53 protein-coding genes, 3 tRNA genes and 1 pseudogene (1 of these 57 running past the window's edge) are annotated in these 57,671 nt (G+C 66.7%); 44 read left to right on the top strand and 13 right to left on the bottom strand.

Annotated features, from left to right (window positions below; translation table 11 throughout):
• From QUS11_07825 to QUS11_07800, 6 genes are all read left to right on the top strand, one after another.
• Positions 1-2,119 carry the 3' portion of a hypothetical protein gene (locus QUS11_07825; protein ID MDM7993205.1) on the top strand. The gene continues 116 nt to the left of window position 1, outside the view, so only the last 2,119 of its 2,235 coding nucleotides appear in the window; its start codon lies beyond the left edge, outside the window; the stop codon is at positions 2,117-2,119.
• A gap of 13 nt (positions 2,120-2,132) precedes the next feature.
• Entirely contained in the window at positions 2,133-3,113 is a 981-nt protein-coding gene (locus QUS11_07820; protein ID MDM7993204.1) for a PorV/PorQ family protein, read from the top strand.
• Between the two features lie 60 nt (positions 3,114-3,173).
• The gene (locus QUS11_07815) at positions 3,174-4,307 is read left to right on the top strand and encodes a GWxTD domain-containing protein (protein ID MDM7993203.1); all 1,134 of its coding nucleotides are present in this window, start codon (positions 3,174-3,176) and stop codon (positions 4,305-4,307) included.
• Positions 4,294-5,607, top strand: coding sequence for a GWxTD domain-containing protein (locus QUS11_07810; protein MDM7993202.1), 1,314 nt, complete (start codon positions 4,294-4,296; stop codon positions 5,605-5,607). The genes QUS11_07815 and QUS11_07810 overlap by 14 nt, the downstream gene beginning before the upstream one ends.
• A 101-nt stretch (positions 5,608-5,708) precedes the next feature.
• Positions 5,709-8,165 carry a FlgD immunoglobulin-like domain containing protein gene (locus tag QUS11_07805; GenBank protein ID MDM7993201.1) on the top strand — a complete coding sequence of 819 codons (2,457 nt, stop codon included), beginning with the start codon at positions 5,709-5,711 and terminating at the stop codon, positions 8,163-8,165.
• 13 nt (positions 8,166-8,178) lie between these two features.
• On the top strand, positions 8,179-9,252 hold the full coding sequence (locus tag QUS11_07800) for a hypothetical protein (GenBank protein ID MDM7993200.1): 1,074 nt from the start codon (positions 8,179-8,181) through the stop codon (positions 9,250-9,252).
• 758 nt (positions 9,253-10,010) lie between these two features.
• Here the strand turns inward: QUS11_07800 and QUS11_07795 are convergent.
• Genes QUS11_07795 through QUS11_07785 form a run of 3 tightly spaced genes read right to left on the bottom strand, consistent with a single transcriptional unit; the run spans position 10,011 to position 13,083 of the window.
• Entirely contained in the window at positions 10,011-10,946 is a 936-nt protein-coding gene (locus QUS11_07795; GenBank protein ID MDM7993199.1) for a hypothetical protein, read from the bottom strand.
• A gap of 14 nt (positions 10,947-10,960) precedes the next feature.
• A complete protein-coding gene (murA, locus tag QUS11_07790; GenBank protein ID MDM7993198.1) occupies positions 10,961-12,271 on the bottom strand; it encodes a UDP-N-acetylglucosamine 1-carboxyvinyltransferase in 1,311 nt (436 codons plus the stop codon).
• The gene (locus QUS11_07785; GenBank protein MDM7993197.1) at positions 12,268-13,083 is read right to left on the bottom strand and encodes a 3'-5' exonuclease; all 816 of its coding nucleotides are present in this window, start codon (positions 13,081-13,083) and stop codon (positions 12,268-12,270) included. The genes murA and QUS11_07785 overlap by 4 nt, the downstream gene beginning before the upstream one ends.
• 142 nt (positions 13,084-13,225) lie before the next feature.
• On the opposite strand from QUS11_07785, the gene QUS11_07780 reads away from it, so the two are divergent.
• Positions 13,226-14,923, top strand: coding sequence for a hypothetical protein (locus tag QUS11_07780; protein MDM7993196.1), 1,698 nt, complete (start codon positions 13,226-13,228; stop codon positions 14,921-14,923).
• Positions 14,924-15,040: 117 nt separating this feature from the next.
• Here QUS11_07780 and pth read toward each other — a convergent pair whose 3' ends face one another.
• The 5 genes from pth to QUS11_07755 all read right to left on the bottom strand — a co-directional run bounded on the left by pth (position 15,041) and on the right by QUS11_07755 (position 18,151).
• A complete protein-coding gene (pth, locus tag QUS11_07775) occupies positions 15,041-15,625 on the bottom strand; it encodes an aminoacyl-tRNA hydrolase (protein ID MDM7993195.1) in 585 nt (194 codons plus the stop codon).
• A gap of 12 nt (positions 15,626-15,637) precedes the next feature.
• The gene (locus QUS11_07770) at positions 15,638-16,282 is read right to left on the bottom strand and encodes a 50S ribosomal protein L25 (protein MDM7993194.1); all 645 of its coding nucleotides are present in this window, start codon (positions 16,280-16,282) and stop codon (positions 15,638-15,640) included.
• 31 nt (positions 16,283-16,313) lie between these two features.
• A tRNA-Gln gene (locus QUS11_07765) sits at positions 16,314-16,389 on the bottom strand.
• Entirely contained in the window at positions 16,368-17,249 is an 882-nt protein-coding gene (gene ispE / locus QUS11_07760; protein MDM7993193.1) for a 4-(cytidine 5'-diphospho)-2-C-methyl-D-erythritol kinase, read from the bottom strand. Before ispE ends, QUS11_07765 begins: the two co-directional genes overlap by 22 nt.
• Positions 17,246-18,151, bottom strand: coding sequence for a decaprenyl-phosphate phosphoribosyltransferase (locus QUS11_07755; GenBank protein MDM7993192.1), 906 nt, complete (start codon positions 18,149-18,151; stop codon positions 17,246-17,248). The genes ispE and QUS11_07755 overlap by 4 nt, the downstream gene beginning before the upstream one ends.
• Positions 18,152-18,243: 92 nt before the next feature.
• On the opposite strand from QUS11_07755, the gene QUS11_07750 reads away from it, so the two are divergent.
• The 22 genes from QUS11_07750 to QUS11_07645 all read left to right on the top strand — a co-directional run bounded on the left by QUS11_07750 (position 18,244) and on the right by QUS11_07645 (position 37,573).
• A complete protein-coding gene (locus QUS11_07750; protein ID MDM7993191.1) occupies positions 18,244-20,310 on the top strand; it encodes a Na/Pi cotransporter family protein in 2,067 nt (688 codons plus the stop codon).
• Complete coding sequence (locus tag QUS11_07745) at positions 20,310-20,531, top strand: DUF3006 domain-containing protein (protein ID MDM7993190.1); 222 nt, start codon at positions 20,310-20,312, stop codon at positions 20,529-20,531. The genes QUS11_07750 and QUS11_07745 overlap by 1 nt, the downstream gene beginning before the upstream one ends.
• Complete coding sequence (gene rsmI / locus QUS11_07740) at positions 20,518-21,237, top strand: 16S rRNA (cytidine(1402)-2'-O)-methyltransferase (protein MDM7993189.1); 720 nt, start codon at positions 20,518-20,520, stop codon at positions 21,235-21,237. The genes QUS11_07745 and rsmI overlap by 14 nt, the downstream gene beginning before the upstream one ends.
• A gap of 60 nt (positions 21,238-21,297) precedes the next feature.
• Entirely contained in the window at positions 21,298-21,915 is a 618-nt protein-coding gene (locus QUS11_07735; GenBank protein MDM7993188.1) for a CDP-alcohol phosphatidyltransferase family protein, read from the top strand.
• A 24-nt stretch (positions 21,916-21,939) separates the two neighbouring features.
• Positions 21,940-23,037 (top strand): inositol-3-phosphate synthase, encoded by a 1,098-nt coding sequence (locus QUS11_07730; GenBank protein ID MDM7993187.1) that lies wholly within the window; start codon positions 21,940-21,942, stop codon positions 23,035-23,037.
• On the top strand, positions 23,034-23,720 hold the full coding sequence (gene tmk, locus QUS11_07725) for a dTMP kinase (protein ID MDM7993186.1): 687 nt from the start codon (positions 23,034-23,036) through the stop codon (positions 23,718-23,720). The genes QUS11_07730 and tmk overlap by 4 nt, the downstream gene beginning before the upstream one ends.
• Before the next feature lie 7 nt (positions 23,721-23,727).
• Entirely contained in the window at positions 23,728-25,212 is a 1,485-nt protein-coding gene (locus QUS11_07720) for a S41 family peptidase (protein ID MDM7993185.1), read from the top strand.
• 1 nt (position 25,213) lies between these two features.
• Positions 25,214-26,599, top strand: a complete 1,386-nt coding sequence (locus QUS11_07715) for a hypothetical protein (GenBank protein ID MDM7993184.1) — start codon at positions 25,214-25,216, stop codon at positions 26,597-26,599.
• Positions 26,600-26,603: 4 nt separating this feature from the next.
• On the top strand, positions 26,604-27,101 hold the full coding sequence (locus QUS11_07710) for a DUF177 domain-containing protein (GenBank protein MDM7993183.1): 498 nt from the start codon (positions 26,604-26,606) through the stop codon (positions 27,099-27,101).
• Positions 27,102-27,139: 38 nt separating this feature from the next.
• The gene (rpmF, locus tag QUS11_07705) at positions 27,140-27,322 is read left to right on the top strand and encodes a 50S ribosomal protein L32 (protein MDM7993182.1); all 183 of its coding nucleotides are present in this window, start codon (positions 27,140-27,142) and stop codon (positions 27,320-27,322) included.
• 21 nt (positions 27,323-27,343) lie between these two features.
• Complete coding sequence (gene plsX, locus QUS11_07700; protein MDM7993181.1) at positions 27,344-28,381, top strand: phosphate acyltransferase PlsX; 1,038 nt, start codon at positions 27,344-27,346, stop codon at positions 28,379-28,381.
• Positions 28,378-29,364: a beta-ketoacyl-ACP synthase III gene (locus QUS11_07695; protein ID MDM7993180.1), complete on the top strand. Its 987-nt coding sequence runs from the start codon at positions 28,378-28,380 to the stop codon at positions 29,362-29,364. Before plsX ends, QUS11_07695 begins: the two co-directional genes overlap by 4 nt.
• Positions 29,365-29,398: 34 nt before the next feature.
• Positions 29,399-30,127 (top strand): 3-oxoacyl-[acyl-carrier-protein] reductase, encoded by a 729-nt coding sequence (gene fabG, locus QUS11_07690; GenBank protein ID MDM7993179.1) that lies wholly within the window; start codon positions 29,399-29,401, stop codon positions 30,125-30,127.
• 12 nt (positions 30,128-30,139) lie between these two features.
• Positions 30,140-30,379, top strand: a complete 240-nt coding sequence (acpP, locus tag QUS11_07685; GenBank protein ID MDM7993178.1) for an acyl carrier protein — start codon at positions 30,140-30,142, stop codon at positions 30,377-30,379.
• Positions 30,380-30,425: 46 nt separating this feature from the next.
• Entirely contained in the window at positions 30,426-31,664 is a 1,239-nt protein-coding gene (gene fabF, locus QUS11_07680; protein MDM7993177.1) for a beta-ketoacyl-ACP synthase II, read from the top strand.
• A 14-nt stretch (positions 31,665-31,678) separates the two neighbouring features.
• On the top strand, positions 31,679-32,485 hold the full coding sequence (gene rnc / locus QUS11_07675) for a ribonuclease III (protein ID MDM7993176.1): 807 nt from the start codon (positions 31,679-31,681) through the stop codon (positions 32,483-32,485).
• Positions 32,370-33,506: an acyl-CoA dehydrogenase family protein gene (locus QUS11_07670; GenBank protein ID MDM7993175.1), complete on the top strand. Its 1,137-nt coding sequence runs from the start codon at positions 32,370-32,372 to the stop codon at positions 33,504-33,506. The genes rnc and QUS11_07670 overlap by 116 nt, the downstream gene beginning before the upstream one ends.
• A gap of 3 nt (positions 33,507-33,509) precedes the next feature.
• Positions 33,510-34,298, top strand: coding sequence for an electron transfer flavoprotein subunit beta/FixA family protein (locus QUS11_07665; GenBank protein MDM7993174.1), 789 nt, complete (start codon positions 33,510-33,512; stop codon positions 34,296-34,298).
• A complete protein-coding gene (locus QUS11_07660; protein MDM7993173.1) occupies positions 34,295-35,497 on the top strand; it encodes an electron transfer flavoprotein subunit alpha in 1,203 nt (400 codons plus the stop codon). The genes QUS11_07665 and QUS11_07660 overlap by 4 nt, the downstream gene beginning before the upstream one ends.
• Before the next feature lie 29 nt (positions 35,498-35,526).
• On the top strand, positions 35,527-36,471 hold the full coding sequence (locus QUS11_07655; GenBank protein ID MDM7993172.1) for a hypothetical protein: 945 nt from the start codon (positions 35,527-35,529) through the stop codon (positions 36,469-36,471).
• Positions 36,441-36,926, top strand: coding sequence for a hypothetical protein (locus QUS11_07650; protein ID MDM7993171.1), 486 nt, complete (start codon positions 36,441-36,443; stop codon positions 36,924-36,926). Before QUS11_07655 ends, QUS11_07650 begins: the two co-directional genes overlap by 31 nt.
• A 170-nt stretch (positions 36,927-37,096) precedes the next feature.
• Positions 37,097-37,573 carry a DUF4878 domain-containing protein gene (locus QUS11_07645; protein MDM7993170.1) on the top strand — a complete coding sequence of 159 codons (477 nt, stop codon included), beginning with the start codon at positions 37,097-37,099 and terminating at the stop codon, positions 37,571-37,573.
• 101 nt (positions 37,574-37,674) lie between these two features.
• Here QUS11_07645 and QUS11_07640 read toward each other — a convergent pair whose 3' ends face one another.
• Positions 37,675-38,085, bottom strand: coding sequence for a co-chaperone GroES family protein (locus QUS11_07640; protein ID MDM7993169.1), 411 nt, complete (start codon positions 38,083-38,085; stop codon positions 37,675-37,677).
• A gap of 139 nt (positions 38,086-38,224) precedes the next feature.
• Between QUS11_07640 and QUS11_07635 the strand changes: the two genes are divergently transcribed.
• Both QUS11_07635 and QUS11_07630 read left to right on the top strand, forming a co-directional pair.
• On the top strand, positions 38,225-38,818 hold the full coding sequence (locus QUS11_07635; protein MDM7993168.1) for a hypothetical protein: 594 nt from the start codon (positions 38,225-38,227) through the stop codon (positions 38,816-38,818).
• 90 nt (positions 38,819-38,908) lie between these two features.
• Positions 38,909-40,345 carry a hypothetical protein gene (locus tag QUS11_07630; protein ID MDM7993167.1) on the top strand — a complete coding sequence of 479 codons (1,437 nt, stop codon included), beginning with the start codon at positions 38,909-38,911 and terminating at the stop codon, positions 40,343-40,345.
• A gap of 453 nt (positions 40,346-40,798) precedes the next feature.
• Here QUS11_07630 and QUS11_07625 read toward each other — a convergent pair.
• A tRNA-Ser gene (locus tag QUS11_07625) sits at positions 40,799-40,882 on the bottom strand.
• 76 nt (positions 40,883-40,958) lie between these two features.
• On the opposite strand from QUS11_07625, the gene QUS11_07620 reads away from it, so the two are divergent.
• The 3 genes and pseudogenes from QUS11_07620 to QUS11_07610 all read left to right on the top strand — a co-directional run bounded on the left by QUS11_07620 (position 40,959) and on the right by QUS11_07610 (position 43,840).
• Positions 40,959-41,474 (top strand): class IV adenylate cyclase, encoded by a 516-nt coding sequence (locus QUS11_07620; protein ID MDM7993166.1) that lies wholly within the window; start codon positions 40,959-40,961, stop codon positions 41,472-41,474.
• Complete coding sequence (locus QUS11_07615) at positions 41,455-43,071, top strand: hypothetical protein (protein MDM7993165.1); 1,617 nt, start codon at positions 41,455-41,457, stop codon at positions 43,069-43,071. The genes QUS11_07620 and QUS11_07615 overlap by 20 nt, the downstream gene beginning before the upstream one ends.
• 202 nt (positions 43,072-43,273) lie before the next feature.
• A pseudogene (locus QUS11_07610) lies at positions 43,274-43,840 on the top strand (zinc-dependent peptidase).
• A gap of 55 nt (positions 43,841-43,895) precedes the next feature.
• Here QUS11_07610 and QUS11_07605 read toward each other — a convergent pair.
• Positions 43,896-44,501 carry a phosphoribosyltransferase family protein gene (locus QUS11_07605; protein MDM7993164.1) on the bottom strand — a complete coding sequence of 202 codons (606 nt, stop codon included), beginning with the start codon at positions 44,499-44,501 and terminating at the stop codon, positions 43,896-43,898.
• Between the two features lie 2 nt (positions 44,502-44,503).
• Positions 44,504-47,482, bottom strand: a complete 2,979-nt coding sequence (locus QUS11_07600; GenBank protein ID MDM7993163.1) for an insulinase family protein — start codon at positions 47,480-47,482, stop codon at positions 44,504-44,506.
• 155 nt (positions 47,483-47,637) lie between these two features.
• Here QUS11_07600 and QUS11_07595 point away from each other — a divergent pair, with 155 nt between their 5' ends.
• A complete protein-coding gene (locus QUS11_07595) occupies positions 47,638-48,210 on the top strand; it encodes a helix-turn-helix domain-containing protein (GenBank protein ID MDM7993162.1) in 573 nt (190 codons plus the stop codon).
• Entirely contained in the window at positions 48,207-50,054 is a 1,848-nt protein-coding gene (locus tag QUS11_07590) for a glycosyl hydrolase family 18 protein (protein ID MDM7993161.1), read from the top strand. Before QUS11_07595 ends, QUS11_07590 begins: the two co-directional genes overlap by 4 nt.
• A gap of 262 nt (positions 50,055-50,316) precedes the next feature.
• Here QUS11_07590 and QUS11_07585 read toward each other — a convergent pair whose 3' ends face one another.
• The gene (locus QUS11_07585) at positions 50,317-51,510 is read right to left on the bottom strand and encodes a TonB family protein (protein MDM7993160.1); all 1,194 of its coding nucleotides are present in this window, start codon (positions 51,508-51,510) and stop codon (positions 50,317-50,319) included.
• 144 nt (positions 51,511-51,654) lie between these two features.
• Here QUS11_07585 and QUS11_07580 point away from each other — a divergent pair, with 144 nt between their 5' ends.
• The 8 genes from QUS11_07580 to QUS11_07545 all read left to right on the top strand — a co-directional run.
• A complete protein-coding gene (locus QUS11_07580; GenBank protein MDM7993159.1) occupies positions 51,655-52,212 on the top strand; it encodes a hypothetical protein in 558 nt (185 codons plus the stop codon).
• Between the two features lie 12 nt (positions 52,213-52,224).
• Entirely contained in the window at positions 52,225-54,063 is a 1,839-nt protein-coding gene (locus QUS11_07575) for a S8 family serine peptidase (protein ID MDM7993158.1), read from the top strand.
• Between the two features lie 70 nt (positions 54,064-54,133).
• Positions 54,134-54,661 carry a hypothetical protein gene (locus QUS11_07570; protein MDM7993157.1) on the top strand — a complete coding sequence of 176 codons (528 nt, stop codon included), beginning with the start codon at positions 54,134-54,136 and terminating at the stop codon, positions 54,659-54,661.
• Positions 54,658-55,119 (top strand): D-aminoacyl-tRNA deacylase, encoded by a 462-nt coding sequence (gene dtd, locus QUS11_07565; protein ID MDM7993156.1) that lies wholly within the window; start codon positions 54,658-54,660, stop codon positions 55,117-55,119. Before QUS11_07570 ends, dtd begins: the two co-directional genes overlap by 4 nt.
• A complete protein-coding gene (locus QUS11_07560; GenBank protein MDM7993155.1) occupies positions 55,112-55,705 on the top strand; it encodes a Maf family protein in 594 nt (197 codons plus the stop codon). Before dtd ends, QUS11_07560 begins: the two co-directional genes overlap by 8 nt.
• Complete coding sequence (locus QUS11_07555) at positions 55,702-56,616, top strand: hypothetical protein (GenBank protein ID MDM7993154.1); 915 nt, start codon at positions 55,702-55,704, stop codon at positions 56,614-56,616. Before QUS11_07560 ends, QUS11_07555 begins: the two co-directional genes overlap by 4 nt.
• A gap of 69 nt (positions 56,617-56,685) precedes the next feature.
• Positions 56,686-56,778 (top strand) — tRNA-Ser (locus tag QUS11_07550).
• A gap of 77 nt (positions 56,779-56,855) precedes the next feature.
• A partial coding sequence (locus QUS11_07545; GenBank protein MDM7993153.1) for a hypothetical protein occupies positions 56,856-57,671 on the top strand: 816 nt, incomplete at its 3' end.

The raw sequence follows: 57,671 nt of genomic DNA, 5'->3' as shown, positions 1-57,671 counted from the left end.
CGACGCTCGCCCGTCCGCGGTCTGGGTTCTGCACAACCTCAACAACAACTGGAGTGCGTTCCTGAACATCGGCCTGTTCGGCGATCCCTGGTCGGTCTACCCGTCCTGCGAATGGCCGGGCGGCGAGGGCAACAGCTACCTCTGGGACGGCGAGTTCTGGAGCGCATGCTACGGCCCCGTGACGGTGCACGGCGATTCACTCGCCAAGTGGGCGAGCGTCACGGACTACTCCACGGGCTGGGAGTTCTGGCCCAGCGAGGGCTTCCCGCTGGTCAAGCTCTCCCCGGGCCCGACCGCGCTCGAAGAGAGCCACTACGGCTATGACGACTGGGGCCCCTACAACGACGATCCCTACGGCCTCAAGATCTATGAAGAGAACTACTCCTGGGGCACCCCGGGCTTCAACAACTTCATAGCAAACTACTTCGTGGCCACCCACGAGAGCTCCCACGGGAACCCCGGCGTCCCGCTGGAGGCCCTCACCCTGGCGATCAAGGGTGACTGCGACATCGCCGATGCCGATGTCTCCGACTGCCACCTCGACGACATGGTCTTCTACGACGGCCACGTCATCTGGTGCAACGACCCCGAGGCCACGTTCGAGTACGTGTTCGACAACGGGACCCCCGGTTCCGAGGCCGACGCCTACACGTACCAGCAGAACCCGGATGCCTCGTACGATAATCCGGAAGACAACATCTTCTACTACTACAACTATCTCGGCTCCGACGGCATAGTCGACGCCGACGTAGACGGGAACGGCGTCAGCGACCACTTCACCATCCTGGCGAAGGTGGACAACGTCTCCGGCGACACCGTCTACACCGTCGATCCCAACACGGGCCTGGATCTCTTCGCTCTGGGAATGCCCGAGAACCACTGGAACCACGTCGTCGGCGACACGACCTACCTGGTCGTCCCGCGCAACATGTCCTACATCTGGGACAGCGACCTCGCGGCGTCCTCGATCGATGACTCGGGCGAGCCCGACGTCATCCCGCCCTGCAACGGGTTCATCGGCTGGCGCCTGCTCGACTACTGGGTGAGGCACAGCGACGGCACCATCGAGCGCCCGATCGACGTGTACGGCTACCCGATCCCCCTGTCCCACACCTGGTGGAACTGGGAGAGCGACCCGGGCAGCGATCCCGAGCGCTACAACATGCAGTGGGGCGCCAATCCCGACGCCAGCGGCCAGTTCAGCGGACCGACCTTCCTCGAAGACTGGGTCGGCAACCCCAACGCGCCCGAGGCCATCTCGACCACTAACCAGGGCCCCTGGCCGATAGTCGACGACAACCCGATCGCGCAGGGCTATCCGACCTTCGACTACAGGTTCCTGCTGACGATGGGCCCGACCACGCTCGCCGACGGCGACAGCCTGTTCATGGTGGGCGGCTGGATAGTCGGCCTGGGCCTGGACGGCCTCCGCAGGGACGCTGATGCCCTGCTCGACGCGTACTACCGCGATGGCGGATGGGGAGTGCCTAAGCTCCCGCCGACCCCCGTCCTCTTCTACGAGGCCCAGAACGGCAACGTCCACCTGGAGTGGGGCGCCAACGCCGAGACCTACACGCCGTTCGGCGGCTACCGCATCTACAGGGCAACGTTCAATCCGTCCGGCTGGGAGCTCATCGACGAGATAGCGGGAACCGGCACCTACTCCTACGACGACAGCACGGTCGTCAACGGATTCCCCTACTACTACGTCGTATGCAGCTTCGACGCCGAAACCGGTGTCGAGAGCACCAAGTCCAACTACAAGCAGACCATCGAGGGCACGCCCCTCTCAGTGGTGCCCTACTGGTACTCCTCGGCCGACTGGAAGGATCTCGTCACGGTGGTCCCCAACCCGTACCGCGGATCCGCGGCATGGGAGCAGACCTACTTCGACAAGATCGCCTTCGTGAATCTCCCGGCCATGTGCGACATCTACATCTACACGCTCGGCGGAGACCATGTCATCACGCTCGAGCACCGCGGCTGGGGCGGCGACGAGGGAACGGAGTTCTGGGACCTCATCAGCCGCAATGATCAGGAGGTCGTCTCCGGTCTCTACTTCTACAGGATAGAGACAGAGGACGACTACGTAATCGGCAAGTTCGCCATCATAAAGTAGGGAGGAGGGGGCAATGAAACTGACAGGAAGAATCCTGGTTGCAGCGGCTGCCGTCCTCCTGCTCTTCCCGGCGGTGGCAGACGCCAGCTTCGCCAAGGTCGGCACTGCCGGCGCCCAGTTCCTCAAGCTGGGGCTGGGCACCAGGGGCGCCGCGATGGGTGGAGCCTTCGTAGCCACGGCGGACGATGCGAGCGCAGCCTGGTGGAACCCGGCATGTCTGGTACGCGTGCCCGGCACGCAGGTCCAGCTTACCCACACCGAGTGGTTCGAGGATGTCCGGTACGAGGCGGGCGTGGTGACGCGGGAATTCCCGATGATCGGCACCTTCGCCCTCCAGTTCGGGCTCCTCAGCTCCGGCGACATGGACGAGACGACCATCGAGCAGCCCCAGGGCACCGGTGAGACCTTCACCTGCAGCGACATGGTCGTCGGGCTGACCTATTCCAGGATGCTGACCGACAGGTTCAGCACGGGTGTGACGTTCAAGTACGTCCACGAAGGGTGGGACGACATAGGCGCCTCCGGAGTCGCCGTCGACCTCGGGACGCTGTACAACACGGGCTTCCGCTCGCTGCGCATCGGCATGACGATCCAGCACTTCGGCGGCGAGCTCACGCCGGATGGTGATTTCGACGACTACTACAGCGGGGCTGACTCGCTGTCCTCCTACACCGCGTACTCCCTGCCCATGACCTTCAAGCTGGGCCTCGCGATGGACGTCATCGACGAGGGTCCCCACTTCATGACGATCGCCGTCGACGGGATCCATCCCAACGACAACGTCGAGCAGGTGGGCATCGGAGGGGAATACTGGTACAACGGCATGGTCGCGATCCGTGGCGGCTACAGGGTCAATACGGACGAGGAGGGGCTCACGGCCGGTGCGGGATTCCGCATCCCCGTCGGCGGGCAGACGATAGCCCTCGACTACGCATATGCCGACTTCAACAGGCTGGACATGGTGCACAGGGCCAGCCTGGGGTTCGAGTTCTAGAACCTGTGCGGGCCGGGGGGGGTGCGCCCCTCCCGGCCCCGCAGGGCGGAAGGTCCTGAGATGACTGTACCGGCACTCATCCTCCTCGCGGCAACCGGCCTCCAGCTCGGCTGGACGGTAGAGCCCGCCACGGCCTCGGAGCCCGGCTCGATCAGGGTCAGCGCCCTGCTCGAGGAGGGGGATCTCGTCTTCGTCTTCGGTGAAGGGCCGGAAACCGCCACCTTCGAGACGGTAGCGACCCTCGAGGGTGACGGTGAGGGCTTCGCCAGGAGCGGGGGCACGGTGGTCCGGTCCGATCTCCCGTTCATCCAGGAGCTCGTCCTCGAGGATGTCGAGTCCGGTGGATACCGCCTGTCGCTCATGGTCCGCGACCTCGAATCGGGTCGCGTCACGATGCGCGAGGCGACCCTGGACGTCCCGGTGAGAACGGCGGAGAGCTGGTCCTCCTCGATGATACGGCTGACCGGCGGGCGCGAGCGCATCGCAGGCTCGGTCGACATCGCATGGCAAGCCTTCCCTCCTGCCGGATCGGAACCGGACGTCCCGGTCACCGCGGCGTACGCCCTGAGATATCTCTCCGGAGAAACCCTGCAGGAGGGATGGCTCCGGGATTCCGGCGGCGTCTTCACCGCCACGATCCCGCTGCAGTCCGTCCATTCCGGTGACTACGAGCTCATCGTGGCGGCGCTCCTGGACTCCACGGTCCAGACATCGTCGGCCCTTCTGCTCGGAGTCGAGGAGGACTGGGACATCTGGGGGAGGAACGCCTCCATGACAGCCGACCTGGTGAGGCCGATCGCCGACCCATCCCTCCTCGACGAGATCGAGGATGTGGATTCTGAAGCCGGCAGGATGGCCGTCATGTCGGAGTTCTGGAAGGCGCTCGACCCCACCCCGATGACGGAGCGGAACGAGTACCGGGAACTGTATCTCGAGAGACTCGATACGATAATGGAACGCTTCTCCAGGTCGGCCACCCCGGGCATAGAGACGGACATGGGTCTGGTCTACGCCCTTCTCGGAGAGCCCGACATCCTGGAGGACATGCCGTTCGAAACCGCCGACACTCCCTACCAGGTCTGGACCTACTTCACACCGCCCATCACGGTGGTCTTCGCCGACCAGTACGGAATCGGCATGTACGAACTCGTCACCTCATGGCCCGAGATCAGGAGGGCGTATGAGAGGATCTGACCTGTCGGCGGTCCTGCTCGCCGCGGCGGTGTGCTCCGCCGGATCGGGGCTCGCCACGACATCCGAGGGTGATCTGGGCTTCAGCATCGACACGGCCCTGTTCCGCCTCGTCGATTCAGACTCGCTCCTCCTCGAGGTGTACGAGAGCGTCCCGGTCGACCAGTTCGCGAACACCGAAGGCCTGGCAACCTTCCAGACGGACGTGGTGCTGATGTCCGCGGAGGGTGACACGGTCGCGGTTCAGCAGTGGATATCGGAGACGGAATGGACCGAGGGCCGCGAGATCGTGAACTCCACGGTCATGGCCGTAGGGCCGGGGGATCATTCCCTCCTCGTCACCATCACCGATCTCGGAAATGGCAGGAGGGGAGCCGCGGCCAGGTCCGTTGCCGGCCTGGATGCGGGGGCCCTGAGCGAGATGGAGGTCGCGAACACCGTGATGCCCGCGGCCGAGGAATCCCAGAATCCGCTCCGCAAGGGCGGTCTGCTTGTCTTCCCGGCTGCCGACGGCAGGTTCGACCTGCCCGGAGAGCACAGGGCCTTCATCTACTCCGAGATCTACGGCATGGGCGGAGTTTCGGTGCTCAGGCAGAGCCGCTTCACGGATGCCTCGGGCGCCCTGCTGTTCGCCCGCCCCTGGGATCTCGTGCAGATCCCCGAGGGTGTGGAGGCGGTCGGTCTGATCGACAGCCTCGACCTATCGGGCGCACGGGTCTCCGGTCTCCACTATATCGAAACAGCCGTCATCGCAGGCGGGGACACCCTCATCGCGCGCAAGCCCGTCATGGTGCTGCGCCAGACCGCGGCTGCCGTGGCTGAAATCGACCCGGCCGCCACCGGAGATGCAGTCTCCTTCCTGCGGCAGTTCACTCTTATCCTGTCATCCGGTGAAAGGGCGGTATTCGATGGTCTCGACGGAGACGATGCGAGAGCCGCCTACTACGGTCAGTACTGGGCATCGAGACCTTCCGCCGAGAGGGCGGACTTCGAGGCCCGGTGCAGGGAGGCGGAGTCCTTCGCCTCCGTGTTCAGAGAGGGATGGAGGACCGACAGGGGAAGGGTCTACATCAAGTTCGGGAGGCCCGACGAGATCGAGCGCATGCCGATCCAGGTCGACATGCTCCCCTACGAGATCTGGACCTTCACCAGCCAGGGAACCGAGACGTTCGTGTTCGTCGACAACGACGGCACGGGCAACTTCACCCAGCTCTACTCCACGGTTCCCGGAGAGGTCAGCTACTCCAACTGGGAGAACATGCTGTCCCCCGTAGGCGCCGGCACGACTGGAGATACGGAATGAGGCAAGTATCAGGTGGAACGACATCCGGGCGCCTGGGGGGCGCCGGGAGGATGCTATCCGGCAGCGGCGACATGCTGCCGCTCGTCAGGAGGAGGTTGAGTATGAGAGCAAGGACGGGATCCCGCCTGGCAGGCCTTCTGTCTACCGCGGCGGTGCTCCTGTTGCCGGCCATGGGCATCGGTACCGCAGACGCTCTGGATGTCGGGGAGGTCGTTCAGCTCCTCGTCCCCGACGTGTCCCAGTTCCCGGGCGATCCGGAAACCATGGACTTCATCTGCGTCGCAGAGACCGAGCACGCCTACTGGCTGGTCCAGGACTCGACGTACCTCGGTACCAATCCAGACACGCCCGATCCCGACCTTGTCTGGGGCGGATTCATCACCCAGACCGAGATCGACAGCCTGACGGCCCAGTTCGAGGGCGAGGGCGTCGACGTGTACGGGACGGTGACCTCCCTGCTGGGATCCGTTCCCGATACCGACGGGGATCCCAAGATCTGGATAGTCTTCGCCGACTTCCCCGACTACTACCAGAACCAGAGCGCTCCATCGACCCGCGTCGGCAGGATGGCCTACGTCAATCCCGCGGACATCGATGGTTCCGGCGCCTTCAACAACCATGACATCTTCTACATCAGCGCCGGGAACTACGACATAAACCAGGGCGTGGCCTCCAAGCTGCGCACGTGGCACATCGCCAACGGCCTTGCGATGCTGATCCGCACCGGCGTCCGGACCGACGAGGACCTGTGGGTCAGCAGGGGTCTCGGATGCATAGCCCAGTACGAGTGCTACGGCCTGACCTACACAGCCATCGGTGCATCCAAGTTCGGCATCGAGGGTGCTGTGAGGAACTTCGAATACGCCGCCCCCATCGAGCTCCCGAACGCCTTCTCCGGCGTGAAGGCCCTCGACTTCATCAGGAACCAGGGGCAGGAGTTCCTCTGGTTCATGTACCTCAGGCAGCGCGTGGCGGACGACATCTGCTACGACATCGCCCAGGCCGACACCACGGGCATGCAGGCGGTCGCCCGCGCGATCGATCCGGCCGTGCCCGACAGCGTGGCCTTCGAGCAGCTCATATACCCCATCTATGAAGACTGGTTGATCACCAACGTGGTCAACCATCTCCGCAGCGACTACGAGGGCGGGATCTACAGGTACGACTTCCTCGAAGGCAGCGCGTACCAGTTCTCGCACTCCTCGCAGACGGCGGCCTTCGTGGGGCAGTTCGCCGGATATCCCTTCGACGACTTCATCGGGGAATTCTCGATAGCAGCGCCGATCTTCGCTGCCCAGTACGCCAAGTTCATCCCCGACTACTCGGCCTACCCGACCGTCTACTTCAACGGCATGTACTGCGACGGCACGGGTTCCGGCCCGGCGATCGACGGCAGGTGGGTGGGCTACCTCATCCGCACCGGCGCCGACTCCACCCTGATCTCGGTCGAACAGGTGGAGCTGACCACGGAGAACCTGTACTCCAACACGTTCGACCTCGGTGGAGGCGGAGACAACTTCCTGGTCGTGACCAACAACAACCCCGGCGGCCAGTCCGAACTCAAGTTCGTTCTCTCCCAGGACACCGCCGACAGGGGAGTCCTGATCGCCTTCTTCCAGAATCTCGTGAACCCCCAGCAGATCGACATCTATACCACCCCCTACTACACCGCCACTAACTTGCCCGAGGGGTTCGACTGGTGGGGCCCGATCCTCCAGATCTCCCACATAGTCGACTCCACGCCGGACAGCACGGCCGTGATCGACATGACGGCCTTCGCCGGCACCCTCTGGAACAAGAGGTTCGCGGCCTGGGCCGAGGGTGACTACCAGGTCACGATGGGCGGATACGACTCACTCGGCCGCGCCATCGAGGCCACCAGAACCCTCTCCGTCGGCTATGTCGAATCCTCCGGCCTCGTGGTGGACATCACCGAGGCCAGGGTCGACATCGAGCCCGGCGCCATGGCTCCCGGCTCCTGCGTGATGCTGGCCGAGGCGGACGAACTCTCGATCTCCATGGCTTCCGGCACCCCGGTCGAAGCCCTGGTGACGGCCATGGATGGCATCATCGAGGGGCCAGTGATGGTGGGCGACGTCGACGGGACCATCTCGTTCCCCGCGTCGGGCACCAGGGGCTCGGTCTACCGCTGGACGGACGGCGCCTGGGCGCCGGTCGACAGCTACCATCAGGGCGACAGGATGAACGCCCCGATAAGCGAGGGCGGCATCTACGTGTACGGGACGGCTCCGGGCGTAGTCTCCCCCGAGCTGCCCACGGCACTGACCCTCGCGGGCACCTATCCCAACCCCTTCAGCTCCGAGGCAGTGATCAGCTTCAGCCTCCCGACGGCCGGGAACGCCTCCCTGAGGGTCTACGACATGTCCGGCAGGATCATCCGCACGATAGCGGACGGCGAGATGGCCGCAGCGGCCCATTCGCTCGTCTGGGACGGCAGGGATGACTCCGGCAACACCGTGGCAGCGGGCGTCTACTTCTGCAGGCTCGAGTCCTCCGGACAGAGCGCGGTGCAGAAGATGCTCCGCATAGCAGAGTAGTAGGAGGGAGAACATGAAGATACTGAGATCGCTGGTTCTCCCGGCCGCGTTCAGCCTCGCCCTCTTTGCGGGCTGCAACCCCGAGAACCCCGACCTGCCAGATCCCAAGCTCCCTGCAGGGTACTGCCAGGACGGCTGGGACGCCTACGAGGCCGGTGACTACGAGCTGGCCCTGGAGAACTTCCAGGCAGCCATAGATCTGGACGTCACCTACCCCGAGGGCTATCTCGGCGCCGGCTGGGCGATGATCCACATGGCCGACTACTGGCTGATAGCCGACAACTACTTCTACATGGCGATCCAGCAGGATGCCGGTTTCGCGCCCCTGGTCGAGAGAAACGAGATGCTCGTCCAGGACACCATGTGGACGGTCTTCGAGTGCCTCGACCCGCAGCTCCCGCCCGAGGTCCTCGATCCGATCCTCGAGCAGCTCGGTACGATGGGGCCGGAATGGGTCGGTGAAGAGATCTACGACATCGTCACCGCCGACGGCCAACCCGACATCCCCTACAGGTTCCACACCGACTACGAGATCCCAGTCGCACTCCTCTCCGCCACGAACAACTTCTCCCTGCAGCCGTGCGATGTGGACAGCATCGTCCCCGACGGTGAGGGCGGCACCTGGGTCTACCTCAACGGCAACTACCGCGGCGTCAAGATCAGTGACGAGGTGACGATCCCGACCTGGATCTGCGCCGACAACGAGGTGGTCTACGACTACTCGGCGTACGAGCCCTCCGAGCTCTCGCAGGACTCGTACGACGCACTCGCGGGCTGGATCATGCTGCAGCACGCAAGGGGCAGCAACGGAAGCGCCCTTACGGCGAATGCAGCAGTCTGGGTCCTCGACCGGGAGCTCGACACCTACACGTTCGGTGCCGGCACCTATCGCGAGGGGCTCGAGGACATCAACCTGGTACAGCTCAAGGGCATGGCCGCGGCAACCTCCTTCAACGAGAAGATCTACCCCTTCGCGTGGTTCGACTGCACCAGCGAGGGCTACGGTCTCCAGTTGAACAGGTTCGCCCCCGAGTTCCTGTTCCAGCTCGTACAGGTCATCGAGTCGATGATCGTCTTCGAGGGCTAGCGCCAGCAGCCAGGCCCGGTTCACACCGGGCCTGGCTCCGGCCGCCCTGCCATCGTTCCCTGAGGGGGCTCCCCGCGGAGCCCCCTCCCCCTTCCCCCCCTCGAGAACGCGTTTAGCACATCGATTACGCGCAGCGGAATCGATGCGTAGTCCGCAGCATGGTTCCCGAAGGGAACCTGCGAGAGGACGTGCCGGATCCGCCTCCGCGGATCCGGGCCTTCGCCTGCGGCATCCTGCCGCAGCATCATCGGCTCGAGGGAGTATTGACAGCCTTCGGCAGGTTCTGAGGAAGTTCGCTCCGGGCCTTCTCGCTGCCCGCCGTGCGGGATGTCTTTCGAAGTACTCCGAGATCCTCTCGCGGCTTGCCATGCATTTTATCCCGAAGGGTGGCAAGCCACTGTCGGATCAGCTTATCTCCGACGACTCAGAGATAAGCGTGTCAGGCCCTTCATTTCCGCTGACGCGGAAATGAAGGCGTCGCCAGCATGTTTGCGCAGCAAACTGCGAGAGACCATGAACGCTAGCTATTACGTTCGTATTCCTGCCGGCTCCCCTTGTGGGAGCCCGCAGGAGTGTTCGCTTCGGGCCTTCTCGCTGCCCGCCGTGCAGGATGTCTTTCGAAGTACGCCGAGATCCTCTCGCGGCTTGCCATGCATTTATCCCGAAGAGTGGCAAGCCACTGTCGGATCAGCTTATCTCCGACGACTCAGAGATAAGCGTGTCAGGCCCTTCATTTCCGCTGACGCGGAAATGAGCGTCTAGCGGGGGGTGGTGATCCAGAAGACGTCCATGCTCTCGCCGGGGTCCCTGCGGTCGGAGCTGAATACAATCCAGTCGCCGGTGGGGTTCCAGGCGGGGTAGACGTCCATCGCCTCGTCCTCGGTCACCTGTATCAGGTTCCCCGATGACAGCTCTCCGATCCAGATCTCGTAGTTCCCGGTGCTGTCGGACGAGAACGTGAACCACCCGTCGCCCTGGCCCCAGCAGGGATGGATCGCGTCGGAAGGGCCGCCGACCACCTCGTGCGCGTCGGAGCCGTCCGGGCGGATCGCCCAGATGTCGCCCTGGCCCGCCTCGTTCCTCTGGAAGAGGATCCAGTCACCCTCGGGAGAGTAGGAAGGCCTTAGGCAGTCGACACCTTCCGGCGTGTAGAGGGGAACGGGCGCGACGCTGTCCAGCGCGGATCTCCACAGTCCCCATGAACCGCCATCGAGAGTGGCCCAGATCATGCTGTCGGCGTCGGGATTCCATGATGGGTGCCTGTGCTCGAGGCTGTCGTAGAGCACGAGATGGACCTCGTACAGGTTGCCCTGCATCCATCTGATCTCGGTGGATCCGTCGTCGTGCGAGGCGGTGTAGATGATCTTCCCGACCTCCTCGCCGAGAGTGTCGGACCAGCACCCGTTGGGCCCGTTCGACTCGTCGAAGTCGGTGAAGGTGCGGAGGGAGGGGTCGTCGCCGTAGTTGTAGCCGTAGATGTTCGGGTCTCCGGCGTAGTCGGAGCAGAACAGGAGGATGTTCCCGCCCCTGTTGAAGGCCAGGGCCGTGTCCGAGAAGGGGGCCGGGGAGCCTATGTAGTATTCGGCTCCATCGGGCCAGGGTTCGAACCCTTCGGGGTTGTCCCCGCAGGAGACCGCGAAGACGGACATGGATGCCAGCAATGACAGAGTGGTGAATCGAGCGGTTCTCCCCATGGTGATGTCCCCCGTCACGCCGGAGGCCCGGCCTCGATGGACGCACCGAGCGCCCGGAGCCTCTCGACGAGGTTTTCGTATCCCCTCTCTATCTGATGCACATTCCTTATCAGGCTGCGCCCCTCGGCGCACAGCGCCGCGGTGAGCAGGGCCATGCCGGCTCTTATATCCGGGCTCGAGACATCCGTTCCCCTGAGCCTGGAAGGTCCGGCGACCACTACACGGTGAGGATCGCAGAGAATGATCGAGGCTCCCATCGCCACGAGCTTGTCCACGAAGAAGAGCCTGCTCTCGAACATCTTCTCGAAGATCAGCACGGTTCCGCGCGACTGGGTGGCCGTGACGACCGCAGTGCTCGTCAGGTCGGGCGAGAAGCCGGGCCACGGGGCGTCGTACACCGTGGGGATCGCGCCGCCCCTGTCGGAAACGATCTCCAGGCCGTGACTCCCGTCGACGACGACGTCTCCTCCGTCGAAAGAGATCTCCACACCGAGCTTCCCCAGCCCGTTCATCGTGGGTTCGACGATCGAAGGATCGACTCCGCGTATCCTGACACCCTTCCCGCAGCAGGCCGAGAGGCCGATGAAGCTGCCGACCTCGATGTGGTCGGGCGCCACCCTGTGGGATGCCCCTCCGAGGAGGCCGCCGCGGCCCCTCACCACCAGCCGGTTCGTCCCCGCCCCCTCGATCGACGCGCCCATGGACGTCAGCAGAAGGGCGAGGTCCTGAACGTTGGGCTCGCACGCCGCGTTGTAGACCACCGTGGTTCCGGACACCGCCGAAGCGGCCATCATCACGTTCTCGGTGGCCGTCACCGAGGGCTCGTCCAGCAGCATCGCCGTCCCCCGGAGCGAGCGCCCCTCGAACCGGTAGGAGCCTCCATCGATGGCCACCTCTGCACCGAGGGCCTCGAGCGAGATGAAGTGCGAGTCGAGCCTCCTGCGCCCGATCACGTCACCTCCGGGAGGAGGGAGCGCGAGCCTCCCGCACCGGGCGAGCAGCGGCCCGGCCAGCAGTATGGATGCCCTGATGGACCTGGCCTTGTCGAAGTCGAGCCTGTCGGGATCCACCGAGGAGGCGGTAAGGGTCACCGAACGCCCCGGCCTGTCCTCCTCGACGGAGACGCCGAGGCCAGCCAGGAGCTCGAGCATCGCATGGACGTCGCGTATGGACGGCAGGTTCTCGAACCGGACGGGTTCGTCGGTCAGCAGGCATGCCGCGAGCTCCGGCAGGGCAGCGTTCTTGCTGCCCGAAGGCACGAGCGTGCCCGAGAGCCCGGCCGGCCCTTCGACGAGCCAGGAATCCTGCGGGAGGGGCCCCTTCACTTGCCCTTCCTGTCCGGGCCCAGCTTGCGGAGGAGGGTGTGGTAGAGGTCGGGATAGTCCTTCGGAACCCACATCTGCGACAGGAGCCAGGTGACGTACTGCGGGTCCTGCACCACTATGTCCTCGACGAGGCTGCCGCGGTACTTGCCGAAGCTGAACACGAGCACCTCGAGAGGCGACCTGGCGAAGGCGGCAAGCTCATCCCACGTGCTGACGGTCAGGAGACCGCCGTCCCGTGCGAAGTGGACGAGCCTGCGCACCAGGTGCGCGTCGAAGAGCGCCCTGTGCGGATCGCCCTCGAGGCCTTCCCCCAGCCCGAACCTGTAGCGCAGGACCTGGAGGGCGTGGGATGGGATGTCGGGCCAGAGATGCCTGGCCAGGCGCAGCGAATCCACCGTGTTCCCGTCGTCGAAGCGCCGGAATACGGAAGGCATCTGCCTGGCAAGTATGGTCAGGTCGAAAGGCGAGTTGTGGGCGCACACGATCGAGGCCCTCGCGGCGAATGACGCGATTCCGCTCTCGATCTCGCCGGCGGTGGGAGCTCCTGCCACCATCGCATCGGTGATGTGGTGGACGGCGGAGGCCTCCGGCGGGATCCTGTCCGAGGGTCTGACGAGCGAGTGGAACTCGGGAGTCTCGTCCGAAACCTGCCTCAACCCACTGTAAGAGACAAGCACGGCTCCGATTTCACATATTTCCGCCGTGGAGGGATCGGCGCCGGTGGTTTCGGTGTCGAGGAACAGCACCCCCGTAGTACCCCCGGCGGACGGAGGGGGCTCGTTCTGTGAGAAGAGGTCAAGGTCGCCGAACATGGGTCTATTCTATACCTGACTCGTCCCTGTGACAAACCGGCGCCCTGTGATGAAGACTCCCGCCCCGGCCCCGGTACGGTGATGTTCCGGCTGCCGAGGCCCTGTGTGCGATGAGTTTCGGTTCTCTCACCTGGAGGGTAGCATGAGGAGAGTGCTGGCAGTCGCGACCCTGCTGATCCTTGCCGCATCCTGCGGCGTGAAGGAGGATGCGTCGCCCCTGGACGTCCTCCCGGAGAGCGCGTTCGTCATGTGCGCCATTGCCGATCCCGCCGCCGTCGTCACTACGATCGACGACTACATCGAGCAGGGCGTTCCCCTGGCAGGCCCCGACCTGATCGCCAAGCAGATCTACGAGGGCGCCGGCATAACGCACCTCGACTCCCTGACGGCGATGACGGGCATGGATGTGCACGGGACCGTCGTGTTCTACGCCAGCGGGATCAACCCGCAGACCATCGGCGGGGCCATCGCCGCCCCCGACCCGGAGACCTTCTGGGCGAAGACCACCGAATGGGGCGCGGGATGGACCGACGTCGAAGCCATCGACGGGGTTCCCGTAAAGACATTCACCGACGGCGACATGACGGTGTTCGTCGCGACCTACAGGGGTCTCGCCCTGTTCGCCGGCTCCCGCAGCGAGATCTCGACGATGATGGACAGGATCGAGGGCCGTGTTCCCGGCGCGACCCTGACGGTGGCCCCCTCCACGGCGTGGATGAAGATGGACGTCTCGATGGTGGGCCCGATGGCGTCCGGCCAGCTCAACATGTATAGATCGCAGATACTGGGCGGCCTCGAGACCGAGATGACCGGCGCCCCGATGGAAGCCATGATGTCGAACATGGTCGTGCTCTACCTCGACGCCATCGACCTGTTCCTCCTCGAGACGAAGGACCTCGAGTACACCGTTACCTTCGGCCCCGAGAACATAGACGTCAACTGCCTGACCACCTTCGTCCCCGGCTCCAGCCTGGCCGGGCTGCTCGCGCCTGTCGAGGCGGTCGATCTTCTGCCCCTGCTGCCCGCCGGTGACGTGGGGGCTTCGAGGGTCTCGATGCCCCCCGAGGTCACGCGCGCGGCCATGTCCGCGATATTGACGGCCCTGGGCGGCGAGGTGAACCAGGAGTACGTCGACTTCACCGCCCAGCTCTCGGCGAACACCGCCTTCGCGATGTACAGCGACGGGTTCATGCACTTCACCGCCGCCTACGACATGCCCGAGGGAGCCGACATGGAGGACGTCGCCGGCTGGGTCGGCTACTCGCTCGACTTCAGCATGCAGATGATGCAGGGGATGCCCGGCCTCTCCTTCACGGCCCCGCGCGACACCGTCATCGACGGCATCACCTACCTCACCTACGGCACGTCCGTCGATCCCGCCGCGATGGAGCATCTCGAAGCCGGAACCGCACCGGTCGCCACCGGAACGGCAGAGCCCATGGAGTTCACGGTCTGGATGGCGCAGTGCGGCGATGCACTCGTGATGGAGATGGCTCCCGAACCCGGCCTTCTGGCCGGGATAGCCGGGGGCACCTTCGCAGGGGAGACCCAGGCCGCCGACGCCTACTTCTCCGCGGCCGGCTCCGACAAGGAAGTGGTCTTCGGGCTGGATTTCCCGGCCTACATGACCCTGATCGCGGACATGATGGGCGACGAGGCAGGCTTCGACTCCGAAGCGCTGTCGGGCTCCTCCGCCTGGATGTACTACACGGTCGACCTGACCGACCAGGGGGTCGTCTGCACGTCCACGGTCGACGGCAGCGACCTGGCCGAGATGATCGGCATGATGGCCACATCGGCCGGCGCGATGGCCGGCGGGGCGGGTGCCGTTCAGCAGTAGACCGCGGTTCCGATACGAGAAAGGGGAGGGGCCGCCCTGCGGCCCCTCCTTCCTCCTGGAACTGCGCGGAGGAGAACACGCCCTCTCGCAGATTCGCTTCACGAACCTGCTGACGGGCTACATATCAGTTCCGCTGCGTGGAACTGAAGAGTTGAAGATGTCCTGGGCCGCCTCGATGCCTTCATCGAAGGCCTTCATGACGCAGTCTGCGGCCCTGTGGGCCATGAGCGAGGCCTCCTCCTCCTGGCTGCGGGGCACCTTCGACAGGACGTAGTCGGCCAGGTCCACCCCTTCGGGAGCCTGCCCGATGCCCAGCCTGAGCCTCGCGAAGGAGTCGGTCCCCAGGCACGAGATGATGTTCGACAGCCCCTTGTGCCCCCCGGCCGAGCCCCCCTTCCGGAGGCGGAGCCTGCCGAGGGGCAGGCTGGTCTCGTCGCAGACCACCAGGAGATCGTCGGGCGTGAGGTCGTGGATCCTTAGGAGGGCGGCCGCCGCGCGGCCGCTCTCGTTCATGAAGGTCATGGGCTTGGCGAGTTCGAGCCCGCAGGGCAGCCTCGCCGCCGAGAAAAGGCCGGCGTTCTTCATGGAGACGCCGGCTTCCGCCGCCAGCACGTCGGCGGTCCAGAAGCCGGCGTTATGCCAGGTGAGCGAGTATGCGGGCCCGGGATTGCCCAGACAGAGGACAAGCCGCGGTCCGAGCACGCCGGTACCCCGTCAGTCCTTCTTCTTCTTCTCGTCCTCGGGCGCGGGGGCGGCTGAAGCGGCCTCCTCCGCAGGGGCCTCCTCCTCGGCAGGCTTGGCCTTCTCCACCGTGGGCGGCACCACGTGGGCGACGGGCAGGTCCAGCGTCGTGTCGACCCTGACGCCCTCGGGGAGGACGAGGTCGCTGACGTGCAGCGAATCGCCTATGTCGAGGTCGGAGACGTCGACGCTGATCTTCGACGGGATCGATGAAGCCTTGACCTTGATCTGCAGCTCGTGCATGAGCTGGTCGAAGACGCCGCCGAAGAGCAGGCCCTTGGGTGTGCCCTCGAAGTGCAGGGGTACCCTGACCTCGACGACCTGATCCATGGAGACGCGGTAGAAGTCGATGTGGAGAGGCTTGTCGGTCAGCCTGTCCCACTGGACCTCCTTGATGATCGCCGTGGTCTTCGCGCCCCTGGCGTCGACCAGGGCCACCATCCCGGAGGACGAAAAGCCGATCTTCTTCATGAACTCGAAAGCGTCGAGAGTGACGAGGGCCTCGCTCCCGCCGCCGTAGACGACACCGGGGAGGTCGCCCCTCCTGCGCATCCTGCGGGCCTCGGCCGAGCCGGCCGCCGCCCTGTCCGTGAACGAGAGCTCGATGATACCAGGCATTACTATAACCCCTTCCTCTCCGGGATAACGGTGGCTGGGGCGGGAGGACTCGAACCTCCAACAACAGGATCCAAAGTCCTGTGTCCTACCAGTTGGACGACACCCCAGCGGAACCTGTCGCCCTGCACACATGCCTCGCGTATCGCCTCGGGATGCTCGCCCCCAGCGATTCGGCCTCGCATGCCGTCCTGAAGAGGGCGTAGAAGCAGGATCCCGATCCGGACAGCCCCCAGGTGGACGCACACACGTCGAGCCTGGCGGCCGTCTCGGCCATGACCGGAGAGCGCTCCGCGAGGAGCGGCAGGAAGTCGTTGCAGAGGCTTACAGGGAAAGGTCTACCCTCATGCCATGCAAGTTCCGGGTGCGGAAGATCGTACATCGGCAGGCGCATCGTCAAGCCGGCGTGTTTCAGGTCCCAGTCGGCGTAAGCCCCGGCGGTGGAGGAGGGGATGCCCGGGTCGACTATCACGGCCCAGAAGTCGCCCGTCCGGATCGGGCTGATCCTGTCGCCCCTCCCCGTGACCACGGCGGCTCCGCCGCGCAGGAAGAACGGGACGTCGCTGCCGAGGGACAGCGCTATGGAGCCGATGCCTGGATCCATCCCGGTGAGCTCGCGGAGGAGCCTGAGCGTGCAGGCCGCGTCGCTGCTCCCCCCGCCGAGCCCCCCTCCCGCGGGGATCCTCTTCCTGATCCGGATCGCCGCTCCGTACGGAAGCCCGGCCCTCTCGATGAACGCCGAGGCGGCCCTGCAGGCGAGGTTCGTCGCATCGGCCGGCACCCGCCCGTCGCCGCCCGCCACCTCGATGGCGATCCCGGGGGAATCCGTAAGGCCGACCTCGATCGCGTCGGCGAGGGATACGGTGTGGAAGACGCTCCTGATTTCGTGGTAGCCGTCGTCCCTGCGGCCCAGGATCCTCAGGCCGAGGTTGATCTTGGCCTCCGCCGCCCCGGAGATGCAGCCGGTCACTGCACCGGTGCGGGGAAGAGCCTGAGGACGGCGATGACGGTGCCGAACCAGAGCAGGATGTTGAGGATGAGGGGCGGATCGGCCAGGAGCGTCTTCTCGGGGCTGCCGCCCATCCCCTTCATGTGGACGAGGTAGAGGTACCGGAATATCCCGAAGGCCACGAACGGCACCGTCATCCAGAGGTTCGGAGACACCTGCGCGGCCGTCCGCTCGCTGACCGTGTAGATGGCGTAGCACATCAGGCTGGACGCGGTGGAGATGCCGATCATCTCATCGAGCAGGTGGGCCGTGTACTCGCGGAGGATGGCCCTGTGCCCCCCTGCCGAGTCGCCGAGGGAGACCACCTCGGCCCTCCGCTTCGAGAAGGCGAGGAACACCGCCACGAAGAAAGTGCACAGCAGGAGCCAGGGCGAGATGGATATCCCGAATCCGGCATCGACGGCCAGCTCCACGCCTGCCAGGGCCCGCAGCACGAACCCCATGGCTATCAGGAGGCAGTCCAGGATGGGCACGTGCTTCAGCCGGAAGGAGTAGAGCATCTGCATGGCGAAGTAGGCGGTGCACACGGTGGCGAAGCCCGGCGAGAGGAGCCACGAGACGGCGAGGACGCCCGCGGAGAGCACGGCTCCTGCACCGAGCGCGATGCCCGCGCCCAGCCTCCCCGAGGCCACGGGACGGGACTTCTTCTCCGGATGGAGCATGTCCCTCCTGCGGTCCGCCACGTCGTTGAACAGGTAGACGGAGCCGGCGAGGAGGGAGAATGCCAGGGCGCCCAGGGCGGTCGCCGCGAATGCCTCGAGGCTCCAGAGGCGCGCAAAGATGATCCCCGCGAAGAGGAACACGTTCTTCAGCCAGGCCCTTGGCCTCAGGCTCTCGAGCAGGGCGAGGCCCCCGTCTGTCAATCCGCTTCCCATGCATGGAAACTATCTCTCCGGGACCTTTCGCGCAAGACGGGCATGGCGGGCCGGCCGGGCCGGAGGTATAATCTGGCGTCATGATCACTGGCCTGATGCTGATCCTCCTCCTGATCGGCGCCGGCAGCCCTGCACAACCATCCGGGATCCTCGTCGAGACGACGGGCGGAGAGCAGACCGGATCGGTGGGCAGGCTTCTGGATGAGCCCCTCGTCGTCCTTCTGTCCGACTCCGTCAGCGGAATTCCTCTCGTGGACGTTCCCGTGGTCTTCTCCATCGAACCGGGCTCAGGCAGCCTGATCCCCGTCGACGGACATCCCAGCACGTCCATCCTGACCGACTCCTCCTCGGGCGACGTCTACCAGCTGATGGTGGAGACCGATTCCGGCGGTACCGCATTCACCGGCCTGCGCCTCCCTGCGTCTTCGGGCGACGTGCTGACCGTGGCGGAGATCTCCCTCCACGGCACGTGCATCTCGACCGTGCGCTTCGAATCTGTTGCGATCGACCTCAGAACCATCATCTTCGAGATGGTCGGGGGCCTCGCCCTCTTCCTGTTCGGCATGAAGCTGATGTCGGAAGGGCTCATGCGGGTGGCGGGCAACAGGATGAGGACCATCCTGAGCCGGATCACGAGCAACCGTGTTATGGGCCTGCTCGCCGGGGCCCTCGTGACCGCGATCATCCAGAGTTCGAGCGCCACCACTGTCATCCTCGTGAGCTTCGTGAACACCGGGCTGATGACGCTGCAGCAGGCCGTGGGAGTGATCCTGGGCGCCAACATAGGCACCACGATGACTGGTCAGCTCATCGCGTTCAAGATCACCGAGTACGCCTACCCCGGCATCGCCCTGGGCCTCCTGATGAGCTTCCTCGGCCGCAGCAGCACCGTGCGCTTCTGGGGCAGGGTGACGATCGGCCTCGGACTGCTGCTGCTGGGCATGAACGTGATGAAGGGGTCCCTGGAGCCGCTGCAGAACAGCCTGCCGGTCCGCAACTTCTTCACCACCTTCAGTTCGTCGCCCTTCCTAGGCATCCTGGCCGGGACGCTCGTCACCTGCATCATCCAGAGTTCGAGCGCCACGGTTGGCCTGACCATGACTCTGGCCGGGACCGGTCTCATATCGCTCCAGGGCGCGGTATACCTCGTGCTGGGCGACAACATCGGCACGACGATCACGGCCCAGCTCGCCGCCATCGGCACCAACAGGTCCGCCAGGAGGGCCGCCATGGCGCATTCCCTGTTCAACCTGATAGGTGCGATCTATTTCGGCCTGCTGCTCGTGCGCCCCGACAGCTTCTACATGCGCGTGGTCGAGGGTTCGAGCGCGGATCCCCTCAGGCAAGTTGCGAACGCGCACTCCCTCTTCAACATCTTCAACGCAGCGCTGTTCCTGCCGCTGGTCCCGCTGCTGACGAGGCTCAGCAAGCTGCTGGTGCCCGGGGAGGATCCGATATCCTCCGACCAGACCGACGTGAAGCTCAGCGACAAGCTGCTCGACACGCCCGTGCTGGCCGTAGACGAGATAAACCGGACCGTGGTGCGCATGGCCGACTACACCAGGAGCACGGTCACCCGGTCGTTCGAGCACTTCTTCGAGGGAAGGCCGAAGGCAGACGAGATACTCACGATGGAGAGCCGCGTCGACGAGATGCAGAGCACCATTACCATCTATGCGACCAAGCTCTTCAGCCGCGACCTCTCCGACGAGCTGTCCCTCCGGCTGCCGGTGCTCCTGCACAGCATCAACGACCTCGAGAGGATCTCCGACAACGCCGTGAACGTGGTGGAGACCCGCGAGAGGATCGAGGGCAAGCTCCAGAGCGTCGATCCATCCCTGCTCGAGTCCGCCAGGAACGCATCGGAGACAGTTGCCGGGATGCTCGACAGGATAGTGGAGGCGCTGGACAGGATGGACACCCGCGCCGCGGGCGAGGTCCTGGCTCTGGAGGAGAAGCTGAACGGCATAGACGAGCAATGCAGGGCCGAGTACACGAGCTCGCTCTGCGGCCCGCGCCCGGACGGCCTTGCCGGCCTTGCGGTGCACGACTTCGTCAACTACTGCGAGAGGATGGGCGACCATCTCACGAACATCGCCCAGTCCGTGATCGGCGGGGGCGTCTGGCACAGCGAGGAGGAGAACTGATGGCCTTCCACATGACCCTCGACCGGATCGAGGAGGGCCTCGCGGTGCTTCTGGACGACTCCGGCCGGCGCCTGCTAGTGCCAACGTCGGAGATCCCTTCGGAATGCCGCGAGGGCACGGTCCTCCTCGTCTGCTTCGAACACGACCCGGTCGAGACCGAGGCCAGGCGCGCGCGCATCCGCGCCACCAGACAGAGGCTCGAGAACCGTGGCGGCGGCTGACCCCGGATCACCCGGCCCGGCCGCGCCGGGTTCACTCGTCCTGGTCGCGACCCCGATAGGCAACATGTCCGACATGTCCCCGCGCGCGACCGCCGCCCTGGCGAAGGCCGACCTCGTCCTGGCCGAGGACACGAGGCGTTCGGGGAGGCTCGTCGAAGGCAGGGGCCGCCTCCTGAGCTACAACGACTTCAACGCCGTCGACAGGCTGCCTCTCATCGCCGCGAGGCTCGAGGCCGGCGACAGGATCGCCCTGGTCACCGACGCCGGCATGCCGGGCATCTCCGATCCCTGCTTCAGGGCCGTGAGGCTCGCGGTGGAGCTGGGGGCGAGGGTGGAGGTCGTTCCCGGGCCTTCCGCCGCCCTCACAGCGCTGGTAGCCTCTGCTCTGCCCGTCGATCGCTTCCTCTTCGAGGGATTCCTCCCCCGCAAGCCCGGCCCGAGGAAGGCACGGCTGCTCGAGATCTCGACCCTCCCGCACACCCTGATAGCCTTCGTGGGGCCCCACCACGTCTCGAAGGTACTGGCCGACATCCTCGAGGTGATGGGGGACAGGCAGGCCTGCATGGCGCGCGAGATGACCAAGCTTCACGAGGAGTACGCAAGGGGCAGCGTATCCGAACTCCTGCGCATCACATCGGCGAAGCCCCCGAAGGGCGAGGTCACCCTCGTGGTGGCCGGATCGAGGCCTCGGCCAGTGTCTGATTGACGGCCCGGCGGGCCTGTCCTATGTTCTCAAATCCGTTGCATTGCAGCATCTGGAGGATACTTGACCCAGGAACGGATGAGGCTCGCAGGCAGACGTCTGCTCGATCCACTCGTAGGTCTGCTGGCCCGCGCCGGGGTCGATCCGTCCGCCATCACCCTGGCGGGTCTGGCGGTGACCGCCTTCGCAGCCTTCCTGGCCTGGAAGGGTCATTACCTCGCCTCGGCCGCGGTGCTTGGCGGGGGCAGCCTTCTCGATGCAGTCGACGGTGGCGTTGCCAGGATGCGGAACATGGTGAGCCGGGCCGGGGCCGTGCTGGACTCCAGCTGCGACCGGGTCGGCGAATTCCTGATGTATACCGCGCTGCTCGCCGGGGCTGCACGGACCGAGTGCCCCGAGGTGCTCTACCTGGCTCCCGCGGCCCTGGCCGGTTCGTTCATGGTGAGCTATACACGTGCGCGTTCAGAGGGTGTGGGGATACCCTGCAAGGTCGGGCTCTTCACCAGGACCGAGAGACTGGTCCTGCTCGTGCTCGCCCTGGCCGTAGCCCCCGCAGCCGGGAATGCTCGTCCTCTGGTCTGGATGCTGGCGCTGGTGGCGGTGGGCACGTGGCTGACCGCCGTCCAGAGGCTGGCAAAGGTCTTCTCGGAGGACAGGCCGTCGCTTGGGGACAGGACCTGAGAGTCCGTCCCAGGGAGGTTTCCGATGGGTGCCAGGAAGGTAAGGGTTGCGATCATCGGCGTCGGCAACTGCGCGAGCAGCCTCGTCCAGGGCGTGGAGTTCTACAGGAACGCGAAGGACGACCAGAAGGTGCCGGGCCTCATGCATGTGAACCTCGGCGGGTACCATGTCAGCGACGTCGAATTCTCCGCCGCCATCGACATAAATGTCACCAAGGTCGGGAAGGATCTCAGCGAGGCCATCTTCGCCGATCCCAACTGCACGTACAAGTTCTGCGACGTGCCGAACCTCGGCATCCGGGTCGAGAGGGGCATGACCCACGACGGCCTCGGCAAGTATCTCTCGCCCGTGATCAAGAAGGCCCCCGGACCCACGGCCGACATCGTCAGCATCCTGAAGGACACGAAGACCGACGTGGTAGTGAACTACCTCCCGGTCGGCAGCGAAGAGGCCACGAAGTGGTACGTCGAGCAGGTGCTCGAGGCCGGATGCGCCTTCGTCAACGCCATCCCCGTGTTCATCGCCCGCGAGCCCTACTGGCAGAAGAGGTTCCGTGACAGGAACCTGCCCGTGATGGGCGACGACATCAAGAGCCAGGTGGGAGCCACCATCCTCCACAGGATCCTCACCAGGCTGTTCGAAGACCGCGGCGTGCGGCTCGACAGGACCTACCAGCTCAACGTCGGCGGGAACACCGACTTCCTCAACATGCTCGAGCGCGAGAGGCTCGAATCCAAGAAGATATCCAAGACCAACGCGGTCACCTCCCAGATACCCGGAGGCCTTGCGCCGCGCAACGTCCACATCGGTCCGAGCGATTACATAGAGTGGCTCGACGACAGGAAGTGGTGCTACATCCGCATGGAAGGCACCACGTTCGGCGATGTCCCCCTCAACCTCGAATGCAAGCTCGAGGTCTGGGACAGCCCCAACTCCGCCGGAGTCATCATCGATGCGGTGAGATGCGCCAAGCTGGCTCTCGACAACGGGCTCAGCGGGGCCATCGAGGCTCCCTCCTCCTACTTCTTCAAGTCTCCCCCGATCCAGTACTACGACGACAAGTGCAGGGAGATGACGGAGGAGTACATCCGCACGCACGGAGCCAAGCGGGAAGGCGTGTGACACAGGCCTCGGACGGCGTAGGGGCCAGGGGCTCCTTCATCACGTTCGAGGGCGTCGAGGGCGCGGGCAAGACCACCAGGTCGCTCGCGCTCGCCGACGCGCTTGCCGGGATGGGGCTCGGGGTCGCGCACACCCGCGAGCCCGGCGGCCCTCCCCTCGCCGAGGGGATTAGGCGACTGCTGCTCGATCCCTCCCTCGAAGTGCCGCCTGCGGCGGAGCTGATGCTCTATCTCGCTTCGAGGGCGGCCAACGTGGAGTGCGTGGTCCGGCCCGCGCTCGCGGAAGGCAGGATCGTCGTCTGCGAGCGCTACTGCGACGCGACGCTGGCCTACCAGGTCGCGGGGCGTGGGCTCGATCGGCGGTTCGTCACTGAAGCCTGCGGATTCGCGACAGGAGGGCTCGCGCCCGACCTGACGATACTCCTCGACCTCGATCCGGAGGCGGGGATGGCGAGGCTCTGCTCGCGCGCCGGAGGCCCAGACAGGATAGAACTCGAGGATCTCGACTTCCACCGCCGTGTCAGGGACGGATACCTGGCCATGGCCGGCGGGAACCCGCGGTTCAGGGTGTTCGACGCATCCCTGCCGGGGGACAGGCTGGACGGGATGATCCTCGACATGGTGACGGAGTCTCTCGGTCTGCGGAACGGGAACCGTGCACACGGCCTCCCGGGAGAGGTGTAGTGTAGGAATGCTCAAACCGGTACCGGGCTGGCTGGCCGCATCGGCCGGGGCTCTCCTGCTTGCCTTCACCGCGGTACGCTCCGAGCGTCCGGCCGGCGCCGAACCCGCATCCGCCCGGATGTCCGCGGCGGAGCTCTTCATGGACGTCTACGGCATGACCCGGTCCGCCTACGTCGATTCCGTCGAATCCGCCGACCTGATAGAGGCGGCCATCGAGGGGATGCTGTACTCCCTCGACCCGAACAGCATGCTCCTGACCCCCGACCAGTACGACGACCTCCGGGTCCAGCTCGAGGGCTCCTTCGAGGGCGTCGGGATCACGATAGGGCAGCGCGACGGCTGGCTGACGGTGATCTCCCCGCTCGAGGGCACCCCGGCATACAGGAGCGGCGTCAGGTCCGGCGACCGCATAGTGATGATCGACAGCACGAGCACCGAGGGGCTCCTCAACGACGAGGCCGTGTCCCTCATCCGGGGCCCGCGCGGGACCACGGTGACCCTGTCCATCCAGCGCCCCGGCGTCTCCGACATCCTGGTCATCCCCATAGTCAGGGACGTGATCGACTATCCGTCTGTATCGGCATACTTCATGGTCGCGCCCGGCACGGGCTATGTCCGACTCTCCCGGTTCTCGGAAACCTCCGCCGACGAGGTCCTCGATGCCGTCGACTCCCTGGCCGGCGAGGGCGCCTCGCGCATGATACTCGACCTCCGTGGAAACTCGGGCGGGCTCTTCGTTCCCGCGATCGACGTCTCCGACATCTTCCTGCCGTCCGGAGCCCTCGTGGTGACGACCCGGGGGCAGGCGGTGGGCGAGCAGGACTACTACGCCAGGCGGGCGGTGCTGTACGACGGTGAACTGGCCGTCCTTGTCGACGGAGGCAGCGCCAGCTCGGCCGAGATAGTGGCCGGAGCCCTCCAGGACAACGACAGGGCAGTGATCATCGGCGCGAGGACGTTCGGGAAGGGCTCGGTCCAGTCGCTCTCCGACCTGGGCGAATACCCCGGGCTCGGCCACTACGCCATCAAGCTCACCACTGCCAGGTACTACACCCCCGACGGGCGCTGCATCGACCGGACCCTCCGCGACGACTTCCTGGAGCCCGGAGCCGAGGAGGACTGGGGCATTGTCCCCGACGTCACCATCGAATCGGAGCTCACGGACAGCATCGACGCCGAACTGGTGCTGAGCCTCGAGGAGGAGGCGCTCTTCTTCAGCTTCGCCTCCGAATACGTTCTCGAGAACGACGTCAGCGAGGATTTCTGGCCCGACGAAGCTCTGCTCGACTCATTCCGGGTGTACCTCGGCGAGGAGGGATTCGAATACGACCCAGCCGGATGGGAGCCCAGCAGGCCCTACATCGAGAGGGCGCTCCTGAGGGAGATCGCTCTCAGGGCCTGGGACATGGACGCCTACTACCGCGTGATGGCCCCTCACGACGACGCCATCCAGGGTGCGCTCGAGTGGTTCGATGCCCCGGAGGGCGAGTGACTTGAGGATAGCCTTCGGCACCTCGGGATGGAGAGGCGTCATCGCCAGGGACTTCACCGTCGAGCGGGTGAACCGCGTCCTCGATGCGCTTGCCGTCCACATGATCGAGAACGGCGGCCGCACGGCCGTAGTGGGCGGCGATACCCGCTTCCTCTCGCCGGAGCTGGCCGGGGAGGCTGCGCAGAGGCTGGCCGGATACGGATTCGACGTCCGCCTCTCCGACAGGCCCGTTCCGACCCCCGTTCTCTCGCACGCCGTCAGGAGGCTCGGGTACGCCGGCGCCATCAACTTCACCGCCAGCCACAACCCGTTCATGTACAACGGCATCAAGTTCTCGCCCGGCAGCGGCGGACCCGCTCCGTCCGACGTGACCAGGAGGATAGAGGAGCTCATCGAGGCCGGTACGGCGCCTCCGGCCGGAACCGGTTCGGTGGTCGAAGGCGACCTGGTGTCACCCTACGCGGCCGATCTGCCTGCCTTCATCGACAGGGCCCTGATGGCCGGCGCCGGCCTCCGGGTGGTCTACGACGCCTTCAACGGCACGGGCAGCGGTGTTCTCGACTCCTTCCTGCAGACCGCCGGAGCCTCGGTGAGGACCATCCACGGCCGCAGGGACCCCCTCTTCGACGGAAGGCACCCCGAACCCAACGAGGCGGGGCTGGCCGACCTCTCCGAACAGGTCGTGAAGAGCGGGGCGACCCTCGGCACGGCCACCGACGGCGACGCGGACCGGTTCGGTCTGGTGGACGAGAACGGGCGCTTCGTCTCCCCCCACGACTTCATCGCGCTCCTGTTCGAATACCTGGTGCAGGAGAAGGGCTTCAGGGGGGCCGGGGTCAGGTCGGTGACGACCGGCAGCCTGGTCGACAGGGTGGCCGCCTCGATGGACATGGAGGTCATCGAGACGCCTGTCGGGTTCAAGCACCTCGGTGCCGTGATGCTGGGGCGTAACGTAGTGGTGGCCGGGGAGGAGAGCGGCGGACTCTCCATCGGCGGGCACGTTCCCGAGAAGGACGGCATCCTGGCCTGCCTCCTCGCATGCGAGATGTGCGCGAGAAGGGGCACGGGCCTCGGAGCCCAGCTCGAATCCCTGTGGAGCCGTTTCGGCAGGCTCCTGCACAGGCGGATGGACCTGCGCCTCGAAGGCGACGCCGGCGACCGCGTCAGGAGGGCGTTCATCGAGAACCAGCCTTCCGGGCTCGCCGGATCCCGGGTCACCGGGGTGGACAGGCGCGACGGGATCAGGCTCAATCTCGAGGGCGGCTCCTCGCTCCTGGTGAGACTCAGCGGCACCGAGCCCCTCGCCAGGGTCTATCTCGAGGCGGATTCCGAAGATGCGCTGTCCGGTCTCGAGGCGGCGGTCACGCGGGCCCTCTCGGAGGCCTGACGGCATGCAGTTCGATCCCCGCGACCTCGTCCTCGATCTCGCGAGCCTCCGCAACGGTAGCAATTCCGGATCGTTCGAGATCGACATGCCGGGCATCGCCTGGGGGATCGAGGACGCGCAACCTGCATCGCCTTCAGGAACACTGGACCTGGATGTGAACTATTCGGAGAAGTCGGTGATCGTCCGCGGGAGGCTTTCGGCCTGCTTCGCCACCAGCTGTGCCCGCTGCCTCGGCAGGGCGGTGTTCGAGGTCACCGAGGACGTGTTCGCCGCCTTCTCGCGCGACGGCGGGAACACTGCCGACGGCTCGATGGCGAGGCTCCCGAGGGACGGCAGGAGCCTGCGGCTACTTGACGCAGTGAAGGAAGCGGTAATACTTTCGGTCCCCGGAAAGCCGCTCTGCCGCGAGGACTGTCGCGGACTCTGCCCGGTGTGCGGGGAAAATCTGAACGAAGGCCGGTGCGGGCACGAAGGTGCCGCGGGCGCCGGATGTGTTCGTTGAACGCGATCGGGCCGGGCTGCCCGACGGAAGGGTGAGAGATGCCAGTTCCAAAGCGGAGAACTTCGACGACTCGCCGTGACAAGCGGCGCACCCACTGGAAGCTCGAGGCCGGATCGACCAGTTCCTGCCCGAAGTGCGGGGAGCCCAGGCTGCCGCACAGGATCTGCAGGCACTGCGGGTTCTACGACGGCCGCCAGGTCACCGAGGCCCGGACCGAATAGGACGGGCCGTTGTCGTCCGAGGTGAGGGTGGCTGTCGACGCGATGGGGGGGGACAGGGGTCCCTCCGCAGTGGTCGACGGTGCAGTGGAGTTCTTCAGGGGAGGGGCCCCCGAAGTATCCCGGGGGGTGAGCCTCACCGTCGTGGGTGACACCTCCGTGCTCGAACCGCTCCTCGCGCGGGCCGGCGCCGGCAGATACCGGATAGAACTCGCCCACGCGAGCCAGGTCATAGGGATGGACGAGCATCCGGCCGAGGCTCTCAAGGCCAAGCCGGACAGCTCCGTCATGGTCATGGCCGGCCTCCAGAAGTCCGGGCGCGTCGATGCGATGGCCGGCCCCGGGAACACCGGCGCGATGATGGCGGCGAGCCTCTTCGCGCTGGGGAGGCTCGAGGGCGTATCGAGGCCCGCCATAGCGGCCACGTTCCCCACTCTCGGCAACCCGGCGGTCGTGCTCGACGTCGGGGCCAACGTCGGGTGCAAGCCCGAGCACCTGCGCCAGTTCGCGCTCATGGGCTCGGCCTACTCCCGCGGCGTCTTCGGCATCGGGCGCCCGAGGGTCGCGCTGCTCAACGTGGGCGCCGAGAGGACGAAGGGTTCCCCGGTCGAACAGCAGACCTACGACCTGCTCTCTGACGGCCCCCCCGGCATCGAATTCATCGGGAACATCGAGGGGGACGGCATCCTGAAGGGCGAGGCCGACGTGGTCGTCTGCGACGGTTTCGTGGGGAACGTCATCCTCAAGTTCACCGAATCCATCTCGCACCTCATAGGCGGGGCCCTCTACAGCGAGATGATCAGCCACTGGTCCAGCCGCGCCGGTTTCCTCCTCATGCGGCCCGCGTTCAGCACCCTGTGGAAGCGGCTCGATTCCGCCGAATACGGCGGGGCGCCCCTGCTCGGGCTGAACGGCGTCTCCATCATCGCGCACGGGAACTCGGGTCCCCAGGCGATCAAGAATGCCATAGCCGCCGCATGCGGCTTCTTCAGGAGCGGCGTGAACCGCATGATCGGAGAGGGGTTGGGAGGCATGTCGGCACTTCAGGGGGTGAGCCAGTGAAGAGGCAAGCTTTCGTCGTCGGAACCGGTCACATGGTTCCGGAGGCGATCCTGACGAACGCTGATCTGGAGAAGATCGTAGATACGACCGACGAGTGGATAACCACCAGGACAGGGATAAAGACCCGCCACATCACCGACGCCTCCACGGCGACATCCGATCTCGCATTGGAAGCGTGCAGAAGGGCGATGGAGGATGCCGGCTGGGCTCCCGGTGACGTCCAGGCGATCATCATGGCGACCGTCACGCCCGACCATGCCTTTCCGGCCACGGCCTGCCTGGTGGCGAACCGGCTCGGCCTTCCGCGCGTCCCGGCATGGGATTTCGAGGCCGGATGCAGCGGCTTCGTCTACGGGATGATACAGGCCCGGGCCTTCATAGAGGCCGGTCTCTTCGACAGGATTCTGGTCGTGGGTGCCGAATGCCTCACCAAGATCACGAACTGGAAGGACCGCGCGAGCTGTGTCCTGTTCGGCGACGGCGCAGGGGCCGCGGCCGTGTCCAGCCAGGGCCCCGGAGGGCTGCTGGGCGGATTCCACTGGGGCAGCGACGGCGCGATCAGCGACCTGCTGGTGCAGCAGGCCGGCGGCTCCAGGATGCCCGCGACCCGCGAGACTGTCGATGCGGGCCTCCACTGTATCGCGATGAACGGTTCCGAGACCTTCAAGCACGCCGTCAGGGCGATGAGGGACTCCTGCATGCTGGCACTGGAGATGGACGGCACGCCGAAGGAGTCCGTGGATCTCCTGATCTCCCATCAGGCCAACTACAGGATCATCGACGCCACTGCGAGGGCGCTCGACCTCCCTCCCGAGAAGGTCTTCGTGAACATAGACAAGTACGGGAACACTTCCGCCGCCTCGATCCCCATCGCCCTCGACGAGGCCAGGAGGAGCGGAGTGGTGAAGCCGCCCATGACCGTGGTCCTGGCGGCGTTCGGCGCCGGGCTGACATGGGCCGGCATGATCGTTAAGTGGAGCTGAAGGTGGAGGCTCCACGCCGGAGAGGAGGGGCGCATTGACGGATCCGAGGACGGCAGTGGTGACGGGGGCGGCCAGGGGCATAGGCCTGGCGGTCTCCCGCAGACTGGCAGCCGACGGTTGGACCGTGGCGGCATGCGACATGCTCGACGAGCAGCTCGCCGCATCGGCGAAGGAGGTCGGCCCCCTCTACAGGCCCTTCCACATGGACGTCACCGACGAAGCGGACGTTAACGCGGCGTGTGAACGCATCGTCGCCGAAAATCCGCCGGTGCTGGGCCTGGTTAACAACGCCGGCATCACGAGGGACAGCCTCCTGATGAGGATGGACGCCGAAGCCTGGCGGAAGGTCCTCACCGTCAACCTCACCGGGGCCTTCCTGGTGACGAAGACCCTCTCGAAGACGATGATGAGGCAGAAGGCCGGGTCCATCGTGAACATATCTTCCGTGGTCGCCCTCGTGGGCAGCGCGGGGCAGGCCAACTACGCGGCCAGCAAGGCCGGGCTCATAGGTTTCACGAAGTCCCTCGCGAGGGAGCTCGCACCCCGGAACATCCGCGTTAACGCGATCGCGCCGGGTTTCATTGAGACCGAAATGACCCTGAACCTCCCCGAGGAGGTTCGCAGGGGCTATGCCGAGAGGATCCCCCTGGGGAGGATGGGCAGGCCCGAGGATGTGGCCGAGCTGGCGGCGTTCCTGCTCGGCGACGCATCCTGCTATCTGAATGGAACAGTGATACCGGTGGACGGCGGATTGTCAACCTGAGAGGAGAGACACATGTCCCTCGAGAATCGTGTCACGGAGATCATCGTAAACAAGCTGGGCGTCAGGTCCGAGGAGGTCACCCCCGAGGCCAGCTTCCAGACGGACCTCGGCGCCGACTCCCTCGACCTCGTCGAGCTGATGATGGATTTCGAGGACTCCTTCAAGCTCAAGATATCCGACGAGGACTCCTCGTCCCTCAAGAGCGTCGGCGACGTGATAAAGTACCTCAAGGCCCACGGGGTAGAGGAATAGCGGCCCCGCCGCTCCGGCCGTCACTTACTGCACAAGGACGGGTGAAGTGAAGAGGCGGGTTGTCATCACCGGCATGGGAGCGATGAGCCCCGTCGGGCTCAATGTCGCGGAGTGCTGGTCGAACACGGTTGCCGGCAGAAGCGGCATAGGGCCCATCACACTGCTCGATCCGGCCCCCTACACCACCCGCATCGCGGGAGAGGTGCACGGATACGAAGCCGAGAAGTTCCTCGACCGCAAGCTGGCGGCGCGTTCCGACAGGTACACGCAGTTCGCCATCGTTGCGGCCAACGAGGCCTTCGCCTCCGCCGGGCTCGGCGGAGGGGCGATCGATCCGAACAGGCTGGGTGTGATCATCGGTACGGGCATCGGGGGTCTCGGAACCCTCGAAACCGAGCACAGCAAGGCCCTCGAGAAGGGCGTCGACCGGATCAGCCCCTTCTTCTGCCCGATGATGATAGGCAACATGGCCAGCGGGCGCGTCGCCATCGAGCTGAACGCGAAGGGCATCAACTATGCCACCGTGACTGCGTGCGCCACGAGCGGGCACGCCATAGCGGCCGCCATGGACGCCATCAGACTGGGCAGGGCCGACGCGATTCTGGCCGGAGGGGCCGAAGCCCCCATCACCATGATGGGGCTCGGGGGATTCTGCTCCCTGAAGGCGCTGTCCACGAGGAACGACGACCCCCTCACCGCCTCCAGGCCCTTCGACAGGGACCGCGACGGGTTCGTCATGTCCGAGGGCGCCTCGGTCGTCGTGCTCGAGGACTACGAGTTCGCCAAGAAGCGCGGCGCGCCGATCCTGGCCGAGATGCTGGGAGCGGGGATGACCTGCGACGCCTTCCACATCACGGCACCCGCCGAAGGCGGCGAGGGGTCGGCCAGGGCCATGATCCTGGCGATGGAGGACGCGGGCCTCGCTCCTTCTGACGTCGACTACATCAACGCACACGGTACGTCGACCGAGCTCAACGACGTCGGCGAGACGATGGCCATCAAGGCCGCCCTCGGGGAGGACCACGCCCGCAGGGTGATGATCTCCTCGACCAAGTCGGTCACCGGCCACATGCTGGGCGCCGCGGGCGCCATTGAGCTGATCTTCTGCGTCCTGGCCATGCGTGACGGGGTCGTGCCTCCGACGGCGACCCTCGTGAACCCCGATCCGGCCTGCGACCTGGACTACGTGCCGGGCGAGGCGCGCCAGGCCCGGGTGGACCATGCCCTGAGCAACTCCTTCGGCTTCGGCGGGCACAACGTCACCCTGGCGGTCGGCCGCATATAGTGCAGACATCGTCCATGGACGCCTCCACCGCCGCCCTGGCGGCGGAGGCGTCGATCGGATACAGCTTCGGGAACCGCGCGCTGATACGCAGGGCCCTGACGCACCGCTCCCTCGGCGGAGAGGATTACGAGCTCCTCGAGTTCCTCGGCGATGCGGTGCTCGAGCTGCTGGCGCGCGAGCTGCTCCTCGAGGAGCATCCCCTCGAGGACGAGGGCCGGCTGACCCGCAGGAAGCGGTCGCTGGTATCCTCGAGGGCGCTGGCGTCGGCGGGGCGCAGGCTCGGGCTCGACGGAGCCGTGATGGCCGGCGGAGGGATGCCCCGCCCCTCCGGCTCGGTGATATCGGACGTAGTGGAGTCCGTCTGCGGGGCGGTCTATCTCGACGCCGGCCTGGACACTGCACGGGCGGTCATCAGGAAGGCCATATTGATCCCGTTGCTCGAGGGCGGGTCGGACCCCGGGGCCGACCCGAGGAGCGGTCTCCAGGAGATGTGCCAGGCCCGCGGCATGGAGCCGCCCGTCTACAGGGTCGTACGAAGCGGCGGGCCCGATCACGATCCGGTGTTCGAGGCACGGGTCTCCCTCGCGGGACGCGAGGCCGGCTCGGGCAGTGGAGCGACCAAGAGGCAGGCGCAGTCGGCCGCGGCCAGGGATGCGCTCGGCCGTATCAGAGGAGGGCAGGATGGATTACTTTCTGTCGGAGGACATCAGGGCGATACGGGAACTCTGTGCGGAGATAGCGGACAGGCACATCAGACCCGTCAGGGAGGAGCTCGACAGGGAGAACCGCTTTCCCCACGAGATCATGAAGGTGCTGGCTGACAGCGATCTCTTGAGGATCTACATCCCGACCGAGTACGAGGGCCTGGGCCTGGGCACGCTCTCCCTCTGCGTCGCGGCCGAGGAGCTCAGCAAGGTGTGCGCCGGCGTCGCGACCACCTATGCGGCCAACGCCCTGGGAGCCATGCCGATCCTCCTGAGCGGCAGCGACGAGCAGAAGAAGCGGTTCCTCCCCGGGCTCGCATCCGGGTCGAGCCTTGCGGCCTTCGGCCTCACAGAGCCCGACGCCGGGAGCGATGCCGGCGGCCTCAGGACCAGGGCGATCCGTGACGGCGACTCGTACGTGCTCAACGGCACCAAGCAGTGGATCACCAACGGCGGGGAGGCGAAGGTCTACACCATCATCGCCCTCACCGATCCCGACCGCGGGGCCCGCGGCGCCTCGGCGTTCATCGTCGAGGACGGCACGCCGGGCTTCAGCTACGGCAAGAAGGAGGACAAGATGGGCATCCGCGCCTCGGCGACCAGGGAGCTGGTCTTCGAGGACTGCAGGATTCCCGTGGAAAACCTCATCGGGCGCGAGGGCACGGGCTTCATGGTCGCCATGAAGACCCTCGACAACTCGAGGCCGGGTGTGGCCGCGCAGGCCGTTGGCATCGCCCAGGGAGCCCTCGACGAGGCCCTGGTCTACGCCTCCCGGAGAAAGCAGTTCGGGCAGCGCATCGACTCCTTCCAGGGCATCCAGTTCATGCTCGCGGACATGGCCACGCAGGTGGAGGCCGCCAGGGCGCTCACCTACTCCGTCGCACGGATGATCGACGGCGGCGTGAAGAAGTTCGAGAAGGAGGCTGCGATGGCGAAGGTTTTCGCCAGCGACGTAGCCATGAAGGTGACGACCGACGCGGTCCAGATCTTCGGCGGGTACGGGTACATGAGGGAGTATCCGGTCGAGAAGATGATGAGGGACGCCAAGATCACGCAGATATACGAGGGCACCAACCAGATACAGCGCAATGTCATAGCCTCCGCTCTCATCAGGGAGACGGCCTCCAGGGAGAAGTGACCGATGCGGATCGTAGTCGCGATGAAGCAGGTTCCCGACACCGCCGAGGTGAGGATCGACCCCGAGCGGAACACACTGGTGCGCGACGGCGTGCCTTCCATCATGAATCCCTTCGACGCCTACGCGCTCGAGGAGGGGCTGCGCTGGAAGGACGCCCTGGGCGGCGAGGTGATAGCCCTCACGATGGGCCCCCCGCAGGCCGAGGCCATCCTCCGCGAGGCAGTCTCGATGGGCGCCGATCAGGCGGTCCTCCTGTCCGACAGGGCCTTCGCCGGCGCCGACACGTGGGCCACCTCGCACACCCTGGCCGCGGCCGTGGCGAAGCTCGCCCCGGTCGACCTGGTGCTGACAGGCAAGCAGGCCATCGACGGAGACACGGCCCAGACCGGCCCGGGCATGGCTGCCACGCTCGACTGGCCCCAGCTGACGTTCGTGGGCCGCGTGCTCGGCATCGAGGGCGGCAGGATCAGGGTCGAGCGCTATGTCGAGGGCGGCGTCGAGACGCTCGATTCCTCCCTCCCGGCGGTGGTGACCGTCCTCAAGGACGCCAACACTCCCAGGATGCCGTCCCTCAGGGGCAAGATGAAGGCCCGCAGCCTGCAGGTGACGGTCTGGATGGCCGCCGACCTGGGGCTTCCCCAGTCCGAGACCGGCCTCGAAGGCTCGCCGACGAGGGTCGTGCGCATAGCCACCCCCGAGTCGAGGAGCGGAGGGGAGATCCACCGCGGATCGCCGGAGGAGCTGGCCGTGATCCTCGCGGACATCCTCCTGGGAGAGGGGGGAGGGGAATGAGCGCCAGGATCGAGATCAGGACCGACGTCTGCACGGGCTGCGGCCTGTGCACCTCCGCATGCCCGTTCGGCGCCCTGTCGCTCGTGGACGGCACCGCGTCCGTATCGGACGCCTGCACGCTCTGCGGCGCCTGCGAGTCCTCCTGCCCGTTCGGGGCGATCCTGATACGAAGGACCGGGACCGTCGCGGAGGGCATCTCCGGGTATTCCGGAACCATGGTGATCGCCGAATCGCGCGAAGGCGCGATCGACCACAGCACTCTCGAGCTGCTCGGAGCGGCCCGTGCGATCGCCGAGGCCGAAGGCGGCCCGGTGAGCGCGCTGCTCTTCACCTCCGGGGCCGGTGACGGTCCCCGGGTCCTCGCGGAGCACGGCGCAGACGTGGTCGTGGTGGTGGAGGACCCCGCCCTGGGTCACTACCTGACCGAGCCCAGAGCCGCCATCACGCGCAGGATCATCACCGGGAGGAAGCCCGCGATAGTGCTTGCCGCGGCCACCACCACCGGGCGCGACCTGATGCCCAGGGTGGCGAAGCTCCTGAACACCGGCCTCACCGCCGACTGCACATCCCTGTCGTTCGATTCCGAAAAGGGCTGCCTCCTCCAGACGCGGCCGGCATTCGGCGGCAACATCATGGCCACGATCGTCTGCGAGGGCACGCGCCCGCAGATGGCGACTGTCAGGCCCAGGGTGATGAAGGCGCTCGAGCCCGATCCTTCGAGGACCGCCGAGATCGTGAGGGTCGCCCCCGCGCCCGGCGAGCTCGACTCGAGGGTCCGGCTGGAGGGCTTCCGTGTCCTCGACGAGGGTATCGCCGACATAGCCGAGGCGAGCGTCATCGTGTCCGGCGGCAGGGGCATGAAGACCCCCGAGAACTTCTCGCTCCTCTCGGAGATCGCCGGGTTGCTCGGCGGCAGCGTCGGGGCCAGCAGGGCCGCGGTGGACTCGGGCTGGATCCCGTATCCGCACCAGGTGGGCCAGACCGGCAAGACTGTGCAGCCGCGCACCTATCTCGCTTGCGGCATCTCGGGCGCCGTGCAGCACAGGGTCGGGATGCAGTCGTCCGACACCATAATCGCCGTCAACAGGGACGAGACGGCACCGATCTTCCAGTTCTGCAGCGAGGGCTTCGTGGGCGACCTGTTCGAGATCCTCCCGGCCCTCGCGAAGGAGATCCGCCGCCGCAGGGGGTCCGCCTGACGGCCCGTGTCCTGACCGGCGTCCTCCATGTGCACACCAGGCACTCCGACGGGACCGGGAGCGTCGAGGACGTGATCGAGGCCGCAGTCCGCTGCGGCCTCGACTTCGTGGGCATCAACGACCACAGGACCCTCACGGCCAGGCATGCGGGATGGCTCGGCATGCACCGGGGAGTGTTCGTCCTGCCCGGGGCCGAGCTCGAGGATGCACACCAGAACTGCCACATCCTCGCCTACGGCATCGACACGATCCCCGCGACGAAGGACACCCGGGAGCAGCTCGCTGCCATACGCGAGGCCGGCGGGCTCTCCCTGGCCGCCCACCCCTTCGAGAGGGGCGGCCATCTGCCGGGAACGCGCAGCTACGGCTGGACGAGACCCGTCGAGGGCGTCGACGGCGTCGAGGTCTGGAACTACATGTCGATGTGGAAGGCGGGGCTCTCGCCCTGGAACTTCCGCGACAGGGTTGCCCGGCCGGACGGGATGTCGAGGAGCCCCCTGCGTGAATCGATCCTCACGTGGTTCTCGTCGGGCGGCTGCGCCACCGGCGGGCCCGACGCGCACGCACTCCACGTCGGCGTCGGGCGGTTCCGCGTCTGCGTCTTCCCGTACGAGATGCTCTTCTCCAGGTTGAGGATGCATCTGACGGTTGACTCCGGTGATGAACGGCGGGATGTTCCGGACGAGAGGGCCATACTCGACTCGATCCGGGCCGGCAGGTGCTTCATGAGCAACGCCTTGCTCGGAGATGCCCGTGGGTTCTCGGCGCGGCTCGATGCGGGGGTGCTCTCGGTCCGGGTGCCGGGGCGTTCCGAGGTCGTCGTCGGATCGCGCACGGGCGAAGTGGCCAGGGTTTCCGTCGACGGCCCGGCGGGCTTCGAGACCGCCGTTCCCGCCGGCGTTCCGCTCTACGTAGAGGTTCTAAGGGAGGAGGGGACATGGATATGGTGCGGGCTGCCCTGCTCCTCGCGCTGACGGCCCTCCCCGCCTTCGCCTCGCCTGTCGACACGGCCGACGATTTCCTCAGATCGGTCGAGTGGCGCGACGGCGAAGCCCTTCTCGGAACGCTCAGCGAAAGCCTGCGGGCGACGCTCGAGGCAAGGTGGGCCGATTTCGGCGCGGTGGCGCAGGCGCGTCCGGAGCTTGCCTCCGCCGTGCTCTCGCGCACGCTTCCCTACCTCTCCCCGTCGGACCTGCCCGGCATGAGCCTCGCCGAGTTCCTCTCGCAGCTCATGCCCGTGCTCGATCTCACCGGCTACGAGGCCGCCATGGTCGAGCGCATGGACCTCGAGATGACCGGGCGCGAGGCGGACGTGACGGTGCACTGGCCAGACGGCCGCAGGGTGGCGTTTTCGATGATATGGGAGGAGAGCGCCTGGAGGATCGCCGGGTCCGACTTCCTCGACTCCATACTCGACGAGGTGTTCTAGCCGCCGTGGGGCGGCGTCCCGCGGCGGGCCGATACTGGACCGGAAGCGGGATTAACGGTTCGTGCCCGATCGTTGATATGTTCGACTTTCGCTGCTGCCGCCCCCTGGCGGCCGGATGGATACCCAGGCGGTATCCGCATCCCCTGAGTGGGGTTAGTAGGAGGTTACAGATGAGAAGGTTCCTGTCGGCAGTTTCGCTGCTCACGCTCCTCGTCGCCTGCGGCGGCGCCAGCCCCGAGGCCACGGTCACCGGCTTCTTCGACGCCATGAAGGCCGGCGACGGCGCCAAGGCCGTCACCTACCTCTCGCAGGCCTCGATCGACGAGATCGGCGCCGGCCTCGAGGACATCAAGGCCGACACCACCGGCATGGCCGCCGCGATGCTGCCCATGATGGGCATCAACGTCACCCCCGAGCAGCTCCAGTCCATGACCGCCGAGGAGTTCGTGGCCGCCCTGTTCTCCTCGCAGATGGTCAAGGACATGTTCGGCACCGCCACGGTCACCATCGTCAGCTCCGAGGTCACCGGTGACAACGCCGTCGTGAAGGTCAGCACCACGATGAACGGTGAGACCACCGACGAGGAGCTCGAGCTCGTCCGCGAGGGCGGCGCCTGGAAGCTGAACATGGAAGGCTTCGGGATGTAGACTGCGCCTGTGACGGCCCCTGCCGGGGCCGTTCACGGCCATGGTTCCGTCAGTCTGGGGCCCCGCTCGCGGGGCCCCTTCATATTGCCTGTCGGGCGGTGTCAGACCGGGTCTTCGCGGTCGAGCTCCGGGGTCTCCCAGTCCTCCCTGAGAAGGGCCAGGACGGCGGAGTAGGGCACCACGAAGTACTTCTTGCCCTCGAGCGTGAGCTCGAAGGCCGAGCTCCTCACGTACATCGCGAAATCGCCCTTGCGGGCCTGCAGCGGTATGTACTGCGGCTTGATGGCCTGGGGCTGCTTCCACGGCTCCTCTTCGGAACCGGGCGTGGCCGAAACCGGATAGCCGGGGCCTACGGCCTCCACCCAGCCCCCCGAGACCTTCTTCCCCTCGACCGCGGAGTCTGGAAGGTACAGGCCGGTGTGCGTGCGCTCGCCCGCGCTCATGGGCGAGACGAGCAGCCTGTCGCCGAGCACCAGGAGATGCTTCTTGCCGATGATGACGGAGTCTTCCATGTGTTCCAGCCGCCTCCAGTGTCCGTAATCTAACCATGCCGCCGTCCTCTGTCGCGCTCGTGCCGGGATTGCGGACGAAGGCCGGGTTGCGTATTTAGATATCCTCCTGTCGGGTCGGACAGGGAACGGAGGGAAAGTGATGGTTCTCGCCCTGATCCTCGCAGCGGCGGCGACCGCCGCGCCTGATGGCATCGCCCTGGATCATCCCGTCTACATCCCCAGCGTCGATTACGTCATCGACTACGATGACGGCACGGCCTACTGGCTGACCTGGACCACGACATACCATGGAGTCTGGTTCCACCCCTCGGATTTCGGCTACTCCGGCTGGGATCCCGACGCCAGCGAGATGTGGTTCTACCACCATTCCTACTATCCCTGGGACACCGGTTCGTTCTACTGCGAGCTCTGCACCGGCGGGGCGTCGGGTCCCGAGATGGCCCTCGACCAGGAGTCGCTGACGGCTGTCCACTACGCCCCGTGCTACGCCTACCACGACATCGGGGTTCCCCTGACCGACTTCTGGATCGTGGTGAACACCAGCATGTCTAGCGGCGGCTGGCCGTCGATCCTCGGCGACCCCGACCCGTCGTCGCCCGCCCACAGCTTCCAGAGCGACGACTTCGCGACCTGGGATGCCTGGGATCTCGGCGACTTCTTCATCAGATCCCATTATTTCTACGGTCTGGAATCCGAGACCTGGGGAGCGATCAAGGCGCTGTACCCGGAGTAGCCTCCAGCGATCCACGACGATGGGAGACTCCGGTCCCGGGCCGGTGATCTCCGGGCCGTCAAGGTGATGACCAGGAAGGGGGGTATTCCGATGAGAGCCGTTGCTGTTCTCGGCTCCATCCTGCTCCTGCTACCGTACTGCGCCTTCTGCGATACGACCACCGGGTGGAACCACGCAGGCGATCTCCCGCCCATCTACTACGAAATGTACCATGTCTCGGTGGCTTGTGCCGAGCCCGAAGCCGGTCTCAGATATGTCCACACCTGGAGTTCGGGTTACGTGGCGGATGGATCCGGCTGGTCCGTGCAGACATTTCCCGATTTCTGGCCATTTGTGGTCGAGTCCCAGGACCCCGGCATCAGCTCCTATCATCTCGAACTGATCAACTTCGCCGGGGACAAGGTCATGATGATCGGAATCGATGACGGCTACGAATCGGGGCCGGCGCTCGTGTTCCAGATCAGGGCCGCGAACGGCTGGCTGCTCGAACCCACCACGTTCGTGGACTGGATGCCTGCCGGGGGTTCCATCCACGCTGCGTGCGACAGCAACTGTGTGGTCCACGTCGTCCGACAGGACCCGGACGGTCTCGAGTACCTGGCGTTCGACCCGGCCACCGCCTCCGTCCTGTGGACGGACTCGATCGCTACCACGGGCGGCTCCACACCGGCCGTTGCCGTGGGCGACATGGTCCATGTCATCTTCAACGGATCCGACGGTCTCACGGACTACGTACAGTACGACCTCGAAGGGAACAGGACCCTCGGGCCTTCGGATGTGATCGACCCTTCCTCCCAGAACTGCAGACTCCTCTCTCTCGCCCTCCACCCTGACGGCGATCCGATGGCCTTCTTCACACTCGGCCCCGACTTCGTCACATGCAGGATCGATCAGGAAACCGGCCAGAAGGTATTCGGACCCCTTACTGTGGACGGAGGATTCCAGGCAGCGCACTCGACAACGGAGATCCTGTCCTGTCGAAACGGTGCGCCCGGCTTCTTCTACCTCCTCTGGACCACCGACGGTGATTACGTCTACTTCAGCGTGATGGACAGCGACGGGAACCTGGTCTACACGCCGCCATACGCATTCTTCAACGGGTGGCAGAGCCACATCATGATGAGGGCATGCACCTCCTCGGACGGGTGGATCTTCGCAACCGACTGTTACGACATTTATTTCCCGACCCCGTGGCCTCACACCAACTACTATCCCGAGATCTGGTTCTTCACGCCGGGTCTCGGCGTCGAGGGAGATGACCCCGGCCCCGTCCAGTACTCCATCCGGCCCTCCTCGAACCCGTTCTCCTCGACGGCCGTCCTCGAGCTCTCCGGGCCCGGGGGCCCGGTCGCACTCTCCGTGTTCGACATGTCCGGGAGGCGCGTGCGCACGATGCCGTGCGACGTGCCGGGAGAGGCGGAGTGGGACGGCCGCGACGGCCGCGGGATGGAATGCCCCGCCGGCGTCTACACCGTTGTGGCGGAGTCACCCGGTCACCTGACGGAGTGCAGCCTGGTCAAGCTCTGACATCGCCTGTCATTTCCGATGACTCGGATGAACACTCCTGCACTCTCGCAGTCCGCCGTCCATGAGTTCGCAGAGTGGCGGACTGCTGACGTGCCTGCTTGTTCCTGCGGACGCATAGAGTCATCAGCCCTGCGGGCCCGTCCGAGGAAGGTCGCTCGGGTCCTCTCGCTGCCCGCCAAACCAGGATGACTTGAAAATGGCGGGCAGCTGTCGGACCGTGTTATTTCCGCTTCAGCGGAGTGGTTGATAGCTCTTCGAGCTCGTCCGAGGAAGGTCGCTCCGGGCTCTATCGCGGCTTGCCTGATTGGTAATGTCGACGCCGCTCAGATCCTCTCGCGGCTTGCCTATCGTGAAACCGGGAAGGTGGCAAGCCACTGTCGGATCAGCTTGTTCCCGACGACTCGGAAACAAGCGTGTCGAGCCAGCTTATTCCCGCGTCCGCGGGAATAAGCGTGGCGGAGGACCGGGGATTCGAACCCCGATGGGCATAGCCCGGCGAATTTCAAGTCCGCTGCCTTACCGTTAGACTAGTCCTCCACCGCGTGCGAATGTAGCTTATGCCCCGGAAGCGGTCAAACGCCGCGATGGCCCTTGGATTCCGGAGGTGACGGCCATGCTGGAATGCGAGGTGAAGTTCGGGTTCGGCAGCGCCGAGGAGGCGGAGAAGCTCCTGGAGTCGAGGAAAGTTCGCCTCTCCTCCCCTGCGAGGGAGGAGAACGCCATTCTCGACAACAGGGACAGGTCTCTGGCCCTCGGGAGAATCCTCTTCCGGATACGCTCGACCGGCGGCAAGACCATCATGACGGTGAAGACCCCGGTGGAGAGCGGCCGGATGAAGATCCGCAAGGAGAAAGAGGCCATCGTGGCATGCCCGCCCGGCGACCTCGAGAAGATGTTCGAGCCCCTGGGCTTCAGGGTCGTGCGGCGCTACTCGAAGACCAGGCGTACCGGGAAGCTGGGGGACGCCACGCTCTGCCTCGATGTGCTCCATTTCGGCACGTTCCTCGAGATCGAGGCCCCGTCGCCCGGCGCCCTCGAGAAGACCGTGAAGTCACTGGGGCTGGACATGTCGGAAGGGATGAGGGAGACCTACATAGAGCTGGAGGATCGTGCGGCCCTCCACGGCTGATCCCTCCGGAAGACTCTGGACCATCGCGGCGGCGGCCGCCCTGGCCGCCGCGCTGATCTCGCTCGCCCTTCCGCGTTCGTTCTGGATCATGGACGAGGCCTTCAACTACCTCGTCGCCGAAGGCGTGTACCGCGACCCGCTGGATCTGCCGCCGGCGGTGGCCTATCCCGGTTCCGAGCTGCTCGGCGCGAACGCCGAATCTCTCAGGCCGCTGCCGCATCACTACGGATGGTTCTCGGACGGAACACTCCGCTCGCAGTATTCCCCGGCGCTCGGGTTACTGGCCCTGCCGTTCCGGGCTCTGGCGGGGCCTGCGGGCTACCGGTTGCTCTCGGCCGCGAGCCTCGGCGCGCTGGTGCTTCTGGCCGGAGGGCTGCTGCGGAAGAAGGGATTTAGTGAAGGAAGCGCCGCAGCACTGATCATCGCGGGCACGCCCTTCCTCTTCTACAGCCAGACATTCTGGGGGCACCTGCCCGCGATGGCCCTGTGCGCCGGAGCCTGGGCGGCGTACCGGCGGGGCTCGACCATTCTACCGGCGCTCCTCCTCCTCGCAGCCTGCCTCCTGCGCGAGGAGTGCCTCCTTCTCGTGCCGCTCCTGGCCCTTCCCGGACAGGGCAGGAGAATCGTCGCGAGATTCGCCGCCCCGGCCGCGGTGGCGCTGGGCTTCCTGGCCCTCCAGCGGCTCCTGACCGGGAACTGGCTGGGCGCCCACTTCTCGGCCAGCGGCTCGGAGGTCGCGCTGTACGGCTTCGTGGACACGGGGCTGCTCGCGAGGAAGCTCTTCGTGCTGCGTGCCTCGCTCCTGTCGTGCCTGCCGTCGGCCGGGACGGCCGTCTCGGCGATCGCGGGCCTCGCGCTCTGGGCGCTGTGGGCCATCTCGCGCGGCGACTCGCGCAGGAGCCTCGTCCTGACATGGACCGGGGCCGCCCTCTCGGCCGCCTTCTCGCTCATCCCGCTCCTGTCGGGGGTTGGGCTCTTCTCGCTGCTCGAGCTCAAGCATCCCCTGGTCACCTTCCCCGCGCTGTGGGCCGCCCGCAGGCCTTCCCGAGGCTGGATCGCCCCTGCCGCCGTGCTCCTCGCGACACTTCTCTACATGGACCCCATGCACGCCCTCGACGTGGCCTGGGGCATGAGGCTGCTCTTCCCGGCGCTGCTGATGCTGGTTCTCTCGTCGGCCGGGCCCGGGGCGGGCGCCCGGGCGGCGATCGCTTCGGGGATCGCGATAACGGCCGTGTCGCTCGCCTTCCTGGCCGTGAAGCGCGACAGGTCGGCCGATCTGGTCTCCGCGGCCTCCTCGCACGGAGGGGCGGTGATCGCGACCTCCTGGGAGCTGCCCGGGGAGTTCGCGCTGCTCCAGGATGAAGGAATCCCCGTGGTCTTCGCGGACAGCACGGCCGAATTCGCCTTCGCCCTGGGCGCCCTGGCCCCGCTCGATCCCGTCGTGGTGTGCCCCTCGGACGGCGCGGGGATGGCCATCGAGGTGGCCGGGATGGCGGGAGTTCCGCTCTCGCCGGTGGCCGCCGTGAGGTTCGACCCTCTTCTCGAGGCCGTCGTGCTCGGTACGGCGGAGCCTTCCGATGCGCATACCGGACCGTGAGGCCTTCCTCCGAAGGCTCCATCTCTCCTGCATAGCCTGCTGCGCGATCGGCATCCCCCTGGCGCTGGCAGGGCCCGGCCCCTCGCGGCTGATCATCCTTGTCTGGGGGATCGGTGCGCTGGAGTACGCGATCTGGGCCATGCGGGCGGTGAAGAGGCGCAGGGCCGCCGAAGCCGGCCTCGACCCGGAGACCGATTCTGAGATGCGCCGCGTCTGCCCGATGTACGCCTCCCTGCCGCCCGAAGAGGCTTCCCGTTTCAGGAGCCTGGCCGCGGTGTTCCTGGCCGAGCACCCGGTGACCGGCGTTTCGGGCGTCGGGATCACGCCCTGGATCAGGGCCGTCGTGGCCTCGTCGGCGGTCATGCTCGTCTACGGCAGGCGCGACTGGGACTACGAGGGCCTTGGGGAGGTGCTTGTCTATCCCGCGAGCTTCGCCGACGACGGATCGTTCGACCTTGCCCCCGGGGGCGGCAGGAGGAGCGTGCTGGGGATGGCCCACGGGCTCGGCACCGTGATCCTCTCCCTGCCCCACCTTCAGTCGGGCCCGGGGACGGCACTCGCCGTGCATGAATTCGCCCACGTGCTCGACGGGGTGCGCGACGCAGACGGGATCCCTGCCGGGCTGGGCAGGGACGAGCGGAGGCGCTGGAGGGCCGTGCTGTCGGACGCGATGGCCGGGGGGCTGCCCAACGGCCGGCGCACAGCGGGCGATCCGCCGCCGTCGACCGTCGAGTTCCTGGCCGAGGCCGCCGAGCTCTTCTTCTGCAGCCCGCAGACCCTGGTGGAGCTTCGCCCGGCCCTCTACGAAGGGATGAAGGAGGTCTTCAGGCTCGACCCGGCTTCTTTCCCGACGAGCCCGGAACGTGCAGCGGAACCCCCTGTGCGCACAGCGGACACGAAGCCGCGTCCCAGCTTTCGGCGGCCACGGAGAGAAGCGCCTTCCAGGGCATTCCGGGATCGAGCGTCCCGCCGGTACGGTCGACGAGGAGACCCGTCCTGACGACCCGCGCGCCCCTCTCCTCGAGGGCCTCGCGCGACTCCCTGATGCTCCCGCCCGTCGTGGCCACGTCCTCGACCAGCAGCACCCTCGTACCAGACCCCACGTTCGTGAAGCCCGGCCGGATGGTCATGCGCCCGTCGGGATCCCGCTGGAGGAAGGCGAAGGGCTTCCTCATGTGGAGCGCGGTGCTGAACCCGAAGACTATCGCCCCGAACGCGGGGGAGCAGACCACGTCGATCTCCGCGGCGTCGCCCGCGAAGGCGCCGGCCATCATTTGGCCCAGCTCGTCAACGAACTCCGGCCTCTGGGCCATCCTGATCTTCTCGAAATAGACCCTGCCGTGCCTGCCCGAGGTGTACCTGAAGTGCCCCTCGAGCAGGGCATCGCATTCGACGAGCATCTCCCTGATCCTGCCGGTCCCCTCGCCCACGCTCACCTCCACGACGGGAGCACGGTGACCTCCGCCCCCCGCCCGAACACGGCCTCGACCGACGCCCCCATCGGGGCGAACACGAACGTCGATGACGATTCCAGAGCCTTCTCGAGCATCTCCGGGTACTCACGGGCGAGCCGCGCGTGCTCCACTTCCGCGAGCGAGCGGCGGAGCGCCTCCAGGTCGGCCCTGCCCACCCCCGAGAGATGTCGCGCCAGGGCTGCGCTGCATCTCACCCTGGGCCCCATGGGCTGCTCGAGCCCGGCGAACGCCGACAGCACGGCCAGCCTGACGTCCTCGGCCGACGGGGGCGAAGCCCGCAGGAGGCCGGGAGCCCCGGCGAAGAAGGCGCGGGCCCTCGCAGGATCGGGGTCCCTGTTGCTCATCAGGTAGGCCAGGCCCGACATCGGGTCGTGCCAGGCCGACACCTCGTAGGCCCCGCCGGCGACCCTCAGCCTCCTGTACGCCGGCCCGTCGGCGAAAGCGGCGGTGCCCGCCGTGAACATCGCCGCGGCCGGATCGCCCATCCCCGGCGCGGGCATGGCGATGCACACCGTAGAGAGGTCCGAGCGCAGCCTCATCATGGCGGCGTGGGGCAGGCGCGGGGCGGTCGGAGGCGCAGCCGGCGGGGCGGAAGCGGACTCAGCCCCGGATGCGGCATCCCGTGGGGCTTTCGGGAAGGCGGGCACTGCAGCCCTCACGCACGGGGCGCCTCCAGCGCCGGGCGCACCCGCCGGCAGCGAATCGATGAACGCTGAGAGCGCATCCTCGAACCTCGCGGGCTCGGCGCCGGGGGAGCAGGATACGGCCGAGAGCCTGTCACGGGTGAAGATCCGCGAGTAGAGCCCGGAGAGCCTGCCGGAGAGGCCCTTCATGCTCCTCTGCGAGAGCCTGTCGATGAAGCGCCACTGGGGCAGCCCCTCCCAGGTGTTCCTGCGGGCGCAGGAGCGCGACAGGAGAGCCGCTGCAGAGAGCCTTGCGTACCAGTCCCCGGAGGAGACAAGGGCCGAGAGGCCTTCGCCGCGCTGCTCCTCCACCAGCTCCCAGAGCCTGCCGTGCGCGTCGAGCCCCGGTTCGACCAGGGCGGAGCGCAGCACCTCGAGGGCGGCCCCGGGCCTGTCCGGGAAGAACCCGGCCAGGATCGAGACTACGGGCGAAGGCTTCCTGGTGGCGAAATGCTCGTACGCGGCGGGCCTCGGGTCGATCCCGCCCGTATCGCGCGCGATGCGCACCGACATGGCGGCATGGCCCAGGCCGCCGGCCCCGAGGCCGGTCAGGCAGCACAGGAGCAGCGGCAGGACCGTGTCGTCGTCTTCGGACAGGTCGGCTATGTCGAACGCGAGCTCCATCCAGGCGGTGCTCCCGCGGCCCTCGACCAGGAGCAGGTCGGTGTCGCGGATCCTCTTCGCGAGAGGCTCCGGCTCCCTCTCCGAGAGCGGCAGCTCGCCCGCGGGAAGCCTCGGGATGGACCGCAGCGCCTCGGGGCTGTCCTCCAGGGCCGAGAACTCGTCGAGCTCGCGGGCCTCGGTGGAGATGATACCGTGGGTGACGGAGTCGAGCCTGACCACCCTCTCGCGACGCGAGGACCTCCCGACCGGATCGACCAGGAGCTGGAGCCTGTGGGGGTTGTCGACCAGCCAGACCTTCGCCGCGTGCCCGAGCTTCCCGCGCAGACCGCCTCCCGAGGCCAGCCGCGAAAGCACCGCGGCGTGGTCGAGCCAGCCCTCGGGCGGAAGGCCGTAGGCCCATGCCCGGGTGGCCCTCGTGAAGAGCGCCAGGGGGAAGTCCTCAACCCTGTCGCGGTAGGCGAAGAGCAGGGAGTTCACCGCGGCGTCCAGGACATCGGGATCGGGGCCTGAATCTGCGAACCTCGACAGCTCCCCGAGGATCACCCTGCGGATCGGGTCGGCCTTCCAGTCCGAGGTGTCCCTCAGGCCCGCCGTGAGCACCATCTCGCGCATCTCGAGCTCCAGGCCGGTCTCGGCGGAGATGTCCGCCCCCAGCCCGCAGTCGAGCAGCACCCGGTAGAGGCTTCCTGCGTCCGACAGGAGCACGTCTTCCAGTATCTGGGCAAGCGCGGCCTGCGCGGCATCGCCCGATTCGCCCAGCAGCCAGGAGAGGCTCACCGAGGCCCCTCCGGGCTCCCTGGGGGTGACGAGCCTGACGCGCCTGGGCCTTTTCCACCTGGGCTGGAGGGGGATCCCGGGGGGTTCAGCGGAACCGGGGGCTGCGGATGGCAGGGCGTGGCGGATGAACTCCGCGATCTCCCCGGTGCCCATCGGCGAACAGACGAAGACGAGGGCGTTGGAAGGCGTGTAGTGGCGCGAGTGGTAGTCCCTGACGTCCTCCCATGTGGTGCCGCCCATCGCGGAAGGGTCGCCGCCTGAGTCGTTCCGGTACGGGGTGTCTGGCAGCAGCTCGGACTGGATCTTCAGGTACGCCAGTTCGCCCGGGTCGGAATAGGAGCCGCGCATCTCGCTGTAGATGACGCCCGAGGGGTGCCCCAGCAGCGACCTCCCCCTGCGGTCGGGGCGCAGGTGGAACGATTCCAGGAGCATCCGCCTGCGGTCGAGGATGGGCCTGAAGACGAGGTCGAGGTAGACGCTGGCGAGGTTCCTGAACTCTCCCGGATGCGTCGAGCCCGTGAAGTAGACCGTCCTGTCGGGGTAGGTGACAGCGTTCAGGTGCGTATGGAGCGACCCGCGCCAGAGCTCGTTGAAGGCGTCACGCACGGGATACGATTCGGAGCCGTTGAGGACGCAGTGCTCGAGGATGTGGGGGATGCCCGAGGAGTCGCGCGGGGGCGTGAGCAGCGATATCCCCAGGAAGTGGTCGGAGGCATCGGTTCCGACGTGCATGATCCCGGCCCCGGACACGGTGTCGCGGAGCAGGACCCAGGGAATGCCCCAGGAGAGGAGCACGCCCGACGACCTCGCCTCGAAGCCCGGAGGCAGCCCGGGAACAGGAATGCTGGACACGGCACCTCCAAGTTTCTCCGCCCCCCGGGCGAACAGATTAAAATACTCTCCCGGCCTCCCCCGGTCAGTCCTTGACAGCACACGGACTGTGGGTTCTAGTTCCTCCGGGGAAATCGCCGTATCCATGCAAACCCGCGGGGGGTCCCTTGCAGGACGTGATGTATCTCGACGACCTCGAGCAGGTCAAGGCGCTGGCGTTGCCGATACGTGTCGAGATCATGCGGGTGATGAACGGCAATCCCATGACCACCACGCAGATAGCCCAGAGGATGCGCGAGCGGCCCGGCAAGCTCTACTACCACATGATGGAGATGGAGAGGGCCGGGCTCATCGAGCTCACCGAGACCCGGATGAAGGGCAACCTGGTCGAGAAGTACTACGTCCCGGCGGCCAGGTTCTTCCGCATCAACCCGCTGATCTTCCAGAACGGCGACTCCGGCCGCGAGGCATTCCTGGGGTCGATCTCGTCGCAGTTCGACTCGACCTACAAGGACATCCAGAGGCACCTCGAGGACGGCACGCTCGACAATGACCTCATCGACAAGTCCCTCACGAGCATCATCGAGGGCAAGCTCTCCGAGGAGCAGGCCACGGCTCTGAGCGTCGAGCTGCGCGACCTGGTGATGCGGCACGGCACCACCGGCGACGGGGGGGACGTCACGATGCACTTCATGACCGTCTTCTACCTCACCAGGAACACCGAGGAGGAAACAGGCAGGGAGCCGTGACCGGCCTCCTGCTCGCCGCGCTGCTGACCGGAATCGGACCTCCGGGCGCCGATACGCCGGAAGATCTGCCCAGGATGCCCTCCCAGCACGCCATCGACAGCGCCGACAGGCCCGATCCCGCTTGCCCGATCCGGGTCGACGGGGTCGACGGCGGGCGCGAGCTGTGCGGGACGGTCTTCGGCTTCCTGCCCTACTGGGCCGGATACGCTTATCTCAGGTACGACCTGATCTCGGTGCTGGCCTGCTTCTCGATCGAGATGGGTCCGGCAGGCACGATCACGTCATGGCACGGGTTCCCGTCCGCGTTCGACGAGCCCGTGGACGGGGTGCACGCCGCCGGGGGCATCGCGGTCGTGACGGTCACGAACTTCTCGGGCTCCGGGATCCACTCGATCCTCACCACGGAGAGGGACGCCGCCATAGCCACCCTCACGGGAGTGCTCGACTCGAACCCCGGCATGGACGGCATCTGCCTCGACTTCGAGGGGGTCAACTCGTCCGACCGGTTCGCACTGACCGACTTCGTGGATGACCTGAGAACGGCGATGGAAGAGGGCCACCCCGGCAGCCACCTGTCGATCTGCACCCCGGCGGTGGACTGGTCGGGCGCCTTCGACTACGACCAGCTGGCCCTGGCGTGCGACGCCCTCTTCATGATGTGCTATCCGTTCCACGGCTCGTGGTCGGACGAGGCGGGGCCGTGCTGCCCGCTGACGGGATGGGGATCGGGGCCGGAGTCTCCCTCGAACATGGCCTGGAGCATGGGCGACTACGTGATCTACGCGCCCGAGGTGCACGAGAAGCTCGTCGTGGGCCTGCCGTACTACGGGTTCGAGTGGGAGACGGAGGACGGCGAGCCTCATTCCCCGGCTGTCGGATCCTGCGCGACGCTCGTCTACACGACCCTCGCGTCCCGGGCCGGGACCTACGGCAGGCTGTGGGATCCCGAATCCCTGACGCCGTGGTACCGGTACCAGGACGGCGGGTGGAACCAGGGCTGGTTCGACGACGAGGAGTCCCTGGCCCTCAAGTACGGGCTCCTGACCGGCTCGGGCATGCAGGGAGCGGGCATCTGGGCGCTCGGCTACGACGGTTCGCGGACGGAGCTCTGGGACTGCCTGGAGGAATGGTTCTGCGAACCCGCCGGCCCCGACGGCATGACCGACAACCTGGAGGGGACGTTCACCCTGCACGGGCCGGCGTCGACGTGGCACTACAGCGGGACTGGCGTGCTCTACTCGCACTTCTACACCTACTCGCTCGCTTCGGGGTCGGACGTGAACTGGGCCCGATGGCTCTTCGAGGCCGCCGATTCGAGCTCGGGCGTGCTGCTCGAGGCCTGGATACCGGATGGATCGGATGCCGAGGTCGTCTACCGGGTCGTGCACGGGGGCTCGACCGATTCCGTGGAGGTCGATCAGGAGGCTCTGCAGGGGAGCTGGGCGCCGCTCGGGGGGCCGTACCCCCTGTCCGGGGGGCTGTCGGTCGTCCTGGGCGACAGGACCGGAACGCAGGGGGACAGGATCGGCTTCGACGCGATCAGGTACACGGCCTCGGGAGGAACCGGCCCCGGGAGCCCGCCGTCCGCCATGCTCTCGATTTCAGGCGGCAATCCCGCCGGATCCTTCGAGATCGCCTGCCCGGCCCTCGGAGGGCGGGCGACCATGCTGATCTACGACTGCTCCGGCCGGGTGGTGTTCCAGCGCGAGCTGGAGCCGGGGGCCGCGTCGGTGACCGGGTGGCCGGCCGGACCGGCCCCTGCCGGCATCTACACCGCGGTGCTCCGCACTGGCGGTATCCTGCAACCCGCTCCGCTTCGATTAGTTCTTCTGCAAGCGCTGTAAGCGGCTTCCGGCTTCCGGCGTCCGTCTGACGGTGTCAGAGTAAAAAACGTCAAAAACGCAGGCTTTTAGCCTGATATTGGAATTTTGTACCAATAGCATGAATCGCTAACATAAATGCATATAATGAATTACTCGGGTTGTTCCGATATCTGAGATGATTGGCGGCATTTTCAAAATAGTCCGATAAGTTCATTTTGAGTATTTGACGTTTTTTACTCTGACACCGGACGAACGGCTGCCGGATGCCGGACACCGAACGAAACTACTGGGTCTGGGAGAAGGTGAACGGGTACTGGACCGTGAGCGGGTCCTCGTCCTCGTCGACGGCGCCGAACCGCCACGTTTCGATCGTGCGGGCCAGCTCGAGCTCGAACGCGGGGTTGTACGTGTTGGAGCCGAGGATGTTGACGCTCGACACCCTTCCGCTGGGCTCTATGACCATCTCGATGAGCACCGTGCCCATCAGCATGGGGTCGCTGCGCAGGTGCTTGTTGTAGATGAACGAGACCGCGCCCCTCTTCTCGGTGAGGACCTCCATGATCTCGTCGCCGGTTCTGGAGCTTCCCGGGGCCTCGCCGGCCGACATCGCCCCGGTGCCGGAGAGGCCGGCGCCGAAGAAGACCATCGTGGAGACGGGATCGGCTGACGACTGCGCCTGGGCGTCGGTGCCGGACACGAGCTGGATGTCGTCGAACCTCTCGGCTCCGGCTATCCCGGTGGAGGCCCTCTGGCTGTTGAGCGCCCCCGAGCCCGCCAGGGCGGCCATGTCGAAACCGCCGCCGGAGGTCAGGATGTTCACGAGGTCGGCGGTGGTGGCCGGGGTGGCCCCCTGTGTCGAAGGTCCGGTGCCTCCGGAGCCGAGGATCGCCGCCAGGTCGACCTGGGCCGCGACGGTCGAGTCGGGCGCTGTCGACGCGACGCTCTCGAGGGACGGGGTGAGGGAGAAGGACATCGGGTGCGACTGTCCCGCCTGCGCAAGGAGAGTGCGCGTGGCGTCGGCGAAGCCGCTCGAATAGACCGAGACCTCGTACTCCTCGCCGGCCAGGAGGCCGTCGAGGGTGATGGGCGTCACGCCCATGAGCTCGCCGTCGAGCGTGACGAGGGCCCCGTCGGGGAAGCTGGTGATCTCGGCCTGGGCCATGTTGCCGTCGCGCACGGTGCCCAGCAGGGCCCGCAGCCTGGGGTTGGCCCGGGGGGAGAGGTCGTAGTGGACGTCGAGCTTCAGGAGTTCGAGGTATGCCATGCCGGCGTCGTCGGAGCGCCCCATGGCGAAGTAGGCCGACCCCAGCCTGTCCCATGCCCGCAGGCGCTCGTCGAAGGAGAGGTCGGGCGCGGCCACGATCTCCTCGAGTGCGTCTATCGCGCCGGGTATGTCGCCGTTCTCGTAGAGGGCTATCGCCTCGTCGACGGAGACGCCGACGAGGGACATGGCGAGGAGGAGTCCGGTTGTGATCATGCTCTTTATTCCCTCATTAGCATGTTCAAGTGCGGCGGCCCCGTCAACTCGGACGGATGTCTTGACAGGAACGCCCGGCCGGGCGATTATGTTCCATCCAGTGAGGAATCTCACAGGACCGGAGCAGCGCAGAGAGGGAGGCATATGTCCCCGTCGAAGAGTGCAGTGTTCGCAGTGCTCGTTGCCGTTCTGACCGTGTTTGCCGCAGGCTGCTGGAACCCGTTCCACCCCGACGATGGCGAACCAGTTGAAAGCCAGTACTACGAGTACTGCGACAGCGCCTACAAGGTGATAGCCAACCTCAGGCACGCATACATCACCCGCGACATAGACCTGTACGTGTCCTGCTTCCGCGAAGACTTCGAGTTCCACCTCCTGCAGGTGGACTGGGCCGACTACGACGGAGACGGCTTCGAGGACCACTTCTGGGGCCTCGACCTCGAAGAGTCCTTCAACGAGAACGTATTCGAGAACTCCGAGAACATCGAGCTCACCTTCACCGGCAACACCGAGATGGAGTGGTCGGGAGCCCTGCCTGGTTCAGGATACCTCGAGCTCCCGAGGAATTTCGACCTGAACGTCTACACCGACTTCAGCCAGGGCGCGGGCTACCACGCCCAGGGCACGGCGCGCTTCGTCTGCAGACCGGACTCCACCGGCGAGTACTACATCTACCGCTGGTTCGACGAGTCCGACTTCTAGCAGCCCCCCGGCTTGACGTCGCTCATCCTGGCGGCGCTCTTCGCGCTGCCTGAGGACTGCCCGGGGGCCTGGTGGGTACTCTTCTCAGACAGGGGCCCCGGAGTCGACGCCAGGGTCGAGGTCTTCGCCGACTCGCTCGCGCCGGCCAGCCTCTCGCGGAGAGTCGCCGCCGGGATCGAGGGGGGAGCCGACGAACATGACCTCGAGCCCTGGGAGGGGTACACCGAGGCGGTCGAGGCGATGCTCGGCCCCGGCAGGATCCGCACTTCGTCGAGATTCCTGAACGCCGTCAGCGTGGAGGCCTCCGAATCGGAGGCCCTCGCGCTCGAAACCCTTCCCTTCGTCTCGGGGATCAGGCCGGTGTCGTCCGCCAGGATCGAGCCTCTCGAGGGTGTGCCCCCCGCCAACGATCTCTCCACCGGCCAGCTCGCCCAGGTCGGGGTCGACGTGCTCTCGGAGAGGGGGCTGTCGGGCGGCGGCATCACCGTCGGCATCCTCGACACCGGGTTCAACCTGGCCCACGAGGCCTTCGACGGCACCGACATCGCCGGCTGCTGGGACTTCATCGGCGACGACCCGGAAGTGGGATGGGAGTCGGGAGACCCCGCGGGGCAGGCCGCCCACGGCACAGCCGTCCTGTCAGTGCTCGGCGGGTTCCAGGAGGGCGTGTATTCGGGGGCCGCGCCCGGCGCGACCTTCATACTGGCCAAGACCGAGGACACCTCCGGCGAGTACCCCGGCGAGGAGGACTACTGGATCGAGGGCCTGGAGTGGCTCGATCTCGAGGGTGCCGATCTCGTGAGCTCCTCCCTGGGCTACATAGAGTGGTACACTTACGAGGACATGGACGGGAACACCGCGCTCACGACCATCGCCGCCGACCTCGCGGCCTCGCGGGGGATGCCGGTGGTATGCGCGATAGGCAACTTCGGCCCAGGCCAGGGATCCCTGATCGCCCCCTCCGACGGCGACTCCGTGTTCGCGGTGGGCGGCGTGGACGCGAGGGGCGAACCCGCGTCCTTCACCTCGGAGGGCCCCACCTTCGACGGGCGCATCAAGCCCGAGGTCTGCGCGAGGGCCGTGTACGTGATGGTCGCCATGGACTCGGAAACCGGCTATATGGGCGGGAACGGCACGTCCTTCGCCGCTCCGATGGTCTCCGGGGCGGTAGCCCTCCTGCTGGAAGCCCACCCGGAGTGGACCGTCTTCGACGCCCTCGAAGCCGTGAAGGCCACCGCCCACGATGCAGCCTCCCCCGGCCCGGTGCTGGGCTGGGGCGTCATGGACGCGGTCGCGGCCTGCGCATACCGGTCCGTCACCGGCTGTGTCAGGAACAGCTCGACCGGGGATCCGATCGCGGGCTACCCTCTGCTCCTTTCCATCGGCGGGGAGCAGTACGCTCTCGAATCGGGCTCTTCCGGCTGGTTCGCATTCTGCCCCGGCACCACCGGCGACTTCACCCTCGAGGGGTCGGGCTACGGAAATCCCCTGCCCGTGAGCGGCACTCTCGGGGAGGCCGGAGTCGAGGTCACGATCTATGTCGACACCGGATCCCCGGGGGCTCCTCCATCGGCCTATCCCGTGCCATCCGACGGAGGAGTCTGGATAGGATTCGACCTCGCCGGGCAGGCCCGCGTTTCGGTCACCATCCTGGACGTATGCGGATCGGTGGTGGCCTGCATCGACAGGGGCGTCCTGCCCGCCGGCTCGTACAGGGCCCCGCTCGAAGGCGAGGCTGTCTGGTGGGACGGCTGCTCGGACGACGGCGAACCTGCCGCCAGCGGAACATACCTGGCCCTGCTGGACGCGGGCGGCCGGGTCACGATCCTGAAGCTCGCCATCCTGAGGTGATCCCTTCCCGGGGGAGCCCGGGATCGCCGGAACGAAACGGACCACGGCCCGCGCGGTCCCGGAGGTGCGGATGTCCCGGAACTCTGTCGTCAGACTGGCCGCCTTCGTCGTTTTCCTAGCCGCCCTAAGGCTCGCCGGCCTGGTCACATTCGACCTGCCCTGGGGCGATACCGGCTTCCAGGTGACCGGGGCCATCACGCTCCTCTACCTCGCGTGGTCCATTGCCGGGCCCCGCGAAGCCCCGCCGGCCGGCGGAGCGGGCGGAGCGGCCGGCATGGCCAGATATGCCGTCCTGCTCGTGAGCGCCGTGGACGGGCTTCTTCTCGACCTCACCCCCATCCCCGGCCCCGGCTGGATACGCTGGGCGGGCCCCGTCTCCTTCGCCGCGGGCTCGGTCCTCGGCATGGCGCGCAGGGAAGGCTCCTCCAGGGCCGCCGAGGCGCTCAGGCTATGCGGTCTGGCCGTCGGATTCGGAAGCATCGCCGGCCTCGCGACGGCCGTTATCGCCCTGGCCGCAGGCGCCCGCGCCGCAGGAGGCTCAGGCGACGCCCCGGAAGGCGGCGATCCGGCGGAAGGCCCCGGGGGACCCGGCGCATGAAGGTGCTTCTCCAGCGGGTGCGGCGCGCATCGGTGACGACCGGGGGAAGGGCGGCCGGCTCCATCGAGGTGGGGCTGCTCGCCCTGGTGGGGATCGGCCGGAACGACACGGCGGAAGACCTGGAGTGGATGGCCTCGAAACTCGTCAACCTGAGGATCTTCCCCGACCCGTCCGGCGCCATGAACCTCTCCCTGCTCGACACCGGGGGCGCGGTGCTGGCAGTGAGCCAGTTCACCCTCCATGCCGACTGCTCGCGCGGGCGCCGCCCGAGCTTCATCGGCGCCGGCGACCCCTGCACTGCGTCCGCCCTGTTCGACCTGTTCGCAGAGCGCCTGAGGGCCCTCGGCCCCAGGGTCGAGACGGGCGTCTTCGGAGCCATGATGGAGGTGTCCCTCGTGAACGACGGCCCTGTCACGCTGATGCTCGACTCGCCCTCGGAGCGGCGCGGGGATGACTGACCGGAGCTTCTGGTACGGGTTCGAAAGTCCGCTGGTGCTCGCCAGCAGGTCGCCGAGGCGGAGCCAGATCCTTTCCCTCGCGGGCATCCCGTTCGAGGTCGCGCCCTCCGACTTCGAGGAGGACAACGATTCCGGCGAGCCCGCCGATCTCGTCCTGCGGCACTCCATGTCCAAGGCGCTGTACGTGGCTGAGCGGCTGCCGGGAAGGATCGTGCTGGGCGCCGACACCATCGTCCACACCGGGGGGCGCGTGCTGGGGAAGCCTGCGGACAGGGCCGGGGCACGCTCGATGCTCGGAGCCCTGTCGGGAGGGTGGCACGAGGTGTACGGCGGGGTGGCCCTGCTGGGCGGGGGTTCGCCCGTCTCCTTCCACGAGGTCTCGAGGGTGCGGTTCAGGAGCCTCTCGGGAGCCGAGATCGAGGCCTATCTCGACACCGGCGAGCCCTTCGACAAGGCCGGGGCCTACGGCATACAGGGATACGGCAGCGTCCTCGTCGACAGGATCGAGGGCTGCTTCTTCAACGTGATGGGCCTGCCGCTCGCGCGCACGGTGGAGGCGCTGAGGGCGCTCCGGGAGGACAGGTGAGGCGGGCCGTCCACACTTTCGCCGGGGTGCTGCGGGAGAGGGGGCCGCTGTGGCCCGCCGGGCTCGCGCTCCGGGCCGCCGGGTGCATGCTCGGGGGCATCCCCAGGGGGCTGGTGGTGGAGCCGTGCGAGGCATGCACGGGAGGATGCCGGGGGTGCGTCACGCCGCAGGCTCCGGCGCTCCTCGAACCTTCGGCGCTCGAAGCCTGGATCGCGGCAAGGGAGGCCCCTCCCGCCACCATCCACTTCGCCGGCAGGCATTCCGACCCGCTTGCCTCGCCTCTTCTCGCCGGCCTCGTCGCGGTCGCCCGGGCGCATGCCTCGATGGTCTCGGTGAGCACCATCGGCCTCGACATGGACGGCGCGACCGCACGGCTCCCGGTGGACCGCTGGATCGTCTCCCTGCCCGCGGCCACCAGGGAGACCTGGAGGGCCGTGAAGGGAACCGACCGTTTCGAGGAGGCGGTCGAGGCCGTGCGGATGATCTCCGGGTCACGCTCCCGGGTCGTGATCGAGGTCGTGCTGACGAAATGGGCGGGCTCGGCGGGAGACGGACCCGCCTTCGCGGAGCTTGCCGCGCGAGAGGGCTGGCGGAACACGACCATCGTACACACGCTGCACGATCCTTCGGGCAGCGCATACTCCGATCCGGCCTTACTCGCCCTCGGAGAACCGGACTGCCCCTACGGGCTCGACTCCTCCGGGAGGGTGGTGCTCGCCCGCCCCAGGGCGGGATGTCCCCAGGCAGGGTATCTCTGCATCGACGCCCGGGGGACCCTCAGGCCCTGCCCGTTCTCGGGCGCCGACGTCCCCCTGATCCCGGAACCCTCCCGCGGCGCATGGCGCGAGGCCCGGGGATGGAGAGCGGCGAAATCCTCACGCAGCTTCCCGAACTGCAGGATCTGTCCCTGACCGGAGCCCCCGGTTTTCGTTGACAAGGCCGATGTGCAGGCCTATTCTATCTGCCGCCGTAACGCCTGCGGAGAGATGTCCGAGCTGGTCTATGGAGCACGATTGGAAATCGTGTAGGGTGTGTAAACGCCCTCGAGGGTTCGAATCCCTCTCTCTCCGCCACTTTTCCGCGGGCGGCACCCGGCGGCGGCCCGCCTTCTGCGTTGTCGAGCGTACCGTCCATCCCGGGAGGTTATCCTGTGGCTGACGCCTTCACGAGCGACACCTACAACGCACTCTGCCGGGAGGCCGAGGACTATCTCGGCAGAGGGCTCACGGAGCAGGCCAGGGAGCTGCTGCTCAAGGCCGTATCCCTGATCGGCACCAGGTCCAGGGCCCGCAGCCTGCTGGCTGACGCCTGCATGGCTCTGGGGCTCTGGTCCGAGGCGCGCGAGCAGCTCGAGCAGCTCATCACGCTCGAACTGGGCAGCGTCCAGCACCACTACCGGCTGGGGCAGGTCCTGGAGGAGCTGAAGGAGAACGAGAACGCCCTCGACAACTACAGGGTCGTCCTCGATCTCGAGCGCGACCACCGCGGGGCTTCCGTAGCCGTCACCAGGATCACTGGTCATGCCGATCCCGCCGCCCAGGGCCAGCCCGGCGCCGCGCAGGCCCCGGCCGAGACCCCTGCCGCCCCGGCTCCCGCCAGACCGTCCCCCTCGGGCAGCTTCCAGGTGTTCCCCGACCAGGCGGGCGCCGAAGACGAGTTCGCCACTTCGGGCGACGTCGAGAACCTCCTGAGGGACATCGGCGTGGTGCAGTCGTCGGACCCCCTGTCGGGCGTGTCCGAACTCCTGTCGAGCGTGGGGATCAGCCTCGATCCGCCGGCTCCCGAAGAGAAGCCGCCGGTGGAGGTCCAGGACGTGGGCAGCTTCATCGGGAGCACCCCGCCCGCGGCAGCCGCGGATTCCGATTCGTTCTCGCTCGAGTCCGTCTTCGGCCCGGCGCCGGAACCACCGGCTCAAGCCGTGCCGCCGGCCGCGGAGGCCGCACCCCGGCCCGCCCCGGCCCCGGAA

It is taken from the genome of Candidatus Fermentibacter sp., assembly GCA_030373045.1.
Lineage (GTDB): Bacteria > Fermentibacterota > Fermentibacteria > Fermentibacterales > Fermentibacteraceae > Fermentibacter.
The sequence above is the reverse complement of the archived record's forward strand: the minus strand, read 5'-3'. Positions and strand labels throughout refer to the sequence as shown.

Bases quoted from the DNA above. Each gene is read 5' to 3' on its own strand.
- QUS11_07820 (MDM7993204.1), top strand. From the start codon at position 2,133: ATGAAACTGACAGGAAGAATCCTGGTTGCAGCGGCTGCCGTCCTCCTG.
- QUS11_07640 (MDM7993169.1), bottom strand. From the start codon at position 38,085: ATGGAAGACTCCGTCATCATCGGCAAGAAGCATCTCCTGGTGCTCGGC.
- acpP (MDM7993178.1), top strand. From the start codon at position 30,140: ATGTCCCTCGAGAATCGTGTCACGGAGATCATCGTAAACAAGCTGGGC.
- QUS11_07645 (MDM7993170.1), top strand. From the start codon at position 37,097: ATGAGAAGGTTCCTGTCGGCAGTTTCGCTGCTCACGCTCCTCGTCGCC.
- QUS11_07810 (MDM7993202.1), top strand. From the start codon at position 4,294: ATGAGAGGATCTGACCTGTCGGCGGTCCTGCTCGCCGCGGCGGTGTGC.
- QUS11_07650 (MDM7993171.1), top strand. From the start codon at position 36,441: ATGGTGCGGGCTGCCCTGCTCCTCGCGCTGACGGCCCTCCCCGCCTTC.
- QUS11_07730 (MDM7993187.1), top strand. From the start codon at position 21,940: ATGGGTGCCAGGAAGGTAAGGGTTGCGATCATCGGCGTCGGCAACTGC.
- QUS11_07785 (MDM7993197.1), bottom strand. From the start codon at position 13,083: ATGTTCGGCGACCTTGACCTCTTCTCACAGAACGAGCCCCCTCCGTCC.
- QUS11_07805 (MDM7993201.1), top strand. From the start codon at position 5,709: ATGAGAGCAAGGACGGGATCCCGCCTGGCAGGCCTTCTGTCTACCGCG.
- QUS11_07710 (MDM7993183.1), top strand. From the start codon at position 26,604: ATGCAGTTCGATCCCCGCGACCTCGTCCTCGATCTCGCGAGCCTCCGC.
- rpmF (MDM7993182.1), top strand. From the start codon at position 27,140: ATGCCAGTTCCAAAGCGGAGAACTTCGACGACTCGCCGTGACAAGCGG.
- QUS11_07660 (MDM7993173.1), top strand. From the start codon at position 34,295: ATGAGCGCCAGGATCGAGATCAGGACCGACGTCTGCACGGGCTGCGGC.
- QUS11_07635 (MDM7993168.1), top strand. From the start codon at position 38,225: ATGGTTCTCGCCCTGATCCTCGCAGCGGCGGCGACCGCCGCGCCTGAT.
- QUS11_07780 (MDM7993196.1), top strand. From the start codon at position 13,226: ATGAGGAGAGTGCTGGCAGTCGCGACCCTGCTGATCCTTGCCGCATCC.
- QUS11_07570 (MDM7993157.1), top strand. From the start codon at position 54,134: ATGTCCCGGAACTCTGTCGTCAGACTGGCCGCCTTCGTCGTTTTCCTA.
- QUS11_07795 (MDM7993199.1), bottom strand. From the start codon at position 10,946: ATGGGGAGAACCGCTCGATTCACCACTCTGTCATTGCTGGCATCCATG.
- QUS11_07770 (MDM7993194.1), bottom strand. From the start codon at position 16,282: ATGCCTGGTATCATCGAGCTCTCGTTCACGGACAGGGCGGCGGCCGGC.
- QUS11_07630 (MDM7993167.1), top strand. From the start codon at position 38,909: ATGAGAGCCGTTGCTGTTCTCGGCTCCATCCTGCTCCTGCTACCGTAC.
- QUS11_07750 (MDM7993191.1), top strand. From the start codon at position 18,244: ATGATCACTGGCCTGATGCTGATCCTCCTCCTGATCGGCGCCGGCAGC.
- QUS11_07585 (MDM7993160.1), bottom strand. From the start codon at position 51,510: ATGATCACAACCGGACTCCTCCTCGCCATGTCCCTCGTCGGCGTCTCC.
- QUS11_07720 (MDM7993185.1), top strand. From the start codon at position 23,728: ATGCTCAAACCGGTACCGGGCTGGCTGGCCGCATCGGCCGGGGCTCTC.
- dtd (MDM7993156.1), top strand. From the start codon at position 54,658: ATGAAGGTGCTTCTCCAGCGGGTGCGGCGCGCATCGGTGACGACCGGG.
- QUS11_07800 (MDM7993200.1), top strand. From the start codon at position 8,179: ATGAAGATACTGAGATCGCTGGTTCTCCCGGCCGCGTTCAGCCTCGCC.
- QUS11_07745 (MDM7993190.1), top strand. From the start codon at position 20,310: ATGGCCTTCCACATGACCCTCGACCGGATCGAGGAGGGCCTCGCGGTG.
- rnc (MDM7993176.1), top strand. From the start codon at position 31,679: ATGGACGCCTCCACCGCCGCCCTGGCGGCGGAGGCGTCGATCGGATAC.
- QUS11_07580 (MDM7993159.1), top strand. From the start codon at position 51,655: ATGTCCCCGTCGAAGAGTGCAGTGTTCGCAGTGCTCGTTGCCGTTCTG.
- QUS11_07560 (MDM7993155.1), top strand. From the start codon at position 55,112: ATGACTGACCGGAGCTTCTGGTACGGGTTCGAAAGTCCGCTGGTGCTC.
- QUS11_07665 (MDM7993174.1), top strand. From the start codon at position 33,510: ATGCGGATCGTAGTCGCGATGAAGCAGGTTCCCGACACCGCCGAGGTG.
- QUS11_07815 (MDM7993203.1), top strand. From the start codon at position 3,174: ATGACTGTACCGGCACTCATCCTCCTCGCGGCAACCGGCCTCCAGCTC.
- QUS11_07620 (MDM7993166.1), top strand. From the start codon at position 40,959: ATGCTGGAATGCGAGGTGAAGTTCGGGTTCGGCAGCGCCGAGGAGGCG.